Genomic DNA, 57,671 nt, shown 5'->3' with positions numbered 1-57,671 from the left:
AGTTTTTAACAGAGTTATTGAATGTCCATAAAAAAAGGATGCTAGCTATTTAAAACAAACACCCTTTAATTATTGAATAATAACTAACTCTAAAACTTCATTCTCTGAATTCTGACCGCGTTTAATATTGCCAATAACGCTACACCTACATCTGCAAAAACGGCTTCCCACATTGTGGCTAAACCTCCAGCTCCGAGAATTAAAACAATTGCTTTTACAACAAATGCTAAAATAATGTTTTGCCAAACAATTTTTTTGGTTTGTTTACCAATATTGATTGCCATTGCAATTTTACTTGGCTTATCATCCTGAATTACTACATCGGCAGTTTCAATGGTGGCATCGCTTCCTAAACCACCCATTGCAATACCTACGTTACTTAATGCTACTACTGGCGCATCGTTTACACCGTCGCCAACAAAAGCTACCGTTTCTTTTTTAGCAATAATTTCTTTAACTTTATTTACTTTGTCTTCGGGAAGTAAATCACCAAAAGCATTTGTAATACCAAGTGATTTTGCTACAAACTGAACTACGGTATTCTTATCGCCACTTAACATTGTAGTTTTTATACCTAGTGCTTTTAATTTGTCGATTGTGATTTGTGCATCTTCTTTAATGCTGTCGGCGATGGTTAAATAACCCACAAACTTTTTGTCGTAAGCAATAGCAATTAAAGTATAAACAATGGTTGCAGGATCAATATCATATTTGATAGAGAATTTGTCCATCAGTTTAAAATTCCCTACCAATAATTCTTTTCCTTTTACATCAGCTTTTAATCCGTGACCTGAAATTTCTTCTACTTTTTTAAGTTCTATTGACGCATCAATTTTTCCGACAAATTCATGAATAGCAGTTGCAACAGGATGTGTACTCTGACTTTCTAAAGCATTGACCATTTGAAGTATATCCTCTTTATTGAAATCAGGATTAAAAACAACTTCTTGGACATTGAAAACGCCCTCTGTCATTGTACCTGTTTTATCCATTACTACATTTTGAACAGTAGCCATTACATCGAGGAAATTACTTCCTTTAAATAAAATTCCGTTTTTAGAAGCTGCTCCAATTCCACCGAAATATCCCAACGGAATACTGATAACTAAAGCACAAGGACAAGAAATAACAAGGAATACTAATGCTCTATACAACCAATCTCTAAACTGATAATCATCTACAAAAAGCATAGGTACAATACAAATTAAGACAGCTAAAAGTACTACAATAGGAGTGTAAATCTTGGCAAACTTTCTTATGAATAATTCGGTTGGTGCTTTTTTTGTTGTTGCATCTTGCACCATTTCGAGAATTTTTGATAGTTTACTATCGGTATAAGCAACAGTCACTTTGACTTGACACACCGAATTTAAATTTATCATTCCTGCCAAAACAGTTTCTCCTTTTGCTTTAGTGTCTGGTTTGCTTTCTCCGGTAAGTGCCGCTGTGTTGAATGAAGCAGTATCTGAAAGTAATTCGCCATCTAAGCCTAGTTTCTCTCCTGCTTTGAGTTGAATAATATCGCCAATTTTAGCCGCTGCAGCTTTTATAGTTTTAGCGACATTATTCTCTAAAATAGTAACCTCGTCTGGTCGTTGATCAAGTAATGATTTTATGTTTGCTTTTGCTCGTTGTACTGCCAATGTTTGGAATATCTCGCCAATGGCATAAAACAACATTACAGCAACACCTTCTGGAAATTCGCTAATGGCAAATGCTCCGATAGTTGCTATAGACATTAATAGAAATTCTGAAAATATTTCGCCTTTTCTGATACTTTCAAATGCTTCTTTAACTACTGGAAAACCTACTGGAATGTAAGCCAAAATGTACCATCCAATTCTAACGTAACCTGAAAACCAAGATTGAGGAAAATAATTATCCAGCCCAATTGCAATTATCAATAATGCAAAACTTATGATAGCTGGCAAGAACATTTGAAACGTAGATTTTTCTTCGTTGGAATGGTCGTGGTCATGACCGTCATCATCAGAATGATGTTCGGTTTTTTTATTTATTTTTTCTTCGAGTGTACAACAAAGCTGTTTGCCTCGTACATCGTACTTGTGAGTATGCTCCATTATATTTTTATTTAATGTTCTTTATATTGTAGTTTGTAGCTTTTATCTGGATTTGAAGTAATTTCAAAAAATCCTGCTGTTGGAGCTTTGTATTTACCTATTTGTTTAACACCTCTCATATCAACCTGTAAACTGTATAACCTGATTTTATCCTTATCTTTGACTACGGTATAAAATCCTTTTGAAAACCATTTAAGTCGATCAGCAAGATGAGGGTCAAGCTTATTTAACAGAGTATCATTTACTGGAAAACTTTCATAATGAATAGGACTTTGAGTATTTAGAAAAGAATATTTTCCAAGATATATACTATCTTTTGTTTTAGCTACACCATACCAATTCACACTACCAATTTTTACAGGCACAGAAAGTAAATCAAATTGTTCTATTTTTTGTTTTTTGAGTGCTGTTTCAAATTTCCTATTTACAAATTGCTTTATTCCTAAAGTGAACATTAAGTAGAAGGTACTTATTAATAATCCAATCTTGTTAAATCTACTTTTGCTTTGATTTTTACTATATAGAGTAATTAATAGTCCTACAAGCAATGGTAAAGTATAAAATGGATCTACAATATTAATACTGTCGAAACTAACTCTGTAATCAGAAAAAGGTAAAAAAAGTTGGGTACCATATGTTGTAAAAGCATCAAGCAACATATGGGTAAATAACGCAAGCCAACTAAAAATATACAATCGGATAAATGAAATTTCTTTAAATGACTTTATTTTAGATAGAATAAATGAAATAAAAATTGCCCCAATAATTGAAAAAACGATTGAATGGCTGTAAGCGCGGTGTATTGTTATTCTTTGTAAATTATTGCAAAAAGGAATAAGCATAACATCAAGGTCTGGAATGGTAGCGATTATCGCACCTACGATTGCACCTCGTTTACCCGTTTTTTTACCAAGAAGCAATTCTCCAATTGCTCCGCCTAATGTTGCTTGTGTTAAACTATCCATAATCAAAAAGTGCTCTTATTTAATTCCAATGCACTAAATTGGCTTTTTCTCCCAAACGTTTTTTTGCTCGTTCCAATGCAAATTCAGAGATGTCTAAAACCCAAATATTCTGATATCCCTTGTCTAATAAAGCATCAACTAGATTACTATCGCCACCGCCAACATCAATGATATTGGCGGTTTTTGATAGGTTCAATTCTTCTAAATAATTCATTGAAGTTTTGGGATATTTTTGTGTCCAACTTACTTCGTTTGGATTTTTGGTTGCAAAAACATTTTCCCAATGTGACTTGTTATTTGCCATTGGTTTATCTTTTACAACATCCGTCTAAAGACGCAATTCCTTCTGAGGTTGCTTTAACTTCATCGGCATCATAACCTAATTTCGAGATTCCAACTTTAATGGTTTGTAAATCGGTTTTCTTTGGATTGTAATAGACTGTAAAAGTCATTTTCTTATCGTCAAGTTCATACATTTTCACCCCTTTTATTTTAAGCATTTCTGTTTTGAATTTCAAGCCACAGGTTTCACATTCTTTGCAATGATCACAGTTTAAAGTTGTTTTAATAACTGCTTTTCCGTTAGTCTTTTTTTCTTGTGCGATTGATGAAGTGATTGAAAATAAAACAACCATTATCGCAATTATTACTCTACTGTTAATTTTTAAATTTTTCATTTTATACTATTATTTTTATGCTAGATAATTTAATTTGTAATTGAGCATTGAAATACTACTCATTTGCATTTTTTTTAATGATCGTGACCCTCTTCGCCATGAGAATGTCCGTGTTCTTTTTCTTCGGGAGTTAACTCTTTCGTTTTAGAATGTTCGAGTCCGTCGCTTTCTGCGTGCTTTTTTTCTACCAAAGCCATACTACAAGTTGGACATTTGCCTGCGGTTTCATAGGTTTTTCCTTTTTCACAATCCATTGGACAAACATAAGCCATTTGATGTGCTTCTGTTGTTGGATGTTCGTGTTCTTTCTGCTCTGTTGTTGTTTCGGTTTTGGTCTTTTTATCACACGAAACTACTGCTACTGTTGCGATGGCAAATGCCATCATAAAGATTACTTTTTTCATTTTTACTTAATTTATTAATTGATACTCACCTGTTAAATTTATTGTTACTTCAATGTCTGCATTGGATTTGTTTTTAAAATACCAACCATGTTTACCTTCATACGGTGCGATAAAAGAACCCACCATATTGTTGGAATGGGCTACAGTATAACTTTCAAAGTAACCCGATTTTATGTCTGCCGATTTCACGTCGCCGTGCATATCCACAAACAAAAATCCTTGGTTGGTTTTCCATGCATATTTTACTTGACCGTATTTTAGAACTGCAATTTTATACTCTAAACCTTTGCCTGCTGGAACTGTAATTTTAATACTGTCTTTTCTGTTTTCATATTGTTTGGATGGAGCAGGATTGTTTCCTTCAATTGGTTTAGGAACTTCGGGACCTGAACCCACATTGTTCAATGTTAGTTCTTTAAAAGCTGGAGTTACTGCTACTGTTCCTTTTGATTGACCTTCCTCTTGATGTAATCTAGAAAAACCAAATACTTTACCCAAACCTGTATAATCTTTACCATATTCTGCCGGCAAAACCGCTACAACTGCCAGAATTAATGACATTAATAAAGCAATAATAGTAGCTTTTATGATTTGTGATGACGAAAGATTGGGTTGTGAATTATTTGTTGTCATTTTTTATAATTTAAGAATTAAAATATCCTGTTAGTTGAAAAATCATTAGTACAAAGCCTGCCATCATTAATAAGGTATTTGTTACGACTGAGAAGCGTAAAAAAGAATTGTACTTTCTCCAAATACTTATTAAAATCAAAACGACTAAAAGTGCTATAAATTGACCTATTTCGACACCTATATTAAACCCAATGAGGTTAGTAAAAAGATTTTGTTTACCAAAATTAAATTCTTGTAATTTGGTTGCCAAACCCAAACCGTGAAACAGCCCAAAAACTACTACTGCTATTTTAGTATTGGGTTGGTAGTGAAAAACTTTTTGAAATCCACCTAAATTGTCAAACCCTTTATATACGATTGATAAAGCGATAATCGCATCAATTAAATAGGCGTTTACTTGTAAGTTCAACAACACTCCCAACAGCAACGTTATGCTATGTCCGATTGTGAAAAAACTAACGTATAATAGCACTTCTTTTGGTTTGTATAAAAAGAAAATTACGCCTACTAGAAATAGTAAATGGTCATAACCTGTTATCATGTGCTTTGCACCGATGTATAAAAAAGGCATAAATGCTGCTCCTTTATTGTCAATTAAAAATGCTTTTGTATCGCCATCAACTCCATGGGCATATATATTACCACAGAAAAGTAACGCAAAGAATAGTAGCGAATAAATTAAAATTTTATTTTTTATCATTTTGAACTGATTTTTAATGGTCGTGTTCACCGCCACCTTTTGAAGATGCTAGTAAATAATAAGCACCTTTAATTACTATTTTAGCATCATTTTCGATTTCTGACATCAATTTTACTTCTGTATATCCTAAATCTGTTGTTCCTGGAGAAACTTCGATAGCTTTAAAATGGACTTCTTTCTGTTCGTGTTCTTTATTTTTTGTAACATCTTCATGGTGCTCTTCTTGTATGTATATGTAATATTTATCACCATCTTTAACAATTGCATCTTTTGGTAATGCTTGAACCGTTTGGTTGGTAATATTGATATTTGCAGCTACATACATGCCGGAAATTAAATCTTTAGCATCGCTTGGATTTATTTTGGCGTGAACAGCAACGGTTTTACTTTCGTTGGAGAATGATTTATTGATACCGAATATTTTTCCTTTTATGGATTTGTTGGATTGATTAGTCAAAACAAAATCGACTTCTTGACCTACGGAAATTTTACCTAAATCTTTTTCAAACACATTCAAATCCAAGTGCATTTGGCTATTATCGACCACTTCAAAAAGTGTTACACCTGTTTCTGCAAATGCACCTTTGGTTATACTAATTTTACCAACATATCCACTTATAGGTGAAACAATAGGAATTAATGAAGTGCTTCCGTTTAAACTAACATTCAATGCTTGTAGCTTGTTTTTTGCTGCCTTTGCTCTCGCTCTTTCTACAGCTAATTTTGATTTTACTTCTTGAAATGTCTTGCGTGGATTTACATTTTCATCGCTTAATGTTTTTTGGCGGTTGTACTCTAATTGCAAGTATTCAATGTTTGCAATAGCAGAATTATAATCTTCCTGCATTTCTGTTACTTCAAGGTTTTGAATGGTTGCCAATGTTTTTCCTTTAGAAACATAGGTTCCTTCTAACACGTAAATATCTTTGACTACACCACCGATTAAGGTTGATATATTTGCCATATTTTGTGGTGGAACAGCAGTATAACCATTTGCTTTGATTACCGTATTAAGGTTTTTCATTTCAATACTGCCTGTTTCGACACCAATGGTTTTGAATTGCGCTTCGGTTAACGCTATTTCTGTTTCTGTTTTTTCTTCGGTATTAGTTTCTTCAGTTTTCTTTTCTCCACAAGAGGTCAGTACAAGGAAGCAAGAAACAAGAAGAAAGAGAATAAAACTATAATTTGATTTTTTATATATACTTTTCATTTTGAGAATTATTAGTTATTAGAAAATGTTGGGAATTGCAATTGAATAGCACTTTGATTAAACGCGCTTAACGCTTCAGCATTTTGCTTTTTAATATCGATGGCTTGGTTTAGAAAACTGATGTATGACCAGTAACTCATGTCGCCATTGGCATAACTTTTTTGAGCCGTTGTAATAATTTGTTCGGCATATTGCAATCCTTCGTTTTGGTAATACAAAACTGCTTTTTGTTGTTTTTCAAATTCGTTATGAAGTTCCTCTTTTTGCAATTTCATCGTTATTTTACTTTTATCTAATTGCAACTGTGATTGTGAAACACTTATTTGAGAAGCTTTAGCACGAGCAGTATTGGCACCTCCAAATAATGGTATTTGCAAACCTGCTGTAATTCCTTGAAAATAAAATTTTGTATCGATTGTTTGTCCAAAATAACCCAATCCTAATTTTGGAGTTCGCATTGCTTTGAACGTATTGGCTTCTTTTTGATATACCGAAATTTGTTGGGTGTAGAAATCGTTTACAAGTCCTTGCACTTTATCCTCTTTTGTTAATGAAGTAGTTGCATACTTTAATGGTGTTTTATCATCTGGCACTATATTTTCATCTGTTTGTATGAAATATTGAAGTTGCTTTTGATACATAACCAAATCATTTTCTAATTGCAATTTTTGGGTTTCAATTTCCTTTACTTTGGCTTTGGCACTTATTACTTCAATGTTTCCACTTTCACCGGTATTGAAACGCAATTCTGCATTTTTTAAGAACTTAGTATAAATTTCATTTAACTCATTGTTCAATTTTTGAATAGAAACGCCATATAAATATTGATAATATGCTAATGTTACTGCTTTCTCCAACTCATATTCAGACAATGCTTTTCTTTTCTCGGCTAATTTTGCCAACTCTTCTTGCAACTGACGGTTGGCTTTTGTGATTTTACCAATAGGAAAATATTGCTGAACAGAAACGTTGTGGTCGTAATCGACACTATTAAATTGTCCACCTTGGTATTGTACTTGCAATGGATCAACTTGGAATGCTGTTTTTTTGAGCACCGTTTGCTTTTCAATTTCCTTATCGGCGATTTTCAAATCGATATTATTCTTTTTGGCTAAGTCTATAGCTTGGTCTAAAGTTACGGTTTGCTTATTTTGCGCAAATGAAAAGGTGCTTACCAATAAAATGATTGTAGTTGCTATTGATTTTGACATGTTTTTTCTTTTTTTAATTCCTTTCTCGAACAATAAATAGAGTATTGGTAAAACGATTAATGTAAGTAATGTTGCGGACAAAAGACCCCCGATAACAACAGTTGCCAATGGTTTTTGTACTTCGGCACCGCCACTGGTGGATAATGCCATAGGCATAAATCCTAATGAAGCTACCGCTGCTGTCATTAATACTGGTCTAAGTCTGGTTTTAGTTCCGATTAAAACTCGTTGCAAAGGATCGATTATGCCTTCAGTTTTGAGTTGGTTAAAATAGGATATTAATACAATTCCGTTTAAAACTGCTATACCGAATAATGCAATAAATCCAATTCCGGCTGAGATACTAAAAGGCATTCCTCTAATCCAAAGCGCAAAAACGCCACCAATAGCTGATAATGGAATTGCTGTAAAAATTAATAATGACTGTTTGATACTACTGAAAGTAAAGTAAAGCAGCACCATAATTAATCCTAAAGCAATAGGCAAAGCAACTGATAAACGTTTGTTTGCTTCTACTAAATTTTCAAATTGACCGCCATAAGTAACGTAATAACCCGCTGGAAGTTTGAAATTGCTTTCTAATTTTTGCTGAATTTCATCAACCACACTTTTAATGTCTCGACCTCGAACATTCAAGCCTACAGTAATTCTACGTTTTCCGTCTTCGCGAGAAACTTGTACCGGACCTTGTTCGTAATTGATAGAAGCAACTTGTGAAAGCGGCACTTGCTGACCATTTGGTAACGGAATAAATAAATTGCTTACATCAGTAATATCAGCTCTGTTAGGTGCATCCATTCTAACAACTATATCAAATCGTTTACTTTCTTCATAAATTTTACCTGCACTTTCGCCTGCAAATGAAGAACGTATGATTTGATTTATGTCGGCGATATTTAAACCATACAATGCGATTTTGTTGTAATCATATTTCACAGTAATTTGTGGTAAGCCCGTTACTTTGTCGGCTTTTAAATCGCCAATACCATCTATGCTGTTTATTTTTGATATTAACTCGGTTGCTTTTTTATCTAAAATTTCTAAATCATCCCCAAAAATTTTAATGGCGATGTCGCTTCTGCTACCTGTCATTAATTCGTTAAAACGCATTTGTATAGGTTGTGAAATTTCGATGGTTGCACCCGGAATAGCTTCCATTTCTTCTTTCATAAGATTGGCTAAATCTTCCCAATTATCGGCAGAAGTCCATTCTGATTTATCTTTTAAAACAATAATTAAATCGCCACTTTCTATTGGCATAGGATCGGTTGGTATTTCGCCACTACCTATTTTGGTTACAATAGTTTCAATTTCTGGGAATTTTGTTTTTAGAATTTTCTCGTATTTGGTTGTGGTTTCTACCATTTGAGTCAATGAGCTTCCTGTCATGATAGTTGCATTGATTGCTAAATCGCCTTCTTCAATAGTTGGAATGAACTCGCCACCCATATTTTGAAAAGTGATTAATGCCAACACGAACAAACCTAATGAAATGGCTAATACCGTTTTTTTGATTTCCAATGCTTTGTCTAAAAATGGTGTGTAGATTTTTTCAAACCATGCCATCATTCTATCACTAAAATTTGGTTTGTGCTCGGTGTTTTTAGACAAAAACATGGCACTCATCATAGGTATATAGGTCAAAGACAAAACAAATGCTCCAATTACTGCAAATCCTACCGTCATTGCCATAGGCTTGAACATTTTGCCTTCGGTGCCGACTAATGCGAGTATTGGTAAGTACACAATTAAGATGATCATTTCGCCAAAAGCTGCACTATTACGAATTTTTGAAGCCGATTTTAATACTTCACTATCCATTTCGGATTGTGTTAAATTCTTCTGTTGCTTTAACTTTTGTAAATGGTGCATTGTTGCTTCGACAATGATAACCGCACCATCGACAATAATCCCGAAATCAATTGCACCTAAACTCATTAAGTTTCCGCTTATCCCAAATAAGTTCATCAGAATAATTGCGAAAAGCATTGATAATGGAATAACAGAAGCTACTATTAATCCTGCTCTTAGATTACCTAAGAATAAAATCAAAACAAAAATTACTATTAATGCTCCTTCAATTAAGTTTTTAGTTACTGTACCAATTACATTGTCAACTAATTTTGCTCTATCAATAAACGCCTCAGCAACAACACCTTCAGGGAGTGTTTTGTTGATTTGTATCATTTTTTCTTTTACTCGCTCTGTTACAGCGCTTGAGTTTTCTCCTTTGAGCATTAAAGCTAAACCACTTACAATTTCTCCTTTGCCATCTTTGGTTGATGCGCCATAACGCAATGCAATTCCCTCACGAACTGTTGCTACATCGCGAACTAAAACTGGTGCACCATTTCGGTTTTTGATAACTACCTTTTCTAAATCATTTATGCCAGAAGCCATACCAACACCACGAATGAAATAGACGTATTGGTCTTTTTCGATGTATGCACCACCTGTATTTTGATTGTTTTTTTCTAAAGCATCAAAAATCTCGGTTATGGTTACGCCCAAACTGTTGAGTGTATTTGGATTGACGGCTATTTCGTATTGCTTTAACTTTCCGCCCCAAGTGCTGACCTCGGCTACACCTTCAATACCTTGTAATTGTGGAATTATTATCCAGTCTTGGATGGTTCTTAATTTAACAGCATCGTATTTGTCTTCATATCCTTTTTTGGCATATACATCATATTGATAGATTTCGCCAAGACCTGTTGTGATTGGTGCTAACTCTGGAGAGCCAGCATATTTAGGTATATTTTCTTCGGCTTGCTTTAGTCGTTGAAAAATTTGTTCTCTAGCCCAATAAATATCTACATCGTCTTTGAAAACAACAGTAACAACTGAAAGTCCAAAACGAGAAATACTTCGTAGCTCAATTACTTTTGGGATTGTTTTAACTGATTGCTCTAAAGGATATGTAATTAATTGTTCGACCTCTTGTGCTGCCAAAGTTGGAGCCGTTGTCAATATTTGTACCTGATTGTTAGTTACATCAGGTAAAGCATCAAGCGGTAATTGCTTGACGGAATAGCTACCCCAAGCTAATAATACAAGGGTAAAAAGCAGTATAACGAATTTATTCTTTATACTGAACTGTATAATTTTGTCTAACATTGAAAATAGTATATAGAATTAGAAATTAGCAAATAAATTATCTGCCATTATTTGTGATATGGTCACAACTTTCTAACCCGAAATTACTCGGGCATCGTTATACTATTTGAGGTGGTTGCCAAATACTTCCGTAGAAATTAGAAGTAAATTTAGGAGTGTAAGTTGGTAATTGGGTTGCTATGTCTTTCGAAACTACCGAAGAATTAATTGATATGGCTTTGAAATAGGTTACTATTTGTGAGCCACAACAATTACAACTGCAAAATGGCGAACACAAATCATTTTCTTTATCATGCGAGTGATTGTCGTGATTTGAAGCAATTTCCATGGCTTTATGAGCGGCACTACTTTCCTCCATGTCTGCACAAGGCAAACATGATAATGCCACTAAATAGATTGATAATATGTAATTTAAGAATTTCACGAGTGTAAAAATAGTAATTTTTATTTATAGTTTTAATTAAAAAAAAAGAGCAGTAAAAGATTGAATTCGTTTAATGCTCTAATTCTTAAATTTGGCAACAGATTATTTGTATTAGATAAAAGATCAATATTATGATGTGATATTAGTTTTCAATCCTTAATAATTCAGGCTCACTCCAACACCAAATCCCATGTCGCTGTCATAATGGGTCCTTGCACTAAAGTTCCTTTTTATAATATACCGTAATCCTGCCATGTATTCTTTGTCAGTATTCCACATTAAATCCATACGAACTCTTTTGGAAACCGGAATATCCATTCTTTCAAATTGTAATCTAAAATTTCCATCAGTAAACACTTCTGCTTGTGCTTTTATAAGCATGGGTAAAGTATATTCAAGACCTGCACTAAAAACGGAACGATTATCTTTGGTATTTGACTGATTGAATAGGTTTTCTTCTATTTCGCCTTCTTCCATTTCTCTATAACGCCAATCAAAGCCAATGAATGGCATTAACCATTGCATTTTGCCAATATATCTACCAATGTGTGTTTCTGTTTCATAACCGTGATGATTGTTGTAACCTAATCTCCATTCTGTGCCTATACTCCATCGTGTGTTGCTAAACATTGCCATACCGTCGTTTCCGTTGGTAGCAAAATCGTTTTCTGCCATGAAATGAAACCTTCTGTCATCGGCAAATAATTTTCGTTGCGCTAATTTAGGGTTTGGAATTTCAGGATTTGGAGGCGAGTTTTCATAAGAAAAAACCCTGCCCATTCCGCTCATCATGTGATACAGAATATGGCAATGAAAGAACCAGTCTCCGCCGTCCTCGCTTGCAGCGAATTCAATTGTGTCTGTTTCCATTGGCATGATGTCGATAATATTTTTCAAGGGAGCATAATCGCCATGCCCGTTAATGACTCTGAAATCATGACCGTGCAAGTGCATTGGGTGACGCATCATAGAATTGTTATGCAAAACGATTCGCAAAATCTCTCCTTTTTTAATCAGGATTTTGTCGGATTCGGAAACGACTTTGTTGTCCAGACTCCAAACATACCGGTTCATATTTCCAGTAAGTTCAAACTTTAGTTCCCTGACAGGAGCGTCTTTTGATAATGCAGTGCTTATTGGCGATTTTAGCATCGCATAGTTTAATGTTACGATATCTGCAAGTTCATTAGGATTGTACTTATTTGCCATATTGCCCATGTCGTGCCCGGAGTGATTTTGCTTCTCGTCCTTATCCATTCCCTGCATTTTATCGGGGGTTTCGTTTTTGCTTTTCCCGTTGTCCATTTCCATGGGCATTTCTTTAGATCCTTTTTCTTGTGGGCCTGTGATTTCCGGGTACATTACTGCGTTCATGTCCATTTGGTTCAACGACATCTGCATTCCCATATCGTCCAGGTCTCCATTCATTTTCATCATATCGTTCATCATTTGCATTCCTTCAAAATACTTCAGTTTGGGTAATGGTGAAATGAGCTGCTTGATGCCATTGCCAATATATAGGGAAGTGGATTTTGTTCGGTCTTCGGGTGTGGCTAAAAACTCATAGGATGTGTTTTCTGCGGGAATAGTGAGGATAACGTCATAGGTTTCAGAAACTGCAATAAGCAAACGGTCTACGGCAACAGGCTCAACATCATTACCATCACTGGCTACCACGGTAATTTTACCTCCGGCGTATGTAAGCCAAAAATTACTAGAAGCACCTCCGTTGGACACCCGTAACCTTACTTTATCTCCTGATTTAAATTGCGAAAGCTGGCTCTCGTTTTTTCCATTGATTAAAAATTTCTCGTAATAAACATCGCTGACATCCATTGCGTTCATACGCTTCCATTCATTGACAACTTTGGTTTTAAAATAACCTTGTTTTACAGCTTCACCGTAACTTTGGGTTGTGCCTTTTTTTATTGCAAACCAATCGGAGGCATTGTGTAACATCCTATGGACATTCTCGGGATTGATATCTGTCCATTCGCTTAACACAATCGGAATTGTTGGAAGATCGTCTATACCTTCGCGAAAATTAGGGTCGGAGTTTCTTTTATTCATTACAAACGACCCATACATTCCAATTTGCTCCTGCAATCCTGAATGGCTATGGTACCAGTGTGTACCGTGCTGCCGAATTGGAAAGGAATATTTGTAGGTGCTGTGTGGCTTTATTGGCATTTGAGTAAGATTGGGCACACCGTCTTCCTTATTGGGTAAAAACAACCCATGCCAGTGTAATGATGTTTCTTCATCAAGTTCGTTATGGACATAAATCTCTGCGGTATCACCTTCAGTAAAAGTTAAGGTAGGCATTGGAATTTGTCCATTAACCGCTATTGCTCTTCTTGATTTTCCGGAAAAATTTACCACTGTATCTCGAACATATAAATCGTATCGGACTACTTTTGGTGGCTCATCTTTTATCACTCTCTTTTTTACAGGTGGTTTAACCTTGACGTTTTCCATGTTTTTCATATCATGGTCTTTTTCCTTGTCGACTTTGTCTGTCTCCGCAGATTTAGCTTTTTCGGGTGTTGTCTTTTTAACAGGTGTTACGACTTTTGGTTTAGCACTCGCTTTCGGTTCAACTTTCTTTTGTTTTTCTTTTACTAACGCCATACCGCATTTTGGACATTTCCCGGGTTTGGGTGAATGAATTTCGGGATGCATCACACATGTATAAAATGTTTGCGGTGCATTATTTTGTGCTGTAACAAAATGATTTATGAAAAAAAGAAAAACTATAATTGATAATTTGGCTTTCATGATTTTACTTTTTTATTAGTATTTCCCAATCCGCTATTCTTTTCTTTAATGTCTCGATGGCACTTTTCATTTTTTCCTTTTCGGCCAGTGCAAGTGCTTTCTTTGCTGCTTCAATCGCATTGGTATACTCTTTTAATTCTGAAGCTATTTTTTGTCTCAAATTTGGATAATAGAAATTTTGAGGATTTAATTTTTCTGCTTCTAAGAGCCATGTTATTGCTAGTTTATTATCTCTATTAGTGCTATAATAATAATTAGCAGCCTGAAATAACAAAGCAGCATCTTGAGTTTTTCCTTTAATGACATGTTGGTCTATTAATGCTAATAAAGCATCGTCTTCCTTGCTCTTTATTGGTATTTTGACCGTAGTATTTTCCCAAAGTATTTTTAGAAAAGCTTCTCCTTTGCTATTAATGTCATTTAATTCAATTGTAAATGTTTCATAGAAGTAAGGACTTTTTTCTGTGGGGATTTTAAAACGCATAACGTCTTTCTTTTCATCATAGCCGGTTTCGCCATGTAAAGTAGTATCTGTGTTAACAATTATAGTCCACTCATTTATTGAAGGAATTGAGAACATTGAATAACTGCCGGCTTTTAAGATAGTGTTACCAAAGGAAATATCTTCGAAAGTGGTTAGCACTGTACAATCACTAGCACCAGTGCGCCATAGTTTATCAAAAGGCACTAACTCACCAAATATTTTTCGGCCTCTTACTAATGGTCTGCTGTATGCTACTTTTATTTTTGCGCTACCAACTTCTTGCTCAAACGATGCTGCCGGGCTTGATGCGGTAACTCTAATTTGAACTTTGTCTTGTGCTGACAGTAAAACACATTGTAAAAGCATTATGCTTATTAAGATAGTTTTTTTCATTTTTTATTTAAAGTTTTAAATTTCGCAGTCGTAAAGCATTTACAATTACTGATACCGAACTAAATGACATTGCTAAAGCGGCAATCATTGGAGATAGTAGAATACCAAAAAAAGGATATAAGGCTCCTGCTGCTATTGGTACACCAAGAACGTTATAGAAAAAGGCGAAAAATAGGTTTTGCTTTATGTTTTTCATTACAGCATGGCTTAAGTTTTTGGCTTTTACGATGCCTTGTAAATCGCCTTTTACTAAAGTGATTTTGGCACTTTCTATGGCTACGTCTGTTCCTGTTCCCATTGCAATTCCGATATTGGCTTGCGCCAATGCCGGTGCATCATTTATACCATCGCCAGCCATGGCCACAATTTTACCTTCTGCTTGTAATTTTTTGATTTCTTTGAGTTTGTCCTCTGGTAAACATCCTGCTTTATACGACGCTAATCCCAATTCATCAGCAACTGCTTTGGCAGTGTTTTCATTGTCTCCGGTTAGCATAATTACTTCTACACCTTGGCTCATTAATTCTTTAATGGCTGCTGCGCTTGATTCTTTAATGGCATCGAAAATGGACACAAAACCAACAACAACTCCATCAATGGCTATGTATGACACTGTTTTTCCGAGTTTTTGTTCTGCAATGATTTTGTTTTCTAAATCATCAGAAACTGTTGCTTTGACTTGTTCCATAAGCTTTTTATTTCCTAATGCCACTTTTTTATTGGTTACTGTTCCTGTAACTCCTTTACCGGCAACCGCTTCAAAATCTTTTACTTCGATTAATGAAATGGATTTTGTTTTGCCATAATTGACTACGGCTTGTGCTAATGGATGCTCACTATATTGGTTCAGTGAAGCTATGCTCTGTAACAAATCATCATCGTTGCTATTGGACGAATAAATTTTTTCCACAGATGGTTTTCCTTCGGTGATGGTTCCTGTTTTATCTGTAATTAAAACATTAACCTTATTCATGTTTTCTAAAGCTTCTGCATTTTTTATCAAAACGCCGGATTGTGCGCCTTTACCAACACCTACCATTACTGACATAGGCGTTGCCAATCCCAATGCACAAGGACACGCGATGATTAATACTGCGATGGCATTTATAAAACCATATACTAATGCCGGTTCGGGACCAAATTTTGCCCAAATGAAAAAGGTTATAACAGAAATGATTACTACAATGGGCACAAAATATTTAGAGATACTATCGGCTAGTTTTTGAATAGGTGCTCTTGAACGAGAAGCGTCATTTACCATTTGCACGATTTGAGAAAGTAAGGTTTCTGAACCTACTTTTTCAGCTATCATCACAAAGGATTTGTTACCGTTGATTGTTCCGGCAATTACATTATCATCTTTCTTTTTGTCAACAGGTATTGGTTCACCTGTTATCATGGCTTCATCGATACTGCTTTCGCCATCTGTAATTTTGCCATCAACAGGAATCTTGTCTCCTGGTTTTACCCTTAGTAAATCACCTTTTTTTATGTCATGGATTGAAATTACTTTATCGCCTCCGTCTATTACTAAAGTGGCTTCGGTTGGTGCGAGTTTTAATAATTCCTTGATAGCACCACTTGTTTGACTGTGTGCCCTGGCTTCTAATAATTGACCTAATAAAACTAAAGTCAGTATAACCGTTGTGGCTTCGAAATATAGTAATACTGTACCGTGTTCGGTTTTGAATTCACTTGGGAAAATGTCGGGAAAAAACATTCCGACTAAACTGAATAAGAAAGCTACTCCTGTACCAATTCCGATAAGGGTAAACATATTCAAGTTCCAAGTAATTATCGATTTCCAAGCACGGACAAAGAATATCCAACAGGCATAAAAAACTACAGGAAGCGAAAGCAGTAATTGTACCCAATTCCATTTAGGAGCATCCATTATTTTAAATAAAGGATTGTTATGTGCCATTTCTATCATTGCAATGGCGAAAATGGGAACCGTAAAAACAACGGCTATTTTCATTTTCTTAACTAAATCCTTATATGTCTTTTGGTCTTCGGTATCACTTGGATTCATTGGTATCAAATCCATTCCGCATATCGGACACGAACCTGGCTTGTCTTGAATAACTTCGGGATGCATTGGGCAAGTATATAAGGCATTGCTTGCTACGGATTCTACTTCTTTCACCAAATGCATTCCACACACGGGACAATCGCCCGGTTTGTCATATACTTTTTCTCCCTCACAATGCATTGGGCAATAATACTTTCCTTGAGCATTGTTCGGTAAAGTAGTTTCTTTTTTATGATTATGAGATTGGGTAGAGCAACATGATTTTTCAGAAGCTTGGTTTGTTAGAGAATGCTCCATAACGTCTCCTTTGCTCATTTCTATGGTGTATTTTCCGACTGCTGCCAAAGCTTCTTGCAACTTTTCTGTTGGAATGTGCTTTTCCATAGTTATAGTAGCTATGGGTGGACTTAATGAAACTTTAGCTTCAATGCCCTCAATAGTATTCAATGCTTTTTCGACTTTAGAGCGACACCCATCGCAAGTCATACCGGTAATATTGTAAGTTTGTTTCATTTTTATCTTATTTAATACAAATTTCTATTATAACCGCTTTTCTGCCTTTGCGCAATTATGGGTTTGATGTGCAAGATTTATAAATCCTCTATTTGTTTTCTATTTATGGCTTTTAAATTCTGAAGTAGGTTGGTGAAAAGCCAGTTACTTTTTTAAATTGGTTACTTAAATGCGAAACGCTGCTGTAATTTAATGAATAGGCAATTCACAGACTTTACTTCTATTTTACAACGGCTAAAAACCCTATTTTTTATATATAATTTCATTCTTAGGTTATTTTAAAACATTCTACATTTTCATTCCTTCCATAGGGTCACTTCCTTTACGAAATATATATTCACTATTAATAGCATACGCTCCAGTAATAACTACTTTTTTAAAAGGATTTACTTTTGATTTAATTTCTATCATTCCATTCGTTTCCAATCCTGTTTCCACCATTAGGTTCTCGAATACCCCTGGTCTTTTTTCTATCCATATATAAGCCGCATTTTCTTCTCTGATAACAGCATCTGTTGGAATAAATACCCCTTTTACACTAGGTTGGGTTAATTTTGCCATTGCCTGCATACCGGGTTTTAAGAATAAGTTCGGATTTGGGACTTCCATCCGAATTAAAAGAAGTCTGGTATCTGGATTTATTTCCGGGTTAATAAATGAAACTGTGGCATTTATTGTCTTATCTGGATAATCAGTAAATGAAATTTTTGCGTTTTGTCCAATTTTTAAACTTTTAGCATAGTTTACATTTACTTGCGCCTCGAGCCAAAGACTATTTAAATCTGCTAATTTGAGTATTCCTAAACCCTCCATGATATAACTGCCTTCTGTGGTTAGTATTTCGGTAACATATCCACTGGATGTGCTGTAGAAAGTAGTATAAGGAGAAATTTCATTGCTCTTTTTTATACTTTCAATTTGGGTGTTGGATAAGCCAAAGAATACTAGTTTCTGTTTGGCAGCATTTAGCATCGTTTTAGCATTTTTTCCAAAATCACCGGGCATTGTAAGTTGTTTATAGGCAGTGAAATAATCTTGCTTGGCTATCGCAATATCTTCGCTGTATAATTGATAAACCGCTGCATTTTTACTAATATAATCTCCTGTGGTTTTGAAATACAGCTTTTCGATTCGTCCCATAGCTCTTGAAGATATGGTTTTAACTTTTTCCTGATTGATGGACAGAACACCTGTATAGGTTTCCTCTAAACTATTTCCTGATTCTGCTATAGTTTGCATAGTGATGTTGCCCAATTTTATTTGCTGGTCACTCAACGCTATTTCGTTCGCCGCAGAATCGTCGTTTTTAATTGGCGTTAAGTCCATTTGGCAAATAGGACATTTTCCCGGTTTGCTTTCTCTTATCTGAGGGTCCATAGCGCAAGTATAGGAAACACTTTCTTTTGTATCATGTTTGCTGTGGTCTTCCTTGTTTTTACTATTACAAGCTATTACTATTGTAAATAATATAAATAGGATACTGATTTTACTTATTAATTTCATGTGTTCATTTTTATTGTTTTTTATTTGTCACATGTAATGCCAAAAAACATTTACAGTTTCTCTCAATTTAATTAATAATTGGCATTTCATAACTACTTTGTTTTAATAAAGCTTTCGCTATCAATTAAAAATTGTGCATTTTTGGCAATGGTATCTTCAACCGAAATACCGTCAATTAGCTGGATAAAATCATTGATCTCCATACCCGTTTTTATCTCTTTTGCTTTAAAACCATCCTTCATTTTTATGAATACTATTTTTTTATTTCCAATGGTCACCAAAGCTTCTTTTTCTAGCCAAGTTGCTTTTGTTGAATTTGTTTTTACCATACCTTGTAATCGCAAACCTATTGGTAATCTTAGCGAACTGTTGTTTAGATAAACCCTAATTCTATTGGTTCTATCTGTCTGGTTGAATTGTGTTTCAATAAAATTCACTTTTGCAGTTATAGGTTCGTTTTCGATAAATTCGGATGAAATTTTGATTGATTGATTAATTTTAATTAAACTGTTATAACCTTGCAAGACATTAAAAACACCCCAAACTTTATCTGTATTGACTAATTTAAAAACGACTTCACTTTTTTTAACATAATCTCCTTCTTTAATGGTTAAAGCTTCTGTTGTTATATTAGAATTTTGCATGCTTCCCTCTGTACTTTTAGTCATGCTTTCCGTTCCCTGAATGATTCCAGAAGCAGGACTGTATATCGAAACTACCGGATTTGCTCTTTTAAAGGATGTCAATGCATTTACTTGGTTTAGAGTCATTCCGTAGAGCCGCAATTTTTGCTTTGATGCTTTGATGATTGATTGGTTGTCTGTATCATTGGTAACTAAATAGATGAAATTTTGCTGTTCGGTCTGTAATTCTGGACTGTACAAATCAAAAAGCTTTTGTCCTTTAGTTACTTTTTGGTATTTATAATTGACATACATTTTTTCTATTCGTCCACTTATTCTTGCCGCAATATTTACGGAAGAATTGGGGTCGTATGCTACAATTCCGGGCAAATTTATTTCACTATTTATAATGGTATCTTTGGGTGTGGTGGTTTTGTAATTACCCACAATAAAATTATCGGTACGCTTTAAAAGATTCTCGATTGAGGTGCTTTTTATTGTATCACCGGAGCCTTTTTTTTGATGCTGCGTGTGTTTTGGTTCATCTGATTTTATTACAAAGTAATAAATCGCAAACCCAATAATGGAAATGATTAGAACTATTAAACTATATTTTAAGTATCGGTTCATAATTACTTGGTTTCCAATTGTTTTTCGATTTCTATTTGGGTGTTTAGAATGGCTTGCAATTTATCTAAACTATCCATTTGCGCCATGTTGAGTGCTTCCCAAGCGTCAAGAACAACGAATAAATCCCCAGTGTTGCTTTGCCATCCTATAATGCTAGTATCGTAGTTTCTTCGTAATGCTGGAATGATTTTTTTTTCAGTAATGTCATACTGCTTTTTTAAGTTTGTCAGCTCTACATTCATTCCTGAAATCATCCCTGAAGCTTCATTGAGAATCATCTGTTTTTGAAAGTTCAGGCTTTCGTTTTTTATTTTAAAACTATTGATGTTGGCTTTGTTCATTTTTGATGACCATGGTGCAAAAGGAATATTAACCATTAACATTAATGTAAATTGGTTTGGGTCTTCCCCAAAAGCAAACATGTGGTCGTACTTGACACCAAACTCGGGTAATAATTTTGTTTTTTCGGCAGTTATTTTTAATTGATTTAAGGCAATTGTTTTTTCAATAGCCTTTACATCGCTTCGGTTTTGAGAAAGTGATGTGGAATCTGATTTTATGAGATCAAAATCATTTAATGTATAGGTTGGATCTATTTCAAAAGCGGTGTTCTTATCTCTTGCCATCAACGTATTGAGCATAATCCGTTTTTGGGAGATGTCATTTTGTAACATTACTATCATATTCTCTAATATGCTGTATTGTGATTTTGCTTTATAATATGTTGGTAGTTTATCCATATTGTACTGGTATCGTATTTCCATACTTTTAATCATATATTCCAAAAGCAATAAATTATCATTGGCAATTTTTATTTTTTTATTGCCTATCAGCCATTGGTAATAGTTGGTTTTTGCAAGAGCATTCAATTGGTTACTAGTGTAATTTTTATTTTCGGCTTCGACAGACGACATCGCATTCATATAATTAAAGTCGGCTTTTAGTTTGGAAGCATTCGGAATCATTTGTGTAAAACCAATCATGTAATTCCCCATTCCGGGGTTCATTTCATCAGCCTTCCACATTTGGGTATTGTAAGGTGTCATAAAAAATCCAGTACTGACTTGCGGTGCCATCCAACTTTTAGCTCCTTTTGCCGCAGCATTCATACTTTGTATATCGGCATCATACATTTTCAATTGTGGATTATTTGTTTTGATATTGGTCAAAACTTCCTCCAATGAAAGCGTTTGTGCCTTAACAGTAATGCAGCTTAAAATCAAAACTAAAACGAAATAATATTTACTATTTATCATTGAAAATGTCTTTACTTATTTGTGAATATTAATCCTCAAACTCCTTTACTATTAGTTTACCGTGTTTTTTTAATTCGTATTCTCTAACCAAGGCATATAATACTGGCAAGACAATCAGCACAAATAACGTAGAGGTTATTAACCCAAAAACAAATGGAATTGTAATTGGTTTCATTACATCACTACCCGTTCCAGTGGCTAGTAAAACAGGCATTAGCCCAATAATATCAACGAAAACGGTCATTAACTTTGGTCTTAATCTTAAAGCAGCACCATCATAAATGGCATCTTCTATATCCTGATTTGTCATTGATTTATTTTGGGTAGCAATCTTGCTCACCTTTTTTTGCACAGAATTATTCATGTAGACTAACATTAACACCCCAGTTTCTACTGCAACTCCAAACAAGGCAATAAAACCAACAGCAACGGCAACTGAAAAATTAACATCGAAGAAATACAATGAATAAGCTCCACCAACCAAAGCAACAGGAATCGCTGAAAGGACTATAAGTACTTCTCTGAACGTATGAAATGTAAAATAAAGGATAGCCATAATAATTAATAAGACAAAGGGAATAATCATTTTCAATCGCTCCTCCGCCCGTACTTGGTTTTCATATTGTCCGCTCCAACTTAAAAAATACCCTTTTGGCAATTTTTTAATAGCACCATCGAGTTTCTTTTTGGCATCATTTACGGTACTTCCTAAATCCCTTTCACGAACATTAAACAGAAGCGTTCCTCTTAACATTGCATTTTCTGAAGTTATCATAGGAGGTCCGTCTGTAATACTAATATCAGCAACTGCGGAAAGCGGAATAGAACCATAATCCATTGTTTGTAATGGCAAATTTTTCAATTTATTGATTTCATCACGAGCATCCTGAGCAAATCGAACATTGACAGAAAACCGTTGCCGACCTTCAATTGTAGTGGTAACATTCATTCCTCCAATGGCTGTTTCAATAAACATGTTTACATCGTCTACTGAAAGACCATATCTTCCTATTTCTTCTTTATTTATTTTAATGTCAATGTATTTTCCGCCTACAATGGGATCTACATATAAATCTTTAACTCCTTCTAATCCTTCCAGCTCTTTTTTAAATTGCTGTGCCAATTTATTGATAGTATCAATGTTTTGACCATATAATTTGATTCCAACATCGGTTCTAATACCGGTTGACAGCATGTTGATTCTATTGATTATGGGTTGTGTCCACCCGTTTATAACTCCCGGAATTTGTAGTTTAGCGTTTAACTCGTTAATGATGTCATCTTTAGAAAAACCCTCTCTCCATTCCGATTGTGGTTTCAATAGTACGATGCTTTCTATCATATTCATCGGTGCGTTATCTGTGGCAGTATTTGCCCGTCCGGCTTTTCCGAGAACATTTTGCACTTCAGGTACAGTCATAATTAGTTTATCCTGTACCTGCATGATTCTTTTTATTTCTGAATTTGAAACATCGGGCAGGGTAACAGGCATAAAAAGCAGCGAACCTTCATCTAATGGCGGCATAAATTCAGTTCCAAGACTGAGTACAAGAGGAATGCTTCCCAACACTAATGCAAGACTTAACGCCAAAGTTGTTCTTTTCCATTTTAAGCACCAACGGATTATAGGATTGTACATCCAAAGGAAAAAACGTGAAACTGGATGTTTGCTTTCAGGTCTTACGTTTCCTTTGAGAAATAGTGTCATAAGTACCGGAACAAGAAATATAACTACAAAGGCAGAGCCAATCATAGCAAATGTTTTAGTCCATACTAATGGTGAAAATAGTTTGTTTTCCTGTCCTGTAAGGAAAAGAATCGGACTGAAAGATACGAGTGTAATCAGTATGGAATTAAACACCGCTTTTCCAATCAGCTTGGAAGACGCTTCAATTTTCTTTTCTCTTTCTTCGTTTGATACCATTTGATTTATTTTAACTTAAAAAATTAATCTTCTTCTCCGCTGATGGATTTCATTGCGTTTTCGACCATTACAATTCCGGCATCCACCAAATCACCCACGGCAAGAGCAACGCCTGCAAGGGACATTATATTTGAGGTGATGTCAAACCAACTCATCATGATGAATGAAATAAGAACAGATATTGGAATTGTAATAACGACTATCAATGCACTTCTTACATGAAGCAGGAAGATGAATAGCACGATTGCCACAACTATAATTTCTCCTATTACTGCTTCCTTCAAGGTGTCTATAGTAGCATCCACAAGGTTGGAACGGTCATAGGCAATTTTAAATTTTACTCCGGGAGGTAATCCTTTTTCGATATCTGGTAATTTTTCCTTGATTCTTTCTATTACATCTTTTGCATTTTCTCCATAACGCATCACAACAATACCACCCACTTTTTCACCTTCACCATTCTCATCAATAATACCAAGCCTTAGTTCTCCTCCCATTTGAACAGTAGCAATGTCTTTTATTCTAACAGGAACAGAGTTAATGGTTTTAAGCGGAATATTTTCAATTTCTTTTATGTTTTTAATGTACCCCGATCCTTTAATAATATAACCGATATCTGATTGCTCAAATTTTCTTCCGCCCACATCATTATTGTTTGCTTTAATTTTTTCTGTAACCTCCATTAAAGGAATGTTATGATAACGAAGTTTATTGGGGTCAACTATTACTTGGTATTGTCGTTGAAAGCCGCCAAAAGAAGCAACTTCACTAACACCATCAACAGTCTGTAAAGCAAAGCGGACGTACCAGTCCTGTAATGCCCGAAGTTCTCCTAAATCATAGCCCGGAGCTTCCAAAGTGTACCAATAAACATGACCTAATCCAGTTCCGTCTGGTCCAAGTGTAGGTATAATACCTTCGGGTAAAAGACGTTGCGCATAATTTAATCGTTCTAAAACCCTTGTTCGTGCCCAATAAATATCGGTATCATCATCAAAAATCACGAAAACAAAACTCATTCCGAACATGCTGTTAGCGCGTATGTTTTTTACTTTAGGAATTCCCTGTAAATTACTTACTAATGGATAAGTAATCTGATCTTCGATGATTTGCGGATTACGCCCCATCCATTCTGTAAAAATGATGACTTGATTCTCTGATAAATCGGGAATAGCATCAACTGGCGTATTTTTTACTGCATAAATGCCATAAGCAGTAACTCCTGCTGCGATGAGCAAAACGATAATGCGATTTTTAAGTGCCTGGGTTATAAAGTAATTTATCATTATTATTTTCTTTAAGTCTACATTTTACACTTGAAACCCTAGTTTTATTATTTACATTGATAGTTAAAGATTATTCAAAATAAAATCTACTCTCTCTTCTGCCGGAAGCACAGGAACGTGTACAACCGGGAAAGGCAATGATTCGTATACCTCAGTTATCAATTGATGAATTTTTTTTTGAGCCTCTGCATTTTCATTTCTTGCATAATCATTTTTTAAAGGTAGGTAATCCATTATAAAAACTTTTTTATAAGAGACAGTTTGTAATGCCTCTGTCAATCTTTCATCCTCATTCAACTTTAAAAAACGATAGTAGGCAAGCGCATCGGGTATTGCCCGATCAAGAAAAACTTGAACGTGTGGTGCAATTTCGTTCTCTTGCTCAATCTGCATGTCTAAAACACCTAATTGAAATTCCAGTTGATTTTTTCTAACCTCTTCAATGGTTTTTCCTTTTAGCCGCTGTGTGTCAATAAAATGTCGGGCATGCTCCATAGTTGTAATATATCCTCGTTCACGAAGTATATTGACTGTTGTGGTCTTCCCAGAACTTGGACCGCCTGTTATAACGTACCAATTGGTTTGCCTTGTATGATTATTGATAATTACTTTTTTCATTTAAGTACTGTAATTCTTTTTATCATTACTATTTAATGTTGTTGCTTTGTTTATTGCTGTGCGATTTTTAATTTCTTACCTATCTGAATTATTATTAAGGAAACAATACTTGCTCCAATTGAAATGAGCCAATCATTGATAGACATGTCATAAAGCGACAATACTTTTCTCATTGGTTCAATATTGTAAAAGCCTATCAAAATGATTAATGAAAGTATAATTGCTCCCCATATGTATTTGCTTTTGATTTCTTCTGATTTGAAAAAGGAGGTATTGCTCCCCATATTTAGTACATGAAGAAGTTGTGAAAAGATTAGCGTAAAGAATAAAATATTATTACAAAGTTCCGAATTCCATGCTTCCGTTTTGTGAATTGCATAATGGCTAAATAAAACGGCACCTACACTAGTAGCTCCAATAACAATTGAATAAAAGAAAATAGTAGTCCATCTTTTTCTATCAATAATAGGTTCGCCAATGTTTAGTGGAGGTCTTTGCATTATGTCTGCGCTGCCTTTCGTTACTCCTAAAGCAAGGGCAGGCAAAACATCTGTAATAAGATTTATAAAAAGAATTTGAATAGGAAATAATTGAAAATGAAGGCTAAATACCGCTGCCGTTGCAATCACTAATAACTCGCTTAAGTTACAGGAGAGTAGGTAAATAACAAACTTCCGTATGTTCTCAAAAATAACACGCCCTTGTCTAATGGCTATTACAATAGATGAAAAGGAATCGTCCTTTAGCACCATGTCTGCTACCTCTTGGGAAACCTGTGTGCCTCTTAACCCCATTGCAATACCAATATCGGCTTTTTTTAATGCTGGAGCATCGTTTACTCCATCACCTGTCATTCCTACAATATTTTTTCTTTCTTGTAAAACAGTAACAAGGTCTAGCTTTTGTTTAGGGCTTACTCTTGCAAAAACTTTTGTGTCCAACCAGTTTGACTTTTCCTTTTCCTTCAAATGTTCGTAATCGTTCATTTCTTTTCCTACCATTGCTTTAAAATTATCATTACTTGCAATGCCAAGTTCGAGTGCAATATTTTTGGCTGTGGCTGGATGATCTCCGGTAATCATTATTACATTGATCCCCGCTGTTTTACATTCCTCTATCGCAGCGAAAACATCTTTTCTTGGAGGGTCTATCATTCCAAAAAGTCCAACAAATACAAGATCGGCTGTGATATCCTCATTTGAAGTAGTCTCTGGTTTATATGCTCCTGCAATTACTCTTAATCCTGAATTGGCAAGCTCTTCGGCTTTTTGCATCCATTCATTTCTTTTTTTAGTATTTAATTTTGTGATTCCGTCTGCATTTAAAATACGATTACAACGGATAAGCAATTCTTCGGAAGCTCCTTTAGCATAAGCAGTTTGCTTTTTTTCAGACTTATGAAGCGTTGCCATTATTCTAGTTTCGGAAGAAAAGGGTTCTTCTTTTATTTTAGGAAATTGGCTTCGGCATTTCTTAATATTAAATTTGTTTTTCAAGGCAAATTTCAGCAATCCGATTTCAAGAGGGTCTCCAATTTCTTTAACAGCACCAGTTTTTTTTTGTAACTCTGCTGTATTGCATAAAACGGCAATTTGATTACTAATTTCAAGGGCTTCCGGATTATTGGCAGGGGTTATAATTGTATTGACTTCTATCTTATTTTGCGTAAGCGTTCCTGTTTTATCGGTACATATCACATTGGTTCCGCCTAGTGTTTCAACAGCCGAAAGTTTTTTTACAATCACTTTGTACTTTGCCATTTTCATCATACCCTGCGCCAACGCCATTGTTGCTACTATAGGCAATCCTTCGGGTATAGCTGCAACAGCCAACGCAATGGAAGTTTGAAGCATTTCAAGTAGGTTTTGTCCGTTTAATAGCCCTGCGACAAAAATTACGATTACCAATCCTACAGTAATCCAAATCAATTTTTTACTGAAATCTTCCAGTTTCTTTTCTAAAGGTGTAGCAGCTTGTTTGGCTGTTTGAACCATTCGTGCGATTTTACCAAGTTCGGTTTCCATTCCGGTTTCCGTCACTACCATATAACCGTTGCCCTTTGTAGTATAAGTTCCTTTATAAAGTGAGTTATTACGTTCAGCAAGTGTGGTGTCGGTTTTCAACTTTTCGATTTGTTTTTCAACCGGAACAGATTCACCTGTTAATGCTGATTCGTCAATCTGCATTTGTGTGGCATTAAAAATTCTACCATCGGAAGGAATCATGTCTCCAGCTTCAATGTAAACCACATCACCCGGAACGATATCTTCGGCATTTATTTCTTCCAATTTTTTATTCCGTAGTACTTTGGCTGGTACGGCTGATAATTTTTTTAGCGTATTCATAGAACGCTCCGCTTGGAATTCCATGTAAAATCCGATAAGCGCATTAATAAGAATCACGGCAAGAATGGCAATACCATCCACCCATTCTTTAAAATAAAAAGATAAGCCAGCAGCAAAAACAAGCAGCCATACAATTGGACTTTTAAATTGATCTAGAAAAATAAGCCAAAGACTCTTGTTCTTTTTCTCTTCAATTTTATTGGCGCCATATTCTTTCAAGCGTTTATCGACTTCTGATGAAGATAGCCCGCTTTTACCATCAGACTGCAAAGCAGCAATTACTTCTTCTGGTCCTACTGAATACGGAATACTATTTAGTTTAATGCTTCCCATGGTCAATTAATTGATTACAAAGCTGAAACTTTGACTTATTGTTTAATTATCGTTATTAGGAATTAAGGGTAAAAACTAAAAAGTTTTCATTGTCTCCTGTTAGCATAATTACTTCGACATCTTGGCTCATTAATTCTTTAATGGCTACTGCGCTTGATTTTTTTATGGCATCGAAAATGTACACAAAACCTACTTCAATGCCATTCACAGCTATGTCCCAGAATTAGGTATTATAATTCTTCGTCTTATTTCTCAGGAACAGGTTCGGTTAAATCCATTCCGCATTTGGAACACTTGTCATTGAGTTTGCCTTGCACTTCCGGATGCATTGGACAGGCATACATTTTTTCGTGATTTTCCATTGTTTTAGTTTTGTCGTTCATCATTGTTGTATCATTATCCATCATGGTACTGTCGTTGCCCATCATATGGGAATCGTCAGTTGCTCCTTCTTTGTTTTTTTGGTTGCATGAAACCAGTACGGATGCCATTATTATGGCTGAAAAGATTATTTTTTTCATTTTTTCATTTTTTTAAACAATACTAAATACTTTACTACAAGCATTTAATATTGTTTTGATTAGTTTTTACATTCTACAAGCATCTGCACATTTTTTGCAAGCATCGGCGCATTTTTTGCAACATTCCATATCGTGTTCATCACATTCTGTTGCACACGCTTCACAACATTTAACGCACAATGCACAAAGTGCATCAGCAAATTGAGAACCTCTGGCACATAATCTAGCACAAAGTGCGCAAATGTCGGCACAATCACGGCATAGTTTTACACATTCTAAATGGTCTTTTACTGTTAAACAACCATCAGCACATTTTTCACATTCAACCATACAGGATAAACACGCTTCGATACTTACTTGAACATTTTTCATTGTATTTATTTATTAGTTGTAGATTAATTTCTACGCGCCTCGAAAATACAACACACTTATATTTAGAATGTTACACGTTTATTTATTTAAGTTGTATAATTCATACTAACTATTTATTAAAAGCATTAAAAAAGTTGTACTCCAAGTTAAAATAAAAACCATTTGGAGCAGTTCTTAACATAGAACTCACCAACTCTTGACGGTATGCTAAATCTATCCGTGCCTGACTATTGATAATAAACTGAATTGCAGGAACAACGTCAAGGTAGGATTTACCGTCTTCGTTGATGGTCTGTCCGACAAATTCAACCATCAAATTGATGTTGGTTTGCTTGAAACTGGTGTACTTTTTTGGGTACATCAATTTACCAAAAGACAAAGTATAGTTTGTTGCATTATCTCCCAAACCATCCGGAAAAGGATAATTGGGTTTGTTGTCGAATGCTTTTTCAAAGCTTACGGATGAACTTATAGCTACTTTTTTTATCAATTTAGTTGCCACAAATCCTGTTTCAAAACCTGTATTGTGACCCATGATTTCAATTTGTTCCTGATGAATGTCGGCATTATTTAAACTATATCTTCCAAAAGCTGCTAATCGAAAATGGCTGTTCAAATCATCTGTAGAATAAAAACGGTATTTAGTATAAAAACTACCACCTTCGGTTACCAATTTATTACTACGATTACTCACAAAAGCAGAAGCTCTAAACATCAAATTTTTATTTAAACCATATGTAACTTCGGGCATTAAATGGTAATTATAACCCGATACAAATTCTTCTTTAAACAACGATTGTGAAAGTCGCACGCTTAACGTATTTGCCGGAACATTACTCGCAGGATCTGATACGACAAATAACTCCTGACTGTAATTTTTTTGAAATGCAAACACCAATAAAAGAATGATTCCCTTTCTCATTAGTTTAAATATTTAATATGGAAATCGTCTTCGTTGTTTGTATTATAGGTTACAATATTCTTGAGCGATTTTGATAATTTCTTAAATTCTTTTTCTGTAACATATCCCTTGTCTAAAATTTGAATTTGGACTTCGGTATTATTATTTGAAGCGTTATTAACTAAAACATAAGCACCTTGTTTGATGGTTTCAGCTTTTGTGGTCAGCACCAATGAGCCAATAAAAAAGCCCGCTTTTTCTACTTTTTCTTTAAACACTTTTGGGGTTAATGCATTACCTTCTGCTAGTGTTACTGTGAATGTATTGGTGTTCAAATCGGTTTCTACATTAACCACTTCTGGTAAGCTTTTGAGTTGTTTGTTTATAGCATTGGAACACATGGAACAGGTTAATCCCGTTGCCCTGATTTCTGCTTTTGAAATTTGCGCATAGGTATTTGTGCTTATTAACATCACTACTGAAGCTAACAGTAGGTAGGTATTATTTATTTTTTTCATTTTTTATTAATTTAAATAGTTACTTATTTCTTCGTCGCTTGGATTAATCGCTATTAAAATTCCTTCTTGATTAAAAAGAAATTTAGAGGGTAATTCTTCTACCCCAAATTGAATCGCGGTAGTTGCGTCAAAACCTTTTGGATCTATTAGTTGTGTGAATTTTATTTTGTCTTTTTCAATGGCTTTTATCCATTTAGATTTATCTGTATCTAATGAAACTCCAATAATGTGGATTTTATCAGCTCCAAAATCATCGTGAAGTTTCACTAATTTCTTATTGCCCAATCTGCACGGCGCACACCAAGAAGCCCAAAAATCAATCAGTATAAATTTTCCTTTGAATTGATTGCTATTCACTTCTACATTGTTTTGATTGATTAAAACAAAGTTTGGTATTTTATCTCCGATTTTGAGTTGCGCACTCAGCGTTGTTGTAGCAAATACTAGAATTATAAAAACAACTATTGTCCTCATTTTTATTTGATTGTTTCTACCGTTTTTCCACAACTTAACATCATTGAACCGAAATACGGATTCTTAATATTATTTTCTTTGCTTAACCAATTGGCACCTTTTCCGTCATTTGCCATTGGACAAAATTGATAATAAACCGTTTCATCCGATTTGGAAACTTTAATCAATTCGTATAGAGAAACGGAAAGTGTATCAAAAGAATCTCTTTGTTTCTTTGCATCTGTACTTGATGAAATTGCTGTGGCATCTTTTTTAAGATTTTCTAAAACTTTCATCCAAACCATGTGAACATCCATTTTTAATTCACCCATTTTCACTGCATTTATGGAGGCTAATAATTCTTTTGCAGCTGCTGAAGCCATGGTTCCATCAGTTTTTACCAAGGCATCTTTTAAAGAAAAATAGCTTTCATAAACAGCATCTAATTGACTCACTTTTGTTGCTTCATTTGTTTGCGTTTCAGCATGATTGTGATTTGCGTGTTCCTCTGTATTAGCAGACGTTTGTGTTCCTGTTTTTACTGCAACTTTTGCAACTCTATCATATTGACAACAACCATGAAGATTATCATAAACATCATCCGGAGCAAGAAACTTATCACTATCGTAACCTACTAATGCAATTCTTTTGAGTATTTCGTCTTGATTTGTTTTGGTAGCATCATAAGTTATCGTTGCCATTTGGGTTTCGTGGTTCCAATCGACATTAGCTATTTTTTTGATGTTTCCTGCTTTTTCGATTTTGGTTTCGCACATTCCGCAATTACCATAAATTTTAACCTTCTCGGTTTTGGCATTTTTAATTTGTGCATGAATTGAAGTTGATAGCAATACGCAAATTGCCACCATTATTTTCATAAATGAATTTTTCATTTTAAATAAAATTGTAATCAAAGTGAACTACCTTGATTGGTTGATAAAAATTAATTTGGATAAATAACAGTTGCGGGAGAAATATTAATGCAACACAAATAATGGCGTAGCAAAAAATACTCTAAAACTGTTGTAAATTGAATAGCAAAACGCTATGAATTTGACACACTTGTGGCTGTCAAAAAAGGAATTTAGCTTATTTTAGGAATTAGCCAAATGGAATAAAAACCATCTGAGATTGATGGTGTTGTGTATGAAAATTTAACTTTTTCGATTGAAGAATAGTTAAACATATTATTTTTTAAATTAATTTCAGATAAAAAACTTACTGAAGAAGCTGGGCACGTAGAAGAACAACCACATTCTGAATGACCACATTTGCCTTTACAACCTTTGTGGTCTTTTTTCTTGGAACTGTCGCTACCACAACAACTCTTTTTTTCTTTTTTAGTAGATGAAATTTCTTTTTTACAGCAACTCTTTTCAGAACCTTTACCACAAGCTATAGCACTATCAGGCATAGGGAATAAGCCTAATACTACAATTAATATGAAGTGGTATTTTTTCATTTATAAAATTAAAACAGTACAAAAATAATCAAATGGCACAAATACTTCACTAATTATATGTTAAATCGTTGCAGTTTTGAAAAGAATTACCCAAAAGAAATATCATTTAGACCTATTGCTAGCGTTTATATCGTCTAGATAATATTGTAAATCATAGAGGTGGATTAATTCAATATCTTCTGCCTCCGGCATTTGAGCTAACTGAATAAAATTGATGTTTTCATATAGTGATTTTTCTCCTAAAAGATCTTGTATGATTATATACAAAGCTTGTTTCCATGTTTTGGTGTCGCAATGGATATTAAAATTTTTCAAATAAACAATAATGTCTATTTTTTTACTTTCTTCAACATAACTCAAGGGCAGAAACTTACTATCGCTTGTTTTGAGAGTTATCTCTGGGAGTATGTAAGGATGATCAAGTCCATTAAGGATTTTATCAATTCTATCAGTTGGCTGAATAAAAGCTGTGAATTTCCATGTTCTGAGTTTAGGCGCATTGTCAACTAAATCCGTTACTTGTTTGAAATAGGTTGGGTTACCATTGGCTGTTATTATTAGTTCGGATTTGTCAGTTGGCTTTTTTGGAAAGACAATAATGAAGTCAATTTCTTTGCAGTTATAATGCAAGTGTTTGTTTATCCAAAAGAAGATGTGCTTTTGGTTTTTTGGCGTTTCGTTGAAAACGTTTTTAATATTTTGGTTGTTGTCTTGGAACCAGTTCCAGAAGGTGTTTATTTTTCTCATGGGTTGATTTGTTTATGGGTTTCCGCCTTTGCGGGAATTACAGGTTATCGTTTGTCTTGTGTTAATTTGTCGAATGCGATTAGGTTTAGCATGGCTCGGAATCTTGAGCGCACACGATTGCCATATATGGTTTCTATTTCGGAGGCGGAAAGGTTGGTTGTTATGTGGGTTTTGACTTTTCTTGAAACAAATAGATCATATCTTGATAAAATAATTTCTGCCATTACATTGCATTCATTTCCGTAATATTTTAAATTACTTTCTACTCCTAAATCGTCAAAACAATAGTTTTTGTATTCTGTTTGGGAATAGCTGCCACGACTGTATCTATGTATTATTTCGTAGCCTTCTTTTATAAATTCAAAACTGATGTCTCTGCACGTTTTTACATGGAATTTGTTTTCTTTTGGGGCTACATGTTTCATTAATGTCATTAGTGTCGTTTTACCGCAACCAACTGGTCCAGAAAGTAAAATTCCTTTGGTTAGGTCTATGCCGAATTGATTGGTCATTGGTTCATCGTTTAGAAAGTACGCTACGAGCTTTGTAATGTTTTGAATGTCTTGTTCTATGAAATGGAATTTTTCTCCGTAATCCTGTTTGCCTTTTTTTTCTAACCAAGCTAGAATTTCTGGGTAGTTGTATTGTGAGTTCATAGTTTGTTGTTTTATAGTGGCTCAGCATAGTCTTTGTCTTCGATGGTGTGTAAATTGTTGGCTCTTGGTTGTTCTTTTGTTGCATTGTTTTGCGGTAGATTGATTGTAAATTTTGAGGTATTTAGCATCCAATTTCTGGCAGATGCGTGCCAATCTATCATTTTGGTTTTACCTCCTATGAGCCAGCCGTTGCTTGTGTAATAATTATAAAATCGTTCGGCTTCAAATTCTGAATATTCTTGTTGTTTGAAATAACCTTTGATTTGTTCCAGACTTGGTTTCTCTACTGGGCTATAAGTGACAAGTCTTTCTCTTTTTTTTGCGGAACTTTTTTTCTCTTTATTTTCTGTACTTAAAAATTCATTTTCATTAAAAATTTGAAAATTTGTGTCTATAGATATGTTTTCATTGTTTTTAAATGTTTGTATATTAGTATATATATTGGGTTCATTGACTTGTTCAGTAACATTACTGTTAACTTGTTCATTTATTGGTTTTGTTGTGTCAACAGTTGAACTGGTTGCGATTTTTTTTAAATAACTTCCTTCAGCTAGGTTGTGTATGATTACTTCTGAGCCGGAGTATGGATTGTAGGATGGTAAATATTCTATGAAACCTAGTCCTTGTAGTTCTTTTATACACTTGTGGTAGGTTGCTTTTGATGCGATTCTGCTGGCTTTCATCATTTCATCGCGAGAAATGGTAATTGGGTTTTTGAATCGATTGACATTCCAACATTGAAATAATGCTAAGTACAAACTGATGTGTGTTGGGTAAATAGTTTCTTCATTGGCTATTCGGATGAAAAAACCTGTTAGGTGTTTTATGTAATTCATTGGAAGTGTTCAGTGTTCAGTTTTTTAGTATTCAGTTTTGAAAGTGTGCAAAAAACCACCTGTTTAAAGAGATGAGGTTCCCGGCTTCGCGGGAATGACAGATTATTTAAACAACGTTGGAATAGCATTTACTTTGTTGCCATTTAATAGTTTGTCAATATCTGAACTGTCATAATACATGATGCCGCCTATCTTGGTATAGGTTAGTGTTCCGTTTACTCGTAAGTTTTGTAAAGTGCCTGGAGAAATGTTTAACAGTTTTCGGACTTCGTTAGACTTGAGCCACTGTTTGGTTTGTTGTGGTTTGGATTTAATGATTTCTAATAAATCATTTAGTAGCAGACTTCTGAATTCGTTTAAGTCTTCGCGTGTGATAACTTCGATTGCCATATTGTTGTGGTTTTAAATATTTTGACAAAGGGAAGTATTTGAGTAATACCAAAACAGTTACTGGGGTTGCGCAACCCCTATCAAAGTATAACAAAATCAATCATTCAGCAGAAAAAAGTTTTTATTTTAAGGGTTGTTATTGTGTATATTATTCATTTATGACTAAATTTACACATTGAAGTGATTTAAACTTTTTCCATTTGCTGAAAAATTTGTCTTTTGCACCCACTTTTCGTCTTTTTTTTGTTCCGTAGCCCAGCTATGCATCTTAAAAAAGACTTCAACTGGGTATAAAATCCTTAATTTTCGCTTATATGTGAAAAGTTTAAATCACTTCATTGAATACAAAACAGAGATTTTTCTCTGTAAAATATATTAGCGAAAGTTATTTCGAGCCACAGAAAACGACCAAAATTTCAATTAAGCTCTACAAATAAACTGTCGCCTACGCAATGCGTGGGCTCGGTTTATCGGAGCTGTGGGTGCTTGGTCGTACCTCTGTGGCTGGTATTATCGATGTCCCACGCAGGTTGTTTTTAATCTGCTTGGGATGTAGGAATGTTTTACTTTAAATCCCGCATTATGGACGAGCCAAACAACAGTATTACAAGCCATGAATTGAAAGTTTTTATGGAACTTCACCAAATAAAAACAGTAAGTGCATTATTAGAACATGACAATCTTACCTTACTTAAAATGAAAGGATTCGGATGGCGTCTTATGAAAGAGGTTTTAGGACTTCGCAAGATTTAATAGGTCTATAATCTTTTCTCGAACAACACTTTTGGTGTTAGACTCGACGTTGTAATATCTTGATTTTATACTATCAACGGAGATTTGTTCGGTTGTTTTGGTTTTGAAATTCTCGGCAATGAACCGAAAAATATCTCTTTGATTGCTATGTTTTATGACGCCAGATTGATTAAGAATATTGAAAAAATAACTGATTTGCGCTACGGATAAATCGGTATGAATTTTAGTTTTTTCTTTGTCTTCAATTTGAACTGTCTGATTTATATTTTTTAGTTTTAAATTCTTGTTTAAGAATTCAATTTCTTCTTCGATCCAACCAATTGCTTGTGTTTTTATAGATGGATAGTCTCGAAAGTACGACTTTAGTATTTTGATTTGACTTTGATTGATATTCTTCCGTTTTTCGTATAATAGATTAATTTTATCATTTGTGGAATCGAGTTGATTTAAATCAGAAATGATGGTGTCGATTTTATATTCAAATAGCTTTAGTGAATTTAGATCTAATTCGAAAATCAGGTCGATGACATTTGATTCAGTAGTTTCAACCATCATTGTGAAATAATCGTAACATGCTGATATGTACTTTTTGCAATATTTGAACTCATAATAATCTATCTTATTGTTTAGTGCGATAGCAGCTATTTTTCCAATAGGATCTAAAGCAATGGTTAATAATTTTTCGTTGCTGCAGGATTCCATGAATTTGCTTTCAATGAATTGCAATTTTGGTTCTAACCTTTGTTTCTCTAGCATTAGTGTGCGAAATGGCACTCTACTATTTTCTGAAGTGTACATTGAAAATTCCTTTTCAAGGAACCGAAGTAACTTTTCTAAGTAAATGTATATAATTTTTAGGTGGTCCGTTTTGTTACATTGGTTCGAAAACTTATAAAGTTCTTGAACTGAATTTGGTTTAATTTGATTGATGGTGATTTCAATTAGGTTCTCAATACTTAACTGAATTTTATATATAAATTGTTCTATTTGATTTTTTGATTGGTATTTGAAAATTTTGTCTTTAATGCAATTCTTTATATTGATGTTTTCGTTTTTTACAATTTGATAATAATAAATAAATAGGAGGTTTATTTTGGATAAGCTCTCTAATTTGGCATCAACTAATAGATATAGGATTTTGAGTCCGCTTTGTGAACTCCAATGTAATTTGAGATTGGTATCTTGCAGATTTAATTCTTTCAAGATAGAAGGAATGAATTTTTCTAGTTGCGGATGACTTTCAGATTTAAGGTTTTCGAAATTAATGGCATGCGGATAAAGATTATGAATCGGATATTCGATAATGAAATCATTGGAGTTTCTCCGTTTTTTGAAAATCACTTTATATGAAACAAAGCTTTCTGTGGCTAATTTTTGAATAGCCTCCATGCACTTTTTATCATTGATATGTTTAGTATTGTTTATGTCACGAAGCAGTTTGTCGTAACATTTGAGAATGTAATTGGCTTTCATTTTTCATCGGTTTGTATGGCTTATAGAAATGGTTTTTTCCACAAATTGAAATTGTATTTTCATTTGTGGATGATAAAAATAAAAAAAATATTATAAATTGTTTGTTTTTGGTAGAAAAAATGAAGGATTTTGTAGAGAGTGCTTTTGAAACTTAGTCAAATAAGATTAAAATATAGTAAATGATTTGGATTAGTTTATTATGTTTTATTTTCGATATAGGTTGGATAATTCTATTTTGCAATTTGGTTTTGAGTATATCAATATCTTCGCTCACTATTTTGCCAAGCACTTTTATATCAATAACATATGCACAATGTTTCATTAAGTTGTCATTTTCCCATGTCTTTTAAAATTAAAGTAACAAAAATCCAAAGTGTGCTTAGTATTTCTTTTTTATTTTTCATTTTTATATTTTAACAATAGTCTAATAACTATTAATTGATTCTGTTTATCATACAAAAGTAATCTGTCAACATTTATATCTCATTGACTTTTGCTAAGAAATGGGAATCAACTTATAATTTAAAACTTCGTAAAGACAAAACAACTATATATCTTTAATTTAAGAAATTGAAAAACAATTATCTAATTAGAAATGGATTTTGTATTAACATTTATTTTAAATTTATCTCTCAAAATCTTCATATCCTCACTTACTTTTTTATCCAAAACCTTTGCATAATGTTGAGTGGTTCGTAGATTTTTATGACCTAGCATTTTGCTTACACTTTCAATTGGAACTCCATTTGTAAGCGTTACAGTCGTAGCAAAAGTGTGTCGGGCAATATGAAAGGTTAAATCTTTTTCAATCTCGCAAACACCAGCGATTTCTTTGAGGTAAGCATTCATTTTTTGATTAGTTAGAATAGGAAGTAATCTATCCTCGTTATTGCTTTTTGGGTGGTCAGCATATTTGTCAATAATCATTTGCGTTACTGGAAGAATGGGGATTTTGGAAGCGCTTTCAGTTTTTTGTCTGTGGGTAAATATCCATTTCTCGCCATCAATACCTAAGCTTATATGCGAATTTGTCAAGTTTTTGACATCTATGTATGCCAAACCCGTAAAGCAGCTAAAAAGAAAGATATCACGAACTAACGACAATCGTTCTGTTTTGAATTCTTTGTTGATAATGTTTTGAATTTCTTCTTCAGATAAATATACTCGCTCGACTTCTTTAACTTTAGATTTATAATTTGCAAAAGGATTTTTATCAAGCCAGTCATTGGCCAGACAAAGCTTAATTATTTTATTGAAGTTTTTGATGTATTTTACTGCGGTGTTGTTGGCACAGTTTCTAATACTTCTTAACCAAAACTCATAATCAGCTATAAAAGCGTGATCAATCTTGGTGATGTCGATATCGGAAATATTGTATTTCCATTTCATAAATTCTATAGTATGTTTTAAAGAAGTTGCATATCGTTCTAAAGTTCCTGGTGCATATTCTTTGCCAACCAATTCTTTAATTTTATTGTTGTGGTCTTGGAAAATCGGAACTAACATTCGCTGCTTTTCTTCTAAACCAAACAAACTGTTTTTGAAATTCTCAATACTCAATGCTTGATTTTTATGGATTAATTGCATTTGGATGTCCAATACTTTAGATTTAACCAAATCAAGATAGCTATTGATTGAACGAGCTTCTTCTGTAGTGCCTTTCATGTTAGATAGTTCGTTAGACCATTTGGATTTTTCTACAAACTTTTTGGTACTAAATTCTAGTCGTTTTCCGTCTACAGTTAATCTTACATAAATAGGAAGTAGTCCATGTGAATTGGTTTTTGTGCTTTTAGCATAAAAGTGAAGTGTGATTTTTGTTTTCATTGTGGTGACGAATTAATTATTACTCAATTTAAATTCCTAATTCAAACCAAACAAGATGTTTACTGAATGAACTTGTTATTGAACATGCTGTTGAACTCTCTGTTTGAAAGGGTTGAGGTAATTTAGCGAGACCCTAATTTTTGATTTTTCTAGGGTCTCGATTTTATCTCGATTTAAATAAGATTGAATGAATAATTTGGTATGTCTCGAAAAGCAAAAACCCTGTAAATCATAAGATTTACAGGGTTTTGATACCATTTAGGATTTTTTCAGCGGAGAAAGAGGGATTCGAACCCCCGGACCTGTTACAGTCAACAGTTTTCAAGACTGCCGCATTCGACCGCTCTGCCATTTCTCCAATAAATACATTCATTTTGTGAATGCGAGTGCAAATATAGAAACCTTTTTTTGTTTTACAAACACTATTGGTGTAAAAAAGTTATTAATTTTATTATAAAGCAGTAAATGATTCATTATCTATACTTTTAAAAAAAAATACTTAATCCAACTTTGTATTAAAATTAAACTAAATAAAAAAAGTGTTCAAATAATTGAACACTTTTTTTATAACTTAGTCTATTAATTACACTTTACTCTCTTCTGTTTTTTTAGCTGAACAACATCCACCTTTTTTTTCACCTGCTGTACAGGATTTTTTTTCCGTTGTAGCAGATGCTTTTTCAGTTTTAGCTTTATTCTTTTTTTGTTTTGGTTCTTGTGCATTTACATTCATAGAAAATAAAAATGCTACTACAGCTAACATTGACGCTACTTTTTTCATTTTTTTTATATTTAAATTAATAATAGTTATTTATTTATAACTTCAAAAATATATATTTAATTCTTTGCTTTTCAAAATTTAACACAATGTTTTTAATTAAAACTATTTTAACGTGGTTGGACAAACATAATTGGTGGTTTTAATTCCGGTATTCTTTATTGCGTTAAATCCACCTTCAACATTAATTACATTATGATAACCACGAGCTTTTAAAATAGAAGCGGCTATAACGGAACGATATCCACCAGCACAATGCAAATAAAAATTTTCTTCTTTTGGAAATTCTGCTAAATGATCGTTTATAAAATCTAAAGGAGCTGAAGGAACATCTATAATATGTTCTGAAATGTATTCTCCTGGTTTTCTGACATCAAAAACTAAGGACTTTTCTGCTATTTTTTTCTCGAGCTCATCAGCAGAAACAGAACTAACGGTATCAATTTCAAAACCCGCATTTTTCCACGTTTCAAATCCTCCAGATAAGTATCCTAATGTGTCATCATAACCAACCCGAGCTAAACGTTTTATAGTTTCTTCTTCTTTGCCAATTGGAGTTACAAGCAAAATGGATTGTTTGTTATCTAAAATTAAAGCACCAACCCAAGGAGCAAATCCGCCATGAATTCCAATAAAAATTGATCTAGGAATATGACCTTTAACAAAATCATCTTCATGACGCACATCCAAAATTAAAGCATCGGTTTCATTGGCAACGAATTCAAAAGTTTTTGCATCATAGGCTTTGGCTTGTATAATAATATCTTCTACGTTTCCATACCCTTCTTTATTCATTTTTACATTGATAGGAAAATAGGCTGGTGGCGGCAATAAACCATCGGTAACTTCTTTTACAAATTCTTCTTTCGTCATATCAACACGAAGCGCGTAATTGGTTGCTTTTTGATCTCCAATACTACCAACAGTTTCTTTACTTAAATTTTTCCCACACGCACTTCCTGCACCATGAGCTGGATAAACTATTACATCATCAGCTAAAGGCATGACTTTGGTTCGTAAACTTTCAAATAGTAAACCTGCTAGTTCCTCTTGAGTCATGTGAGCAGCTTTTTGAGCTAAATCGGGTCTTCCAACATCACCTAAAAACAAGGTGTCACCACTAAAAATGGCATGGTCTTTTCCGTTTTTATCTTTTAATAAATAACACGAACTTTCCATAGTATGTCCTGGAGTATGCAAAACAGTAATCGTAATTTCACCTAGATGAAATACTTCACCATCTTTGGCAATATGTGATTTAAAACTCGGATTTGCATTGGGTCCAAAAACAATTGGAGCACCAGTTTTTTCAGCTAAAGTTACATGTCCACTCACAAAATCGGCATGAAAATGAGTTTCAAAAATGTATTTTATTTTAGAATTATTTTGATTGGCTTTATCAATATAAGGTTGTACTTCACGAAGTGGATCAATAATAGCGACTTCGCCGTTACTCTCAATATAATAAGCACCTTGTGCTAAACATCCTGTATAAATTTGCTCTATTTTCATTTGAAATTATTTGTACTACAAAATTAGTCAATTCTAAAAACTAATTGCCTTGAAAATACTATTTTTATGAACTTTTATAGTAATTCTTTCAAAATAATATATATTCCTAGTGCAAATACAAACCATCCAAAACCTGTTTTAAGTTTATCACTAGAAACGACTTTTGATAGTTGATTACCAATAAAAATTCCAATAATAGAAAAACTTGTAAACACAAATAAAAATTGCCAATCGATTGTTTGATCGGATCGAATATCGCCTAAAAAGCCAATTAAAGATTGTATTGCGACAATAAAAAGTGAGGTTCCAACTGCAATTTTCATTGGTGTTTTTGCTAAAAACAGTAAAGCCGGAATAATAAGAAACCCACCTCCTGCTCCAACAAAACCAGCAACTAATCCGATAAATAATCCATTTAAAATGATTTTAAAATAATTAATTGGTTGATGATTATCTGAATCTGATTCTTGAATTGGCTTAATCATTCGGATGGAAGCAAAAATCATTGCAAAAGCAAAAACAAGCATAATTAAAATCGACTTATATAAAGTGATGTTTTCGAATGAAAAAATAATATCTGGAATGACTGGAACTAGAAACCTTCTAGTAACAAAAACAGCTATCAAAGTTGGAATCCCAAATAAAACCACTTTCTTAAAATCAACTAATTTTTGCTTAGCTTTTTGTATTCCACCAACTAAAGCAGTCATTCCAACAATAAACAATGAATACGCTGTTGCTAAAACTGGTTCAATATTAATTACATAAACCAAAATTGGTACAGAAAGTATAGATCCACCACTACCTATTAAACCGAGTGTAATTCCGACTAAAACAGCTAAAATATATCCTATGATTTGTGTGAACTCCATTATTTTTTAAAAGCATTTTCATACATTGATATCCAATCCTCGACTGTTACTTTTGAAAGCAATTTGCCAATTAAATCATACGGAATATCATCTAGTTTTTTAAATCTGACGCAGCTTTTTCCCATATCTAATCTCGCTTTACTGTATTTTGGAAACTCTGAAACAAACCAATCATACAATTTTTTATCTGCATAAACGGCCATATGGTATATATTTACAGAGTTTTTTTGAGAAGCAAATCCGTAAAAAGGCAATGGTTGTTTTGGGTCACAATGATAACCATTTGGATATAGTTCATGTGGCACAACATAACCCATCATTCCGTAACCCATTACTTCTTTAAAACCTTCAGGTAAATTATCTCGTGAAACTTTTCGAAGCCTTTCGATGACTTTCCTTCTGTCATTTGGCAGTTCTGCTATATATTGATCTGGTGTTCTAGCATCTGATTGCATATCTCCTAAACTTTTTTATAGTAATTAACTCAAACAAAAGTAATAATAAAAAAATTTAATTAGCTTTACCACTGAAATACTATTTGATTATTTATGTCAAAAAATCCAATTCGGGAAGATAAAACTTGTTTAAACTGCAATTATGTTGTTGATCAGCGTTTTTGTCCGAATTGTGGTCAAGAAAACACTAATACTCGAAAAACATTTCATCATTTGTTTGTCCATTTTTTTGAAGATTTAACGCACTATGAAAATGCCTTTTGGAAAACCATCCGAAATTTAATATTCAAACCTGCTTCGCTGACCAAAGAATACCTTTCGGGAAAACGATTGTCGTATCTAGCTCCCGTGCGGTTGTATATTTTTATCAGTATAGTGACTTTCTTTTTGATTGCTGTAATTCCAACAAATAAAGAATCTGATTTCGTAAAAATAGATACCGGTGATAAAAAAGAAGCGAAAAAAGGATTTTATAATCATGAAGAAGAAGTTGAAAAAGAAAGAAAAATTGATTCGCTAAAAAATGATTCTATTGCCAAACAAACCATCAGCAAAGAAGAATTAAAAATTGATGAGCTTAAAAAACAAGGTGTTCTAAGTTCTAGAGAAGCTGATTCTATTAAAAAATTCATCGAGATTGCTAAAAAAAATAAAAATAATGACAATTCATTAAACTTTGGATATGATTCTGTAGAAAAAATGGATTCGATTAGAAAAGTAAATCCCGATGAAATAAATGATCTTGAATATTGGTTGAATAAAAAAACAATTCCTTTAAATGAAAAATTTACTTCAGAAGAAATAAAAGAAAAATTTTTAGAATCTTTTATCAAAAATCTTCCAAAAGCATTATTCATATATATGCCACTTTTTGCACTAGTTTTATGGCTTTTTCACAATAAAAAAAGATGGTATTATTTTGATCATGGCATTTTTACATTACATTATTTTTCTTTCATTTTGCTTATTTTTTTAATTCAACATCTATTCAATGGTCTAATAAATTTAATTGATAATGGAAGTATCAATATTGTTTCAAAAATATTTACTGTCATTTCCTCTATTTGGATGTTTTACTATTTCTTTCCTGCACATCATCGATTTTATGGTGAAACCCGATTTATATCTTTTCTAAAAAGCGCAACTATGTTTTTTATTAACATGCTATTAATTTTTATTGTATTATTATGTTTTTCTTTTTATACCTTTATTAATCTTCATTAATTTAAATTATGAAAAAATTTATTCCTGTTTTATTATTTGCTTTATTATTAAACAGTTGCACAACCACCAAAAGTGTATCATCAACAGTTGATATTAAAAAATACATTAGTTCTATTACATCTGATGAATTAAAAACCCATCTAACCATTGTCGCTTCTGATGAAATGGAAGGTCGAGAAACTGGTAGTCAAGGTCAGAAAAAAGCAGGTCAATATATGATAAGACAATATCAAAAAAATAATATTTCTTTCCCAAAAGGAGCCACTAACTATTATCAAGCTGTACCTGCGGCTTATTTAAATGCACAAGACAATGAAAACTTACCTGATTCTGAAAATATATGGGCGTTCATTGAAGGCAGTGAACATCCTGAAGAAATTGTAGTTCTTTCGGCTCATTATGATCATATCGGAATCAGTAAAGGTGAAATTTATAATGGTGCTGATGACGATGGTTCTGGAACAGTTGGATTACTGGAAATAGCTCAGGCATTTCAAATTGCTAAAAACGAAGGAAATGGCCCAAAAAGATCCATTTTAATTCTTCATGTAACTGGAGAAGAACATGGTTTGCATGGTTCAAGATTTTATTCTGAAAACCCATTATTTCCACTAAAAAATACAGTTGCAGATGTTAATATAGATATGATTGGACGTAGAGATGATTTACATAAAAACACCAATGATTATATCTATTTAATTGGTTCTGATTATCTTTCAACCGACTTATATAAAATTTGTGAAGAGGTGAATAAAAAATACATCAACACCAATTTGGATTATAAATTTAACGACCGAAAAGATCCAAATCGATTTTACTATCGCTCTGATCATTACAATTTTGCTAAAAACGGAATTCCTTCTGTATTTTTATTTAGTGGCGTTCACGAAGATTATCATCAAGCTACTGATGAAGTTGATAAAATTGAATTTGATGCTTTAACAAAACGAACGCAATTGGCATTTGCTATTACGTGGGAAATTGCCAATAGAGAAAAACGAATTGTGGTAGATAAAGATGGAAAATAATTTAACATCATAAACCTGTAAAGCCTTTTAAAATCTGTAACTTTGATTAAATTTAAATATCATGAAAAAAATAATCGCTATTTCGTTTTTGGCTATCGGATTTATTTTAAGCTGTAAATCCAATTCTTCATCCAAAGTAAATGCATTAACAATTTCTTTAGAACCAAAAAGTAATACTACTGTTACTGGAACTGCTACGTTTTCTGAAAAGAATGAAATGGTCACTTTTGAAGCAAAAATATCTGGATTAAAACCTGGAATTCACGCAATCCACATTCATGAAAAAGCCGATTGTTCTGCTGGTGATGCAACATCTGCTGGTGGACATTGGAATCCTACATTTAAAAAACACGGAAAATGGAATGTTGGCGAATACCATAAAGGCGATATTGGTAATTTTACTGCTGATGAAAAAGGAAATGGAACTATTTCTTTTAAAACAAACGAATGGTGCATTGGTTGCGGCGATGAAACTAAAGACATTTTAGGAAAAGGATTAATTGTACACGACAAACCCGACGATTTTACGACACAACCAACAGGAAATGCTGGTGCTAGAGTTGCGTGTTCGGCAATTATAAAATAAAATTTTAGTTGGAAGATAAAGCAACATCATTATTTTAACTTCTATAATTATACTTAGCTTTGCAATTCAAAATTGAGCTATGATAAACCCATCTACTTCTGGTTGGATTGATAAGTTTTTTACTGTTGAAAATAATTCGGAATCACGAGTTTTTACCAGTAGCTTATCATTCTATAAAAAAATTAGAGAAACTGGTTTTATTTATGGACATGTTGTTTTAAAATTTGAAAATTCTGAGGAACTAAAACCTGATGAAATTTCAAAAATAGCTCTTTTAGACAATTTATATTCTACCTTTCAATATGTTACTAAAGAAACTGATTCTAAAACATTTGTGGCTAAAACATTAGAATTTTACAAAGAAATGAATCCAAAAGGATTTGATTTTTTGAGTACACTAATTAGTTCATCAAAAAACATCAAACTAGAACGATTACTTGATGATCGAGTTCAAACAAATAAAGATATTATCAGTAAGAACTTTTCAAATATTGTTACAAATGCTTTGTTGTTTGTTGATATTTTGGCCTATAAACTTTTTTTAGCTGAAGGCGAAATTCCAGAAAAATATGTAAAACGCATTGAAGAAATGATAATGAGTATTGTTTCATTATCACTTCAAGTCAAAATTAATAAATCGTCTAATGATGATTTGCTGATTAAACTATTTGAAGCTTCGGTACGTTATACCAAATTTTCTAAAATAAATATTAAACAATTAGAAAATTTACCATTAGATAATTTTAAAGATGATTTAGAAAAATTTTATTTTCTAGATTTAGCGGTTCTTACTATGTATAACGATGCTATTATTGAAAACGATGAAGTATATTTTTTAAACAAATTAGGCAAACACTTAAAAATTTCTGAAAAATTTGTATCTGAAAGTATTACTGCAACGAATCAATTTATTAAAAATCACAAAAAAAACATACAGTATTTTAATTACTCCAATCCGGTAAAACATTTTTACGATCAAACTACAAGCGGAGTTCAAGTTTTGATAAAACGAAACAAAAAGCGTTTGACTAAAGAAATATCTCAAAGTAAAGAATTAATGCACCTTTTGGCCAAATCAACAAACAAAGATTTAAGTCTTGAGGAAAAAAAGAAAGTAAAAAAACAATTACTAGATATTTGCAAAACTATTCCGTCTTTAACCATCTTTTTAATTCCGGGTGGCGGATTGTTATTGCCAATTTTAATAAAATTTATTCCGCAATTATTACCTTCTTCTTTTAATGAAAATTTAGAAGATTAATTTCATTCCCAAAATCGGTTACAATACTCTTATTCCAACAATTTTTATTAATTAAATTTCAAATTAATCTGAAAATTTAGCAATTAATATAGGATATAATTCATAAAATTTATTTATATATATTATTAAAAATATAAATAAAAATTTATGAATAATAAAACAGAAATTTGCCTTGATAATATTAAACATTTAATCATGACTAGAATAACAGTTGCAAAAGGTGACGGGATTGGTCCAGAAATAATGGATGCTACGCTTGAAATAATTAAAGCTGCAGGAGCAAAAATTGAAATTGATGAAATAGAAGTTGGTGAAAAAGTATATCTTTCAGGAAATACTTCTGGAATTGCTTCTGAGTCCTGGGATATAATCCGAAGAAATAAAATTTTTCTAAAGGCACCTATAACTACACCTCAAGGTGGTGGTTATAAAAGTTTAAATGTTACAACACGAAAATTTCTTGGATTGTATTCAAACGTTCGTCCTTGCATGAGTTTGCATCCTTTTGTGGAAACCAAACATCCTAAAATGGATATTGTAATTGTAAGAGAAAATGAAGAAGATTTGTATGCAGGAATTGAACACCAACAAACAGATGAAGTAGTACAATGTATAAAAATTATTAGTCGTCCTGGATGTGAAAAAATTGTGCGATATGCTTTTGAATATGCTAAAGTATATGGCAGAAAAAAAGTAACTTGTTTTACAAAAGACAACATCATGAAACAATCGGATGGTTTATTCCACCAAGTGTTTGATGAAATTGCAGTCGAATATCCTGAAATTGAAAACGAACACTGGATTATTGATATCGGTGCAGCAAAGATGGCTGATACACCAGAAATTTTTGATGTTATTGTAACACTTAATTTATATGGTGATGTATTATCTGATATAGCGGCCCAAATTGCCGGTTCTGTTGGATTAGCAGGTTCGGCAAATATTGGAGAAGAATGTGCTATGTTTGAAGCGATTCATGGTTCAGCTCCTCGTAGAGCAGGTCAAAATTTAGCCAATCCTTCAGGTTTATTAGAAGGAGCAGTTATGATGTTAAATCATATTGGTCAGACAGAAATAGCTGAGAAAGTTCAAAATGCTTGGTTAAAAACTATCGAAGACGGAATTCATACCTATGATATTTTTAAAGAAGGAATTAGCAAACAAAAAGTGGGGACTAAAGAATTTGCTGAAGTAGTAATTTCAAACTTAGGCCTGAAACCTTCTTTATTAAGAGAGGTTTCTTATGCAAAAGAAGTAGCACTAAACTTACCTAAATACATAAAAAAACCAGCAGCTAAAAAAGAATTAGTAGGTGTAGATATTTTTGTTCATTGGAATGGAACGAATCCAAATGAATTGGCAGAAAAAATTCAGAAATTGAATAATGATAATGCAAAGTTATCAATGATTACCAATAGAGGAATAAAAGTTTGGCCTGATGGATTTAGTGAAACTTTTTGTACGGATCACTGGCGTTGTCGCTTTAAGCCTGCAAATGGTAATGGAATTGATAAAAAAAATATTATCGGACTCTTATCTAACGCAATAGAAAATGAAATTGACACCATCAAAACAGAAAACTTATACGAATTTAATGGTAAACCAGGCTTTTCATTAGGCCAAGGACAATAACATTATGGAGATACAATTAATTAATGGACAATTTAATGCACTAGAAGCTATAGGCATTATTACAGAAATGGTACAGGTAAAAATTAAGTATCATGAAAATAAAATTAAGGAAAGTCATAACGAAGAAGATATAAAAATGAGAGAACGAAAAATAAAAGCATTACAAAATGATCTCTCAATATCAAGAGATTATATCAATAAAAATTCGGAAAACATAATTATTAATAGCACTATAAATCTTTAAAAAATGGAAAATACTACAAATTTTAAATTAATTGATGGAGAATTCACAGCAGAAGAAACTCAAAAAGTATTAATGTCTTTAATTAATAATAAGATTGATTTTCATAATTTATTTGCATTTAGCAATCACATTCGATTTAATCAAGACAGTAATGCTTCAAAAAGGAGAATTGAAGAGTTAACATCAACACGTGATGAAATAGCTGAATTAACCAAATTAGCGCAATCTGAAGGATTTAGTTTTAGAATAAAAAGTAATGTAAGTCTAGAATTAATTAAAGAACCAACTTTAGTTAAATAGTTTATTTAAAAACATCATTCTATTGTGAATTTATTCCAAGACAGAAAACTTGTGATTGCCACAAAACATAAAAAAGATGCTGTTATTTATCCTATTTTAGAAGAAAAGCTAAAAGTGCAATGTTGCATTCCTTTAGAATTAGATACTGATTTATTGGGTACTTTTACTGGTGAAATAGAACGAAAAAAAGATGTGCTAACGACTCTTCGAGAAAAATGTTTTCTTGCTATGAAAGAGATGAATTGCGATTTAGCAATTGCTAGCGAAGGGTCGTTTGGTGCACATCCAACTATTTTTTTTGGTCATGCAGATGATGAAGTTTTAATTTTTATGGATACTAAAAACGATATTGAAATCATTGCCAGAGAGCTTAGTACCGACACTAATTTTAATGGAAGTGAAATTACAAACGAAATCGAATTACTTGAATTTGCAAAGAAAGTTAATTTTCCATCTCATGCATTAATTTTAAAATCATCCGAAAATAATTTTTCTAAAGTAATAAAAGGAATAACTGATGAAAACCAATTGTTAGAAAATTTTAGGTCAATAGTAAACGAATATGGAACTGCATATGTAGAAACTGATATGCGTGCTTTATTCAATCCAACACGCATGCAGGTCATAAAAATAGCAACCGAAAAACTAGTTGATACCATTTTGTCTTTATGTCCAGAATGCCAAGCACCAGGATTTACAGTATCCGAAGTTAAACAAGGTTTGCCTTGTGAATGGTGTAATTATCCAACACGCTCCACATTAAGTTTTATATATACATGTAAAAAGTGTAATCACTCTTCAGAAAAAATACATCCACACAATAAAACAAAAGAAGATCCGATGTATTGTGACTTCTGTAATCCATAATCAATGATTCAAATCTCAAAAGATATTTCAAAAGCAGTTGCGTTATTAAATCAAAATCAGCTTATTGCTATTCCAACAGAAACTGTTTATGGATTAGCTGGAAATATTTATAATGAAGAAGCTATAAAAAGCATTTTTAAAGTTAAAAACAGACCCTTTTTTAATCCATTGATAGTTCACATCAAATCGATAAAACAATTAGATGAATTAGCCAAGGATATTCCTAAAAAAGCAATTTTACTAGCGGAAGCATTTTGGCCAGGTTCTTTAACGTTAGTTTTAAAAAAACAAGATATAGTTCCTGATTTGGTAACTGCTGGAAAAGATTCTGTTGCCATTCGAATACCAAATCACCCAACAACACTAGCTCTTTTAGAAAGTTTAGATTTTCCGTTAGCTGCGCCAAGTGCTAATCCATTTGGTTCAATAAGTCCTACAAAAGCTTCTCATGTGGCAGATTATTTTACTGATACTTTAGCAATGGTATTGGATGGAGGTGAATGTGAAAATGGAATTGAATCTACAATAATTGGATTTGAAAATAATGAGCCAGTAGTATTTCGTTTAGGTTCAATAGCTGTTGAAGAGATAGAAAAAGTTATTGGAAAAGTTCAAATAAAAAATAAAAAAGACAATACTCCAGATGCACCAGGAATGTTATCTCGACATTATGCGCCAAAAACAACTACTTATTTAAAGGAAGATGTAGCGCATTTTGTAAAAGAATTTACTAATAAAAAAATTGGGGTGCTTCTTTTTGATAAAAAGATACAAAATGTTCCTGATTTATATCAAGAAATTCTATCTGAAAACAGTAATTTAAAAGAAGCTACATCCAATTTATATGCTGCAATGCACCGATTAGACAAATTAAACTTAGATGTAATAATTGCACAACGATTTCCAGATGTTGACTTAGGAAAATCTATTAACGATCGATTAGAACGAGCTACTAAAAAATAATTATGAATATAAATTTACTCTTAGATAATTTAACCAATCCAGCACTTTTATTTTTTCTTCTAGGAATTATAGCTACGCGATTAAAAAGTGATTTAGAAATTCCGCCAAACTCTTCTAAATTTATTTCGCTTTATTTATTGTTTTCAATTGGATTTAAAGGAGGTCAAGAATTAGCTCATAGTCACTTTAGTTTTGAAATAATATGGTCTGTTTTATTCGGTGTTTTTATTGCCATTGTTATTCCAATATATTGCTTTTTTATATTAAAAAGAAAATTTAGCATAGAAAATTCGGGAGCTATAGCAGCAGCATATGGTTCTGTAAGTGCTGTTACTTTTGTAACGGCTGCAGCTTTTTTAGAAATACAGAAATATACTTTTAGTGGCCATATGGTAGCAATTATGGCTTTAATGGAAGCTCCAGCTATTATTATTGGTGTTATTTTAATGCGCTTATACGCAAAAAAAGAGTCAAATGCTACTAAAATAAATTCGGTTATTAAACATTCGTTTACAAATGGAAGTGTTCTATTAATTCTAGGTAGTTTGGTTATTGGTTACCTTGCAAGTGATCAACAAGCAATGGGTATTAAACCATTTACAACCGATTTATTTAAAGGATTTCTTGCTATTTTCTTATTGGATATGGGAATTATAAGTGGTAAAAAATTAGATGTCTTTTTCAAAAGTGGTTGGTTTCCAATAATTTTTGCTGTTTTAATTCCATTAATGAATGGTACGATAGTCGCGTTTTTAAGTCAATTCGTTACTAATGAAATTGGAAATAGATTTATTTTTGCAATACTAGCTGCTAGTGCGTCTTATATCGCTGTTCCCGCAGCCATGAAAATTGTAGCACCAAAAGCGAATCCGGGTTTATTTTTACCAATGGCTTTAGCTGTTACTTTTCCTTTTAATATAACACTTGGAATGCCAATTTACCTATCAATAATAATATCATCATAAAAATAAACCAATTTAAATAAGCTTTGATATAATTAGGCTTTGAATTAGTACTCTTAAATTTGGTTTTAGAAAAGACTGTAAATGAGAAATCTTTACAGTTTTTTTGTTAAATTAAAAACAGTAATAAAAAGGAAATTATTTAACTCGAAAACTTTAAACGATAAACTTCATCAAGTTCAGAATTTGAACTCATATTTACACCCAAATCTGTTACATAACCCGAGTTTAATCCATAAGTCCATCCGTGCAATGTTAAATCTTGACCACTTCTCCATGCTCCTTGTACAATAGATGTTTTAGCCAAATCAAATACTTGTTCTTGTGCATTAACTTCAACAAATTTATTAAACCGTTCGTCTTCATCTTGAAAAGAGTTTAAATAATCTTCGTGTAGACGATAAACATCTTTAATATGACGAATCCAATTATCGATTAATCCGATAGACTGATTTCCCATAGCTGCTTTAACTCCACCACATCCATAATGACCGCAAACAATAACATGTTTTACTTTTAAAACATTTACAGCATAATCAAGAACACTTAACATATTCATATCGCTATGAATTACCATATTAGCAATATTTCTGTGTACAAAAACCTCACCTGGTTTGGCACCAATAATTTCATTTGCAGGCACACGACTGTCGGAACATCCTATCCATAATAATGGTGGTTGTTGCCCTTTTGCTAAATCTTTAAAATATTCATTATCTAAAGCTAATTGTGATTCTACCCATTTTTTATTATTTTCCAATATTTTTTTGTAAAATTCTGCACTCATAGTTTCTATTTTATAATTAATTATTCAAAGTGTATGTCTTTCTTTTCTAAAACTTCCATTTTACGTTTCATGACATTATATTTATGTTCAATTGTAACTGTGTTGCGATAACCATCGCTATTCTCTAATTGATATGACTCTTTAAAACCTACTAATTTAACATTGATCTTTAAATCTTTTGATTTAATCTTTTTAAATTCATTTATTAAATCTAAAATATCATGAGCTATATAAACGGTATCTTTTGCATTAATTACAACTTTAGAGTTTGCAGGTAAGTCATTTAACGTTTTCTTTAATGCTGCTTTATTTAAAAATGATACTTCTTGTGCTAAATCAATATGAATAATATCGCCATCTTTATAATCTTCTTTTCTAAAAATGTAGGCTCTTTTTGAATTTCCTATTAAAATAAAAATGACATTTATTATCATACCCAAGAATACTCCTCTCAGTAAATCAGTGAAAACAACAGCTAAAAATGTTATAATAAATGGAATAAATTGAAATATTTTATCTTTTATCCAAAAGTGTTTAACTAATTTAGGATTAGCTAATTTATATCCAACTAATAATAAAATGGCTGCCAATGTGGCTAAAGGAATTTTATTTAATAGTGTTGGAATTAACATAACGCTAATTAATAATAGAAATCCGTGGAGTATGCTAGACATTTTTGATTTAGCACCTGCAGCACTATTTGCAGAAGTTCTTACAACAACTGATGTCATAGGCAATCCACCAATAAGTGAACTTAAAATATTGCCAAATCCTTGCGCTTTTAATTCAACATTAGTATCAGTATATCGTTTTTGCTTGTCCATTCTATCAGCAGCTTCAATGCAAAGTAAAGTTTCAATAGAAGCTACAACAGCTATAGTTCCAGCTACAATCCAAACTTTAGAATTGGATATGGCAGAGAAATTTGGTGTTATAATAATGTTACTAAATTCTTCGAAATTTTTAGGGACTGGTAAACTGACCAAATGATTTTTTGAAATCATCAATGAGCTTTCTGTAAGTATAAAATATTCATTTAAAACAATACTTATTATAACTGCTATTAATGCAGAAGGAACTAATTTTATTTTCTTTAAAAAATCAAATTTTGTCCACGAAATCATAATAACTAAGGAAATGAATGTGATAAATATAGACCCTAATTGTATGTGATTTAAAACTTGAAATAATTCAGAAAAAGTATTTTGACCATCAATTTGAAGAAATGATTCATCACCTTCGAAATCTTTGTCATAACCAAATGCATGAGGAATTTGTTTCAAGATTATTATAACTCCAATACCCGCTAACATTCCCTCAATAACATTAGTAGGAAAAAAATTTGAAATAGATCCAGCCTTTAAAAAACCTAGAATCAACTGAATTAATCCAGCAATAAAAACAGCTAATAAAAAACTATCAAAAGCTCCCAAATCAGTAATTGCAGTTAAAACTATTGCGGTTAAACCAGCGGCTGGACCTGAAACACTTAGATGAGAATTACTTAAAAACCCAACAACAATACCTCCAATTACACCCGAAATAATTCCAGAAAAAAGTGGTGCACCAGAGGCTAAAGCGATTCCTAAACACAAAGGTAGTGCAACTAAAAAAACTACTAAACCAGAGGCGAAATCAGATTTAAAAGTTGACATTAAATTAATTTTATTAATCACTTATTTTAATTTTTAAAGAACCAAATATATAGTAAATAAAATGGAAATAAAATTAAATTCAAAAATATAAATTTATTTAACTTTTCAAAATTTTATTAACTACAATTAAAAAAATGACAAAATACAATATAAATTAAATTGATTTATTTTTATATTTGTATCAGAAATTACTATACTATGACAATTACACAATTACATTATGTTTTGGCTGTTGCCGAATATAAAAACTTCACTTTAGCAGCTGAAAAATGTTTCGTTACACAACCTACTTTAAGCATGCAAATTCAAAAAGTAGAAGAAGAATTGGGAATTCAAATTTTTGATCGCACCAAAAAGCCAATTCAATTAACTGAAATTGGACAAAAAATAGTCAATCAAGCAAAGAATATTGTTATTGAAGCTGATCGGATTCAGGATATTGTAGATCAACAAAAAGGATTTATTGGAGGAGAGTTTAAATTGGGAATTATTCCAACAGTAACTCCAACTCTTTTACCAATGTTTTTGAATAATTTTATTAAAAAATATCCAAAAGTTAAATTACTAATTGAAGAGTTAAATACAGAAGACATCATCTTTAAATTAAAAAATGGTCATTTAGATGCTGCAATTGCATCAACTCCTTTATTAGATGATAAGATAAAAGAAATTGTTTTGTATTATGAACCTTTTGTTGCTTACATTTCTGAAAATCACAGTAATTTTAATAAAAAAGAAATTGAAATTGAAGACTTAAATCTAGATGAAATTTTATTATTAAAAGATGGGCATTGTTTTAGAGATAGTATCTTAAATTTGTGTAAAAACAATTCAAATTTAGAACACAATCATTTTCAATTGGAAAGTGGTAGTTTTGAAACTTTAATAAAATTAGCTGATGAAGGACTTGGGACAACTCTTTTACCGTATTTACATACTTTAAATTTAAGCGAAAAAGATCAAACAAAACTTCGTCACTTTAAAGCACCTAAACCTGCTAGAGAAGTTAGTTTAATTTATCCCAAAAATGAACTAAAAATTCATATTATTGATGCTTTGCGAAATACAATTGCAGGAGTTATTAAAGGAGCAATCGTTTTTAATAATGTGCAAATAATAAGTCCAAAATCAATTAAATAGAAATGGAGTTAACAAACTCCATTTCTATTATCTTCAATATTAAAATCCGATAAGCAATTTTTCAGTTCTGGTTTATTTACCGTATAATACGATAACCAGTTACTTAAGTGTTCAACTTCATAAGGCAATAAATTTCGTATTCCTTTTTTTAATTCTTTTTTAAAAAGCGCTGGGTCAAAACTCACACTTTCTAACATAGATTTAGTGTAATCGTAAATCATTCTAGACATAGTTTTAAGATTTAGGGGTTATCTTATTTTTAAGAACGTTTGATAAAACTACATATAATTTTATTAGCTAACAAATAAAAAATGTAAAAATTATCGATAAATGACTTAAAATAGCGATATATAACATTAAATTACATAAAATATAATATTTAACTTACAAATATTAAAATCATTATTAGTTCTATTAAATTAAAAGTAAAAAGTATTTTAGATGTAATTAAAACAATTAATAAAATGAAAACCCTACTAAAATAAAAAAGGAACCGTTTAAGTTCCTTTTAGTTTTATTTATTGATAATCAGTAAACATTGTCGTAATTCTGGCTTTTCTTTTGTGAAATTTAAAAGCCAATCAGTGAGTTGTTCAATTTCATAGGGTAAAAGCATTTTTAGTGCTTTTTCTAATTCTTTACAAAAAAGTGTAGTATCAAAACTAACTCTTTCTAACACCGATTTTGTATAATCAAAAATTTTTCTTGACATTAAAAATTGATTATTTGGTTAATTAATATGATAATAACAGTTATTTATAAACGCAAAAAAAACACGTTTATTGTAGCAAATTTATAAAAGATTTAAAATAGTAGTATTAATTATAAGTTAAACTTTTCGAGCTCTCAACATTTCTCTTTTTCCAGGTGCGCCAGGCAATTTTTCAACACTAAAACCTGCTTCAATCATGGCATTTTTAATTAAAGTTCGGCAAGCATACGTAACCAAAACACCATTATTTTTTAAAGCAGAAAACATTTTTTGAAATAGCTCCAACGACCACAATTCGGGTTGAACCCTAAATCCAAATGCATCAAAATATATTATATCAAAAACATTTTTATCTGCAATATCTTGGAACATTTGTTTTCGTTTTAGCAAAGAAAAAGTACTTGAAATTTGATTCTTTTGTTCCCAATCACAATTATGTATACTATCAAATAACTTTTTTTCAGCATCTAATTCATTTGCATAATTCATTTGCATTGCTTCTTCATAAGAAACTGGATATGCTTCTACTCCAACATAATCAATAATTTGATTTTTCTTATGGGATTCTAAATTAGTAATAAAAGCATTTAATCCGGTTCCGAAACCTATTTCTAAAACCGAAACAGACTTGTCATTAAATAATGAAAGTCCGTTTTTAATAAATACGTGATATGCTTCTTGAATGGCTCCGTGTTTAGAATGATAACTTTCATTCCATTCGGGTAAATAAATAGTAGTAGAACCATCGAGAGTTTGAATAATTTCTCTTTTCATATTTTTGCCGCAAAGGCACTCGTATTCTATATTTGTATTCTAAAAAAATTTAAATTTACTTAATGTATAATTTTTTTATTTTCGGAATTGGTCCGCCACATTTACTTTCATGACAAGTTATACAAGCGTTTATACCTTCATTAAAATGCTTTTTGGCGTTTTTAGGGTCATTATAAATAAGTTTTTGTGCATTTATAAATAAAGTTGCATTTTCTTTAAAAAAATCATCATTGTCAGACTCATCAGTAAATTTTGCTGAATGTATTTTTAAAAAATAATCAGGAAATTTACCAACAGCCTCTCCTTTTTCAATACGTTCTTTTAATCGTTGATTGTCGACATACATTTGCTCCATTAATGCGGCCATTTCAGACATTGAATACATTTCAAAATCCTTTCCTTTTTCAGATTTTTTTGAAGTACAAGAATCTTTTTTTTTATCTCTATTATCTACATTGCTTTCTTTCTTTTGACAAGAAATTACAACTAATAATGTAATAAAAAATAAACTGATTTTTTTCATTTACTAAATGCTACTTTTTAATATAAACTCCAGTTGCGGTAAAAGAATATGTTATTTCTGGTTTGGATATTTTATTAATTTCAGCTTGTGATTTTCCGCCATCTTTAGCATAATGTTGCAGTTCTTTGACCGAAACAACATCGATAAATGCATAACCACTTATAATTGCTTCCGAATTATCTGCATTTAAAGGAACAAAAAAACCATAATCTTTAAAACGAACAAAAGATTGACTATCATTTGTTAAATCCATTTGCATCCAACATCCTTTTTTCTTGCAAACTTCTTTAATATTTGATCTGAATTTTACTGCTATAGAATCTCCTTTCTTGAGTGTTTTGTAT

General features: G+C 32.6%; 56 protein-coding genes, 1 tRNA gene and 2 pseudogenes. 12 read left to right on the top strand and 47 right to left on the bottom strand.

The features are described 5' to 3' along the window. Positions 1 to 89 precede the first annotated feature (89 nt). From RMO70_RS03765 to RMO70_RS03605, 33 genes and pseudogenes are all read right to left on the bottom strand, one after another. Positions 90 to 2,081 (bottom strand): heavy metal translocating P-type ATPase, encoded by a 1,992-nt coding sequence (locus RMO70_RS03765; RefSeq protein WP_310555087.1) that lies wholly within the window; start codon positions 2,079 to 2,081, stop codon positions 90 to 92. Between the two features lie 11 nt (positions 2,082 to 2,092). Next, the gene (locus RMO70_RS03760) at positions 2,093 to 3,046 is read right to left on the bottom strand and encodes a metal-dependent hydrolase (RefSeq protein WP_310555086.1); all 954 of its coding nucleotides are present in this window, start codon (positions 3,044 to 3,046) and stop codon (positions 2,093 to 2,095) included. A 25-nt stretch (positions 3,047 to 3,071) separates the two neighbouring features. Further along, positions 3,072 to 3,350 (bottom strand): annotated as a pseudogene (locus RMO70_RS03755) (class I SAM-dependent methyltransferase); the annotation flags it as partial. Positions 3,351 to 3,354: 4 nt separating this feature from the next. Further along, positions 3,355 to 3,723, bottom strand: coding sequence for a hypothetical protein (locus tag RMO70_RS03750; RefSeq protein WP_310555085.1), 369 nt, complete (start codon positions 3,721 to 3,723; stop codon positions 3,355 to 3,357). A gap of 74 nt (positions 3,724 to 3,797) precedes the next feature. After that, complete coding sequence (locus tag RMO70_RS03745; protein ID WP_310555084.1) at positions 3,798 to 4,127, bottom strand: heavy metal-binding domain-containing protein; 330 nt, start codon at positions 4,125 to 4,127, stop codon at positions 3,798 to 3,800. Positions 4,128 to 4,133: 6 nt separating this feature from the next. Next, complete coding sequence (locus tag RMO70_RS03740) at positions 4,134 to 4,760, bottom strand: hypothetical protein (protein ID WP_310555083.1); 627 nt, start codon at positions 4,758 to 4,760, stop codon at positions 4,134 to 4,136. A 10-nt stretch (positions 4,761 to 4,770) separates the two neighbouring features. Continuing rightward, positions 4,771 to 5,460, bottom strand: a complete 690-nt coding sequence (locus RMO70_RS03735) for a HupE/UreJ family protein (protein WP_310555082.1) — start codon at positions 5,458 to 5,460, stop codon at positions 4,771 to 4,773. A 13-nt stretch (positions 5,461 to 5,473) separates the two neighbouring features. Then, the gene (locus tag RMO70_RS03730) at positions 5,474 to 6,673 is read right to left on the bottom strand and encodes an efflux RND transporter periplasmic adaptor subunit (protein WP_310555081.1); all 1,200 of its coding nucleotides are present in this window, start codon (positions 6,671 to 6,673) and stop codon (positions 5,474 to 5,476) included. A gap of 11 nt (positions 6,674 to 6,684) precedes the next feature. Further along, entirely contained in the window at positions 6,685 to 11,001 is a 4,317-nt protein-coding gene (locus RMO70_RS03725) for a CusA/CzcA family heavy metal efflux RND transporter (RefSeq protein WP_310555080.1), read from the bottom strand. 97 nt (positions 11,002 to 11,098) lie between these two features. Next, positions 11,099 to 11,425 (bottom strand): DUF6660 family protein, encoded by a 327-nt coding sequence (locus RMO70_RS03720; protein WP_310555079.1) that lies wholly within the window; start codon positions 11,423 to 11,425, stop codon positions 11,099 to 11,101. Between the two features lie 156 nt (positions 11,426 to 11,581). Further along, the gene (locus tag RMO70_RS03715; RefSeq protein WP_310555078.1) at positions 11,582 to 14,203 is read right to left on the bottom strand and encodes a multicopper oxidase domain-containing protein; all 2,622 of its coding nucleotides are present in this window, start codon (positions 14,201 to 14,203) and stop codon (positions 11,582 to 11,584) included. 4 nt (positions 14,204 to 14,207) lie between these two features. Further along, positions 14,208 to 15,080, bottom strand: coding sequence for a DUF2911 domain-containing protein (locus tag RMO70_RS03710; RefSeq protein WP_310555077.1), 873 nt, complete (start codon positions 15,078 to 15,080; stop codon positions 14,208 to 14,210). Between the two features lie 7 nt (positions 15,081 to 15,087). Further along, a complete protein-coding gene (locus RMO70_RS03705) occupies positions 15,088 to 17,625 on the bottom strand; it encodes a heavy metal translocating P-type ATPase (RefSeq protein WP_310555076.1) in 2,538 nt (845 codons plus the stop codon). Between the two features lie 77 nt (positions 17,626 to 17,702). Beyond that, positions 17,703 to 17,830, bottom strand: a pseudogene (locus RMO70_RS03700) (AraC family transcriptional regulator); the annotation flags it as partial. An 83-nt stretch (positions 17,831 to 17,913) separates the two neighbouring features. Beyond that, positions 17,914 to 19,128 carry an efflux RND transporter periplasmic adaptor subunit gene (locus tag RMO70_RS03695; RefSeq protein WP_310555075.1) on the bottom strand — a complete coding sequence of 405 codons (1,215 nt, stop codon included), beginning with the start codon at positions 19,126 to 19,128 and terminating at the stop codon, positions 17,914 to 17,916. Positions 19,129 to 19,220: 92 nt separating this feature from the next. Then, positions 19,221 to 20,381 carry an efflux RND transporter periplasmic adaptor subunit gene (locus RMO70_RS03690; RefSeq protein ID WP_310555074.1) on the bottom strand — a complete coding sequence of 387 codons (1,161 nt, stop codon included), beginning with the start codon at positions 20,379 to 20,381 and terminating at the stop codon, positions 19,221 to 19,223. Positions 20,382 to 20,383: 2 nt separating this feature from the next. Then, positions 20,384 to 21,637, bottom strand: a complete 1,254-nt coding sequence (locus RMO70_RS03685) for a TolC family protein (protein WP_310555073.1) — start codon at positions 21,635 to 21,637, stop codon at positions 20,384 to 20,386. 28 nt (positions 21,638 to 21,665) lie between these two features. Then, positions 21,666 to 23,561, bottom strand: a complete 1,896-nt coding sequence (locus RMO70_RS03680) for an efflux RND transporter permease subunit (RefSeq protein WP_310555072.1) — start codon at positions 23,559 to 23,561, stop codon at positions 21,666 to 21,668. A 23-nt stretch (positions 23,562 to 23,584) separates the two neighbouring features. Then, entirely contained in the window at positions 23,585 to 24,847 is a 1,263-nt protein-coding gene (locus tag RMO70_RS03675; RefSeq protein WP_310555071.1) for an efflux RND transporter permease subunit, read from the bottom strand. A 63-nt stretch (positions 24,848 to 24,910) separates the two neighbouring features. Next, positions 24,911 to 25,465 (bottom strand): ATP-binding protein, encoded by a 555-nt coding sequence (locus RMO70_RS03670; protein WP_310555070.1) that lies wholly within the window; start codon positions 25,463 to 25,465, stop codon positions 24,911 to 24,913. 50 nt (positions 25,466 to 25,515) lie between these two features. Then, positions 25,516 to 28,143 (bottom strand): cation-translocating P-type ATPase, encoded by a 2,628-nt coding sequence (locus RMO70_RS03665; RefSeq protein ID WP_310555069.1) that lies wholly within the window; start codon positions 28,141 to 28,143, stop codon positions 25,516 to 25,518. Between the two features lie 55 nt (positions 28,144 to 28,198). After that, positions 28,199 to 28,351, bottom strand: a complete 153-nt coding sequence (locus tag RMO70_RS03660) for a hypothetical protein (RefSeq protein ID WP_310555068.1) — start codon at positions 28,349 to 28,351, stop codon at positions 28,199 to 28,201. A 37-nt stretch (positions 28,352 to 28,388) separates the two neighbouring features. Continuing rightward, complete coding sequence (locus RMO70_RS03655; protein WP_310555067.1) at positions 28,389 to 28,664, bottom strand: heavy metal-binding domain-containing protein; 276 nt, start codon at positions 28,662 to 28,664, stop codon at positions 28,389 to 28,391. A gap of 66 nt (positions 28,665 to 28,730) precedes the next feature. Then, positions 28,731 to 29,036 (bottom strand): four-helix bundle copper-binding protein, encoded by a 306-nt coding sequence (locus RMO70_RS03650; RefSeq protein ID WP_310555066.1) that lies wholly within the window; start codon positions 29,034 to 29,036, stop codon positions 28,731 to 28,733. Positions 29,037 to 29,145: 109 nt separating this feature from the next. Beyond that, positions 29,146 to 29,958 carry a hypothetical protein gene (locus RMO70_RS03645; RefSeq protein ID WP_310555065.1) on the bottom strand — a complete coding sequence of 271 codons (813 nt, stop codon included), beginning with the start codon at positions 29,956 to 29,958 and terminating at the stop codon, positions 29,146 to 29,148. After that, positions 29,958 to 30,455: a heavy metal-associated domain-containing protein gene (locus RMO70_RS03640; RefSeq protein WP_310555064.1), complete on the bottom strand. Its 498-nt coding sequence runs from the start codon at positions 30,453 to 30,455 to the stop codon at positions 29,958 to 29,960. Before RMO70_RS03640 ends, RMO70_RS03645 begins: the two co-directional genes overlap by 1 nt. A 6-nt stretch (positions 30,456 to 30,461) precedes the next feature. Continuing rightward, entirely contained in the window at positions 30,462 to 30,929 is a 468-nt protein-coding gene (locus RMO70_RS03635) for a TlpA disulfide reductase family protein (protein WP_310555063.1), read from the bottom strand. Positions 30,930 to 30,931: 2 nt separating this feature from the next. Continuing rightward, entirely contained in the window at positions 30,932 to 31,801 is an 870-nt protein-coding gene (locus RMO70_RS03630) for a DUF3347 domain-containing protein (protein ID WP_310555062.1), read from the bottom strand. Positions 31,802 to 31,992: 191 nt separating this feature from the next. Further along, positions 31,993 to 32,370, bottom strand: a complete 378-nt coding sequence (locus RMO70_RS03625) for a hypothetical protein (protein WP_310555061.1) — start codon at positions 32,368 to 32,370, stop codon at positions 31,993 to 31,995. Positions 32,371 to 32,472: 102 nt separating this feature from the next. After that, a complete protein-coding gene (locus RMO70_RS03620) occupies positions 32,473 to 33,117 on the bottom strand; it encodes a hypothetical protein (RefSeq protein ID WP_310555060.1) in 645 nt (214 codons plus the stop codon). A gap of 44 nt (positions 33,118 to 33,161) precedes the next feature. After that, complete coding sequence (locus RMO70_RS03615; RefSeq protein ID WP_310555059.1) at positions 33,162 to 33,773, bottom strand: ATPase; 612 nt, start codon at positions 33,771 to 33,773, stop codon at positions 33,162 to 33,164. 11 nt (positions 33,774 to 33,784) lie between these two features. Further along, a complete protein-coding gene (locus tag RMO70_RS03610; RefSeq protein WP_310555058.1) occupies positions 33,785 to 34,609 on the bottom strand; it encodes a transcriptional regulator in 825 nt (274 codons plus the stop codon). A 102-nt stretch (positions 34,610 to 34,711) separates the two neighbouring features. After that, entirely contained in the window at positions 34,712 to 34,999 is a 288-nt protein-coding gene (locus RMO70_RS03605) for a helix-turn-helix domain-containing protein (RefSeq protein WP_310555057.1), read from the bottom strand. A gap of 582 nt (positions 35,000 to 35,581) precedes the next feature. Between RMO70_RS03605 and RMO70_RS03600 the strand changes: the two genes are divergently transcribed. Next, positions 35,582 to 35,752, top strand: a complete 171-nt coding sequence (locus RMO70_RS03600) for a hypothetical protein (RefSeq protein WP_310555056.1) — start codon at positions 35,582 to 35,584, stop codon at positions 35,750 to 35,752. On the opposite strand, the gene RMO70_RS03595 is transcribed toward RMO70_RS03600, so the two are convergent. The 7 genes from RMO70_RS03595 to RMO70_RS03565 all read right to left on the bottom strand — a co-directional run bounded on the left by RMO70_RS03595 (position 35,732) and on the right by RMO70_RS03565 (position 42,669). Then, complete coding sequence (locus tag RMO70_RS03595) at positions 35,732 to 37,225, bottom strand: hypothetical protein (RefSeq protein ID WP_310555055.1); 1,494 nt, start codon at positions 37,223 to 37,225, stop codon at positions 35,732 to 35,734. The genes RMO70_RS03600 and RMO70_RS03595 overlap by 21 nt on opposite strands. A gap of 585 nt (positions 37,226 to 37,810) precedes the next feature. Beyond that, a complete protein-coding gene (locus RMO70_RS03590; RefSeq protein ID WP_310555054.1) occupies positions 37,811 to 39,052 on the bottom strand; it encodes a site-specific integrase in 1,242 nt (413 codons plus the stop codon). Positions 39,053 to 39,325: 273 nt separating this feature from the next. Continuing rightward, a tRNA-Ser gene (locus RMO70_RS03585) sits at positions 39,326 to 39,410 on the bottom strand. Between the two features lie 225 nt (positions 39,411 to 39,635). Then, positions 39,636 to 39,833 (bottom strand): hypothetical protein, encoded by a 198-nt coding sequence (locus RMO70_RS03580; protein ID WP_310555053.1) that lies wholly within the window; start codon positions 39,831 to 39,833, stop codon positions 39,636 to 39,638. A 102-nt stretch (positions 39,834 to 39,935) separates the two neighbouring features. Next, on the bottom strand, positions 39,936 to 41,342 hold the full coding sequence (locus RMO70_RS03575; protein WP_310555052.1) for an MBL fold metallo-hydrolase: 1,407 nt from the start codon (positions 41,340 to 41,342) through the stop codon (positions 39,936 to 39,938). Between the two features lie 74 nt (positions 41,343 to 41,416). Continuing rightward, positions 41,417 to 42,214, bottom strand: coding sequence for a sulfite exporter TauE/SafE family protein (locus RMO70_RS03570; RefSeq protein WP_310555051.1), 798 nt, complete (start codon positions 42,212 to 42,214; stop codon positions 41,417 to 41,419). Further along, positions 42,214 to 42,669, bottom strand: a complete 456-nt coding sequence (locus tag RMO70_RS03565) for a DUF1801 domain-containing protein (RefSeq protein ID WP_310555050.1) — start codon at positions 42,667 to 42,669, stop codon at positions 42,214 to 42,216. Before RMO70_RS03565 ends, RMO70_RS03570 begins: the two co-directional genes overlap by 1 nt. Positions 42,670 to 42,762: 93 nt before the next feature. Between RMO70_RS03565 and RMO70_RS03560 the strand changes: the two genes are divergently transcribed. From RMO70_RS03560 to RMO70_RS03515, 10 genes are all read left to right on the top strand, one after another. Then, positions 42,763 to 43,893 (top strand): DUF3667 domain-containing protein, encoded by a 1,131-nt coding sequence (locus RMO70_RS03560; protein ID WP_310555049.1) that lies wholly within the window; start codon positions 42,763 to 42,765, stop codon positions 43,891 to 43,893. A gap of 8 nt (positions 43,894 to 43,901) precedes the next feature. After that, positions 43,902 to 44,921: a M28 family metallopeptidase gene (locus RMO70_RS03555; protein WP_310555048.1), complete on the top strand. Its 1,020-nt coding sequence runs from the start codon at positions 43,902 to 43,904 to the stop codon at positions 44,919 to 44,921. A gap of 61 nt (positions 44,922 to 44,982) precedes the next feature. Continuing rightward, entirely contained in the window at positions 44,983 to 45,507 is a 525-nt protein-coding gene (locus RMO70_RS03550; RefSeq protein ID WP_310555047.1) for a superoxide dismutase family protein, read from the top strand. Between the two features lie 79 nt (positions 45,508 to 45,586). After that, complete coding sequence (locus RMO70_RS03545) at positions 45,587 to 46,768, top strand: LETM1-related biofilm-associated protein (protein ID WP_310555046.1); 1,182 nt, start codon at positions 45,587 to 45,589, stop codon at positions 46,766 to 46,768. A gap of 147 nt (positions 46,769 to 46,915) precedes the next feature. Next, positions 46,916 to 48,400 (top strand): NADP-dependent isocitrate dehydrogenase, encoded by a 1,485-nt coding sequence (locus RMO70_RS03540; RefSeq protein ID WP_310555045.1) that lies wholly within the window; start codon positions 46,916 to 46,918, stop codon positions 48,398 to 48,400. A 4-nt stretch (positions 48,401 to 48,404) separates the two neighbouring features. Beyond that, positions 48,405 to 48,644, top strand: a complete 240-nt coding sequence (locus tag RMO70_RS03535) for a hypothetical protein (protein ID WP_310555044.1) — start codon at positions 48,405 to 48,407, stop codon at positions 48,642 to 48,644. A gap of 3 nt (positions 48,645 to 48,647) precedes the next feature. Continuing rightward, positions 48,648 to 48,944, top strand: a complete 297-nt coding sequence (locus tag RMO70_RS03530; RefSeq protein WP_310555043.1) for a hypothetical protein — start codon at positions 48,648 to 48,650, stop codon at positions 48,942 to 48,944. 24 nt (positions 48,945 to 48,968) lie between these two features. Beyond that, complete coding sequence (locus RMO70_RS03525; RefSeq protein WP_310555042.1) at positions 48,969 to 49,811, top strand: DUF6671 family protein; 843 nt, start codon at positions 48,969 to 48,971, stop codon at positions 49,809 to 49,811. Between the two features lie 3 nt (positions 49,812 to 49,814). After that, positions 49,815 to 50,774 carry an L-threonylcarbamoyladenylate synthase gene (locus tag RMO70_RS03520; protein WP_310555041.1) on the top strand — a complete coding sequence of 320 codons (960 nt, stop codon included), beginning with the start codon at positions 49,815 to 49,817 and terminating at the stop codon, positions 50,772 to 50,774. Between the two features lie 2 nt (positions 50,775 to 50,776). Next, positions 50,777 to 51,739 carry a sodium-dependent bicarbonate transport family permease gene (locus RMO70_RS03515; protein ID WP_310555040.1) on the top strand — a complete coding sequence of 321 codons (963 nt, stop codon included), beginning with the start codon at positions 50,777 to 50,779 and terminating at the stop codon, positions 51,737 to 51,739. A 139-nt stretch (positions 51,740 to 51,878) separates the two neighbouring features. On the opposite strand, the gene can is transcribed toward RMO70_RS03515, so the two are convergent. Both can and RMO70_RS03505 read right to left on the bottom strand, forming a co-directional pair. Further along, positions 51,879 to 52,523, bottom strand: coding sequence for a carbonate dehydratase (can, locus tag RMO70_RS03510; protein ID WP_310555039.1), 645 nt, complete (start codon positions 52,521 to 52,523; stop codon positions 51,879 to 51,881). Between the two features lie 20 nt (positions 52,524 to 52,543). Then, complete coding sequence (locus tag RMO70_RS03505) at positions 52,544 to 54,178, bottom strand: SulP family inorganic anion transporter (RefSeq protein WP_310555038.1); 1,635 nt, start codon at positions 54,176 to 54,178, stop codon at positions 52,544 to 52,546. A 198-nt stretch (positions 54,179 to 54,376) separates the two neighbouring features. Between RMO70_RS03505 and RMO70_RS03500 the strand changes: the two genes are divergently transcribed. Then, the gene (locus tag RMO70_RS03500) at positions 54,377 to 55,318 is read left to right on the top strand and encodes a LysR substrate-binding domain-containing protein (protein ID WP_310555037.1); all 942 of its coding nucleotides are present in this window, start codon (positions 54,377 to 54,379) and stop codon (positions 55,316 to 55,318) included. 8 nt (positions 55,319 to 55,326) lie between these two features. Here the strand turns inward: RMO70_RS03500 and RMO70_RS03495 are convergent, their stop codons facing one another. The 5 genes from RMO70_RS03495 to RMO70_RS03475 all read right to left on the bottom strand — a co-directional run. Then, on the bottom strand, positions 55,327 to 55,548 hold the full coding sequence (locus RMO70_RS03495; RefSeq protein ID WP_310555036.1) for a hypothetical protein: 222 nt from the start codon (positions 55,546 to 55,548) through the stop codon (positions 55,327 to 55,329). A gap of 284 nt (positions 55,549 to 55,832) precedes the next feature. Next, complete coding sequence (locus tag RMO70_RS03490; RefSeq protein ID WP_310555035.1) at positions 55,833 to 56,030, bottom strand: hypothetical protein; 198 nt, start codon at positions 56,028 to 56,030, stop codon at positions 55,833 to 55,835. 117 nt (positions 56,031 to 56,147) lie between these two features. After that, positions 56,148 to 56,804: a tRNA (5-methylaminomethyl-2-thiouridine)(34)-methyltransferase MnmD gene (gene mnmD, locus RMO70_RS03485; RefSeq protein WP_310555034.1), complete on the bottom strand. Its 657-nt coding sequence runs from the start codon at positions 56,802 to 56,804 to the stop codon at positions 56,148 to 56,150. Positions 56,805 to 56,859: 55 nt separating this feature from the next. Beyond that, the gene (locus RMO70_RS03480; RefSeq protein WP_310555033.1) at positions 56,860 to 57,327 is read right to left on the bottom strand and encodes a hypothetical protein; all 468 of its coding nucleotides are present in this window, start codon (positions 57,325 to 57,327) and stop codon (positions 56,860 to 56,862) included. A gap of 10 nt (positions 57,328 to 57,337) precedes the next feature. Beyond that, positions 57,338 to 57,671 (bottom strand): DUF4920 domain-containing protein (locus RMO70_RS03475; RefSeq protein ID WP_310555032.1); only part of this gene is annotated, 334 nt, incomplete at its 5' end.

It is taken from the genome of Flavobacterium sp., from assembly GCF_031422135.1.
In the GTDB taxonomy this organism is placed as follows: domain Bacteria; phylum Bacteroidota; class Bacteroidia; order Flavobacteriales; family Flavobacteriaceae; genus Flavobacterium.
This window is presented reverse-complemented; position numbering and strand designations above follow the sequence as displayed.

Bases quoted from the DNA above. Each gene is read 5' to 3' on its own strand.
- RMO70_RS03765 (WP_310555087.1), bottom strand. From the start codon at position 2,081: ATGGAGCATACTCACAAGTACGATGTACGAGGCAAACAGCTTTGTTGT.
- RMO70_RS03760 (WP_310555086.1), bottom strand. From the start codon at position 3,046: ATGGATAGTTTAACACAAGCAACATTAGGCGGAGCAATTGGAGAATTG.
- RMO70_RS03750 (WP_310555085.1), bottom strand. From the start codon at position 3,723: ATGAAAAATTTAAAAATTAACAGTAGAGTAATAATTGCGATAATGGTT.
- RMO70_RS03745 (WP_310555084.1), bottom strand. From the start codon at position 4,127: ATGAAAAAAGTAATCTTTATGATGGCATTTGCCATCGCAACAGTAGCA.
- RMO70_RS03740 (WP_310555083.1), bottom strand. From the start codon at position 4,760: ATGACAACAAATAATTCACAACCCAATCTTTCGTCATCACAAATCATA.
- RMO70_RS03735 (WP_310555082.1), bottom strand. From the start codon at position 5,460: ATGATAAAAAATAAAATTTTAATTTATTCGCTACTATTCTTTGCGTTA.
- RMO70_RS03730 (WP_310555081.1), bottom strand. From the start codon at position 6,673: ATGAAAAGTATATATAAAAAATCAAATTATAGTTTTATTCTCTTTCTT.
- RMO70_RS03725 (WP_310555080.1), bottom strand. From the start codon at position 11,001: ATGTTAGACAAAATTATACAGTTCAGTATAAAGAATAAATTCGTTATA.
- RMO70_RS03715 (WP_310555078.1), bottom strand. From the start codon at position 14,203: ATGAAAGCCAAATTATCAATTATAGTTTTTCTTTTTTTCATAAATCAT.
- RMO70_RS03710 (WP_310555077.1), bottom strand. From the start codon at position 15,080: ATGAAAAAAACTATCTTAATAAGCATAATGCTTTTACAATGTGTTTTA.
- RMO70_RS03705 (WP_310555076.1), bottom strand. From the start codon at position 17,625: ATGAAACAAACTTACAATATTACCGGTATGACTTGCGATGGGTGTCGC.
- RMO70_RS03695 (WP_310555075.1), bottom strand. From the start codon at position 19,128: ATGAAATTAATAAGTAAAATCAGTATCCTATTTATATTATTTACAATA.
- RMO70_RS03690 (WP_310555074.1), bottom strand. From the start codon at position 20,381: ATGAACCGATACTTAAAATATAGTTTAATAGTTCTAATCATTTCCATT.
- RMO70_RS03685 (WP_310555073.1), bottom strand. From the start codon at position 21,637: ATGATAAATAGTAAATATTATTTCGTTTTAGTTTTGATTTTAAGCTGC.
- RMO70_RS03680 (WP_310555072.1), bottom strand. From the start codon at position 23,561: ATGGTATCAAACGAAGAAAGAGAAAAGAAAATTGAAGCGTCTTCCAAG.
- RMO70_RS03675 (WP_310555071.1), bottom strand. From the start codon at position 24,847: ATGATAAATTACTTTATAACCCAGGCACTTAAAAATCGCATTATCGTT.
- RMO70_RS03670 (WP_310555070.1), bottom strand. From the start codon at position 25,465: ATGAAAAAAGTAATTATCAATAATCATACAAGGCAAACCAATTGGTAC.
- RMO70_RS03665 (WP_310555069.1), bottom strand. From the start codon at position 28,143: ATGGGAAGCATTAAACTAAATAGTATTCCGTATTCAGTAGGACCAGAA.
- RMO70_RS03655 (WP_310555067.1), bottom strand. From the start codon at position 28,664: ATGAAAAAAATAATCTTTTCAGCCATAATAATGGCATCCGTACTGGTT.
- RMO70_RS03650 (WP_310555066.1), bottom strand. From the start codon at position 29,036: ATGAAAAATGTTCAAGTAAGTATCGAAGCGTGTTTATCCTGTATGGTT.
- RMO70_RS03645 (WP_310555065.1), bottom strand. From the start codon at position 29,958: ATGAGAAAGGGAATCATTCTTTTATTGGTGTTTGCATTTCAAAAAAAT.
- RMO70_RS03640 (WP_310555064.1), bottom strand. From the start codon at position 30,455: ATGAAAAAAATAAATAATACCTACCTACTGTTAGCTTCAGTAGTGATG.
- RMO70_RS03635 (WP_310555063.1), bottom strand. From the start codon at position 30,929: ATGAGGACAATAGTTGTTTTTATAATTCTAGTATTTGCTACAACAACG.
- RMO70_RS03630 (WP_310555062.1), bottom strand. From the start codon at position 31,801: ATGAAAAATTCATTTATGAAAATAATGGTGGCAATTTGCGTATTGCTA.
- RMO70_RS03625 (WP_310555061.1), bottom strand. From the start codon at position 32,370: ATGAAAAAATACCACTTCATATTAATTGTAGTATTAGGCTTATTCCCT.
- RMO70_RS03620 (WP_310555060.1), bottom strand. From the start codon at position 33,117: ATGAGAAAAATAAACACCTTCTGGAACTGGTTCCAAGACAACAACCAA.
- RMO70_RS03615 (WP_310555059.1), bottom strand. From the start codon at position 33,773: ATGAACTCACAATACAACTACCCAGAAATTCTAGCTTGGTTAGAAAAA.
- RMO70_RS03610 (WP_310555058.1), bottom strand. From the start codon at position 34,609: ATGAATTACATAAAACACCTAACAGGTTTTTTCATCCGAATAGCCAAT.
- RMO70_RS03605 (WP_310555057.1), bottom strand. From the start codon at position 34,999: ATGGCAATCGAAGTTATCACACGCGAAGACTTAAACGAATTCAGAAGT.
- RMO70_RS03600 (WP_310555056.1), top strand. From the start codon at position 35,582: ATGGACGAGCCAAACAACAGTATTACAAGCCATGAATTGAAAGTTTTT.
- RMO70_RS03595 (WP_310555055.1), bottom strand. From the start codon at position 37,225: ATGAAAGCCAATTACATTCTCAAATGTTACGACAAACTGCTTCGTGAC.
- RMO70_RS03590 (WP_310555054.1), bottom strand. From the start codon at position 39,052: ATGAAAACAAAAATCACACTTCACTTTTATGCTAAAAGCACAAAAACC.
- RMO70_RS03580 (WP_310555053.1), bottom strand. From the start codon at position 39,833: ATGAAAAAAGTAGCGTCAATGTTAGCTGTAGTAGCATTTTTATTTTCT.
- RMO70_RS03575 (WP_310555052.1), bottom strand. From the start codon at position 41,342: ATGAAAATAGAGCAAATTTATACAGGATGTTTAGCACAAGGTGCTTAT.
- RMO70_RS03570 (WP_310555051.1), bottom strand. From the start codon at position 42,214: ATGGAGTTCACACAAATCATAGGATATATTTTAGCTGTTTTAGTCGGA.
- RMO70_RS03565 (WP_310555050.1), bottom strand. From the start codon at position 42,669: ATGCAATCAGATGCTAGAACACCAGATCAATATATAGCAGAACTGCCA.
- RMO70_RS03560 (WP_310555049.1), top strand. From the start codon at position 42,763: ATGTCAAAAAATCCAATTCGGGAAGATAAAACTTGTTTAAACTGCAAT.
- RMO70_RS03555 (WP_310555048.1), top strand. From the start codon at position 43,902: ATGAAAAAATTTATTCCTGTTTTATTATTTGCTTTATTATTAAACAGT.
- RMO70_RS03550 (WP_310555047.1), top strand. From the start codon at position 44,983: ATGAAAAAAATAATCGCTATTTCGTTTTTGGCTATCGGATTTATTTTA.
- RMO70_RS03545 (WP_310555046.1), top strand. From the start codon at position 45,587: ATGATAAACCCATCTACTTCTGGTTGGATTGATAAGTTTTTTACTGTT.
- RMO70_RS03540 (WP_310555045.1), top strand. From the start codon at position 46,916: ATGAATAATAAAACAGAAATTTGCCTTGATAATATTAAACATTTAATC.
- RMO70_RS03535 (WP_310555044.1), top strand. From the start codon at position 48,405: ATGGAGATACAATTAATTAATGGACAATTTAATGCACTAGAAGCTATA.
- RMO70_RS03530 (WP_310555043.1), top strand. From the start codon at position 48,648: ATGGAAAATACTACAAATTTTAAATTAATTGATGGAGAATTCACAGCA.
- RMO70_RS03520 (WP_310555041.1), top strand. From the start codon at position 49,815: ATGATTCAAATCTCAAAAGATATTTCAAAAGCAGTTGCGTTATTAAAT.
- RMO70_RS03515 (WP_310555040.1), top strand. From the start codon at position 50,777: ATGAATATAAATTTACTCTTAGATAATTTAACCAATCCAGCACTTTTA.
- can (WP_310555039.1), bottom strand. From the start codon at position 52,523: ATGAGTGCAGAATTTTACAAAAAAATATTGGAAAATAATAAAAAATGG.
- RMO70_RS03505 (WP_310555038.1), bottom strand. From the start codon at position 54,178: ATGTCAACTTTTAAATCTGATTTCGCCTCTGGTTTAGTAGTTTTTTTA.
- RMO70_RS03500 (WP_310555037.1), top strand. From the start codon at position 54,377: ATGACAATTACACAATTACATTATGTTTTGGCTGTTGCCGAATATAAA.
- RMO70_RS03495 (WP_310555036.1), bottom strand. From the start codon at position 55,548: ATGTCTAGAATGATTTACGATTACACTAAATCTATGTTAGAAAGTGTG.
- RMO70_RS03490 (WP_310555035.1), bottom strand. From the start codon at position 56,030: ATGTCAAGAAAAATTTTTGATTATACAAAATCGGTGTTAGAAAGAGTT.
- mnmD (WP_310555034.1), bottom strand. From the start codon at position 56,804: ATGAAAAGAGAAATTATTCAAACTCTCGATGGTTCTACTACTATTTAT.
- RMO70_RS03480 (WP_310555033.1), bottom strand. From the start codon at position 57,327: ATGAAAAAAATCAGTTTATTTTTTATTACATTATTAGTTGTAATTTCT.